Source organism: Atribacter laminatus, assembly GCF_015775515.1.
Lineage (GTDB): Bacteria > Atribacterota > Atribacteria > Atribacterales > Atribacteraceae > Atribacter > Atribacter laminatus.
In genome coordinates, this window is the sequence record NZ_CP065383.1 from 3,056,588 (window position 1) to 3,101,225 (window position 44,638).

45 protein-coding genes (1 of these 45 only partly in view) are annotated in these 44,638 nt (G+C 37.7%); 14 read left to right on the top strand and 31 right to left on the bottom strand.

The genetic code is table 11. The features are described from left to right. The 3 genes in view from RT761_RS13840 to RT761_RS13850 are tightly spaced (at most 35 nt apart) and all read right to left on the bottom strand, a layout consistent with a single transcriptional unit that may run on beyond the window. Positions 1–1,081 carry the 5' portion of a hypothetical protein gene (locus RT761_RS13840; protein ID WP_218112009.1) on the bottom strand. It extends 137 nt beyond the left edge of the window, so 1,081 of the gene's 1,218 nt are visible here — the first part of the coding sequence; its start codon is at positions 1,079–1,081; its stop codon lies beyond the left edge, outside the window. Further along, entirely contained in the window at positions 1,054–2,634 is a 1,581-nt protein-coding gene (gene cimA / locus RT761_RS13845; protein ID WP_218112010.1) for a citramalate synthase, read from the bottom strand. Before cimA ends, RT761_RS13840 begins: the two co-directional genes overlap by 28 nt. A 35-nt stretch (positions 2,635–2,669) precedes the next feature. Further along, positions 2,670–3,476: an HAD-IIA family hydrolase gene (locus tag RT761_RS13850; RefSeq protein ID WP_218112011.1), complete on the bottom strand. Its 807-nt coding sequence runs from the start codon at positions 3,474–3,476 to the stop codon at positions 2,670–2,672. 138 nt (positions 3,477–3,614) lie between these two features. Here RT761_RS13850 and RT761_RS13855 point away from each other — a divergent pair, with 138 nt between their 5' ends. Beyond that, positions 3,615–4,451 (top strand): ABC transporter ATP-binding protein, encoded by an 837-nt coding sequence (locus RT761_RS13855; RefSeq protein WP_281388074.1) that lies wholly within the window; start codon positions 3,615–3,617, stop codon positions 4,449–4,451. After that, positions 4,448–5,263, top strand: a complete 816-nt coding sequence (locus RT761_RS13860) for an ABC transporter permease (protein WP_218112012.1) — start codon at positions 4,448–4,450, stop codon at positions 5,261–5,263. Before RT761_RS13855 ends, RT761_RS13860 begins: the two co-directional genes overlap by 4 nt. Before the next feature lie 23 nt (positions 5,264–5,286). On the opposite strand, the gene RT761_RS13865 is transcribed toward RT761_RS13860, so the two are convergent. The 6 genes from RT761_RS13865 to RT761_RS13885 all read right to left on the bottom strand — a co-directional run bounded on the left by RT761_RS13865 (position 5,287) and on the right by RT761_RS13885 (position 10,764). Beyond that, complete coding sequence (locus tag RT761_RS13865) at positions 5,287–7,332, bottom strand: adenosylcobalamin-dependent ribonucleoside-diphosphate reductase (RefSeq protein WP_218112013.1); 2,046 nt, start codon at positions 7,330–7,332, stop codon at positions 5,287–5,289. A gap of 2 nt (positions 7,333–7,334) precedes the next feature. Further along, positions 7,335–7,463: an RCKP-type rubredoxin-like domain-containing protein gene (locus RT761_RS14335; protein ID WP_343073754.1), complete on the bottom strand. Its 129-nt coding sequence runs from the start codon at positions 7,461–7,463 to the stop codon at positions 7,335–7,337. Between the two features lie 109 nt (positions 7,464–7,572). Beyond that, entirely contained in the window at positions 7,573–8,232 is a 660-nt protein-coding gene (locus RT761_RS13870) for an HAD family hydrolase (protein WP_218112014.1), read from the bottom strand. Next, positions 8,229–9,281: a histidinol-phosphate transaminase gene (gene hisC, locus RT761_RS13875; RefSeq protein ID WP_218112015.1), complete on the bottom strand. Its 1,053-nt coding sequence runs from the start codon at positions 9,279–9,281 to the stop codon at positions 8,229–8,231. The genes RT761_RS13870 and hisC overlap by 4 nt, the downstream gene beginning before the upstream one ends. Continuing rightward, entirely contained in the window at positions 9,281–9,850 is a 570-nt protein-coding gene (hpt, locus tag RT761_RS13880; protein WP_218112016.1) for a hypoxanthine phosphoribosyltransferase, read from the bottom strand. The genes hisC and hpt overlap by 1 nt, the downstream gene beginning before the upstream one ends. Beyond that, entirely contained in the window at positions 9,847–10,764 is a 918-nt protein-coding gene (locus tag RT761_RS13885) for a cytidylate kinase family protein (protein ID WP_218112017.1), read from the bottom strand. Before RT761_RS13885 ends, hpt begins: the two co-directional genes overlap by 4 nt. Before the next feature lie 340 nt (positions 10,765–11,104). Here RT761_RS13885 and RT761_RS13890 point away from each other — a divergent pair, with 340 nt between their 5' ends. Next, positions 11,105–11,605 (top strand): TlpA family protein disulfide reductase, encoded by a 501-nt coding sequence (locus RT761_RS13890; RefSeq protein ID WP_218112018.1) that lies wholly within the window; start codon positions 11,105–11,107, stop codon positions 11,603–11,605. Here RT761_RS13890 and RT761_RS13895 read toward each other — a convergent pair. Next, complete coding sequence (locus tag RT761_RS13895; RefSeq protein WP_218112019.1) at positions 11,602–12,240, bottom strand: hypothetical protein; 639 nt, start codon at positions 12,238–12,240, stop codon at positions 11,602–11,604. The two genes, RT761_RS13890 and RT761_RS13895, sit on opposite strands and share 4 nt — an antisense overlap. Positions 12,241–12,362: 122 nt before the next feature. Here RT761_RS13895 and larB point away from each other — a divergent pair, with 122 nt between their 5' ends. Both larB and larC read left to right on the top strand, forming a co-directional pair. After that, positions 12,363–13,133 carry a nickel pincer cofactor biosynthesis protein LarB gene (gene larB / locus RT761_RS13900; RefSeq protein WP_218112020.1) on the top strand — a complete coding sequence of 257 codons (771 nt, stop codon included), beginning with the start codon at positions 12,363–12,365 and terminating at the stop codon, positions 13,131–13,133. 3 nt (positions 13,134–13,136) lie between these two features. Then, positions 13,137–14,348, top strand: a complete 1,212-nt coding sequence (gene larC, locus RT761_RS13905; RefSeq protein WP_218112021.1) for a nickel pincer cofactor biosynthesis protein LarC — start codon at positions 13,137–13,139, stop codon at positions 14,346–14,348. A 14-nt stretch (positions 14,349–14,362) separates the two neighbouring features. On the opposite strand, the gene RT761_RS13910 is transcribed toward larC, so the two are convergent. The 7 genes from RT761_RS13910 to RT761_RS13940 all read right to left on the bottom strand — a co-directional run bounded on the left by RT761_RS13910 (position 14,363) and on the right by RT761_RS13940 (position 20,775). Continuing rightward, entirely contained in the window at positions 14,363–14,566 is a 204-nt protein-coding gene (locus RT761_RS13910) for a hypothetical protein (RefSeq protein ID WP_218112022.1), read from the bottom strand. A gap of 81 nt (positions 14,567–14,647) precedes the next feature. Then, a complete protein-coding gene (locus RT761_RS13915) occupies positions 14,648–15,373 on the bottom strand; it encodes an ABC transporter ATP-binding protein (protein WP_218112023.1) in 726 nt (241 codons plus the stop codon). Further along, entirely contained in the window at positions 15,373–16,149 is a 777-nt protein-coding gene (locus tag RT761_RS13920; RefSeq protein ID WP_218112024.1) for an ABC transporter ATP-binding protein, read from the bottom strand. The genes RT761_RS13915 and RT761_RS13920 overlap by 1 nt, the downstream gene beginning before the upstream one ends. Then, positions 16,139–17,194: a branched-chain amino acid ABC transporter permease gene (locus RT761_RS13925; RefSeq protein WP_218112025.1), complete on the bottom strand. Its 1,056-nt coding sequence runs from the start codon at positions 17,192–17,194 to the stop codon at positions 16,139–16,141. Before RT761_RS13925 ends, RT761_RS13920 begins: the two co-directional genes overlap by 11 nt. Before the next feature lie 12 nt (positions 17,195–17,206). Then, positions 17,207–18,100: a branched-chain amino acid ABC transporter permease gene (locus RT761_RS13930; RefSeq protein WP_218112026.1), complete on the bottom strand. Its 894-nt coding sequence runs from the start codon at positions 18,098–18,100 to the stop codon at positions 17,207–17,209. A 132-nt stretch (positions 18,101–18,232) separates the two neighbouring features. Further along, a complete protein-coding gene (locus tag RT761_RS13935) occupies positions 18,233–19,357 on the bottom strand; it encodes an ABC transporter substrate-binding protein (RefSeq protein WP_218112027.1) in 1,125 nt (374 codons plus the stop codon). 146 nt (positions 19,358–19,503) lie between these two features. Further along, positions 19,504–20,775 carry a uroporphyrinogen decarboxylase family protein gene (locus RT761_RS13940; protein ID WP_218112028.1) on the bottom strand — a complete coding sequence of 424 codons (1,272 nt, stop codon included), beginning with the start codon at positions 20,773–20,775 and terminating at the stop codon, positions 19,504–19,506. 474 nt (positions 20,776–21,249) lie between these two features. On the opposite strand from RT761_RS13940, the gene RT761_RS13945 reads away from it, so the two are divergent. Further along, positions 21,250–22,572 carry an HD domain-containing phosphohydrolase gene (locus RT761_RS13945; RefSeq protein ID WP_218112029.1) on the top strand — a complete coding sequence of 441 codons (1,323 nt, stop codon included), beginning with the start codon at positions 21,250–21,252 and terminating at the stop codon, positions 22,570–22,572. Here RT761_RS13945 and RT761_RS13950 read toward each other — a convergent pair. Beyond that, on the bottom strand, positions 22,557–24,416 hold the full coding sequence (locus RT761_RS13950) for a hypothetical protein (RefSeq protein ID WP_218112030.1): 1,860 nt from the start codon (positions 24,414–24,416) through the stop codon (positions 22,557–22,559). The two genes, RT761_RS13945 and RT761_RS13950, sit on opposite strands and share 16 nt — an antisense overlap. A gap of 373 nt (positions 24,417–24,789) precedes the next feature. Then, positions 24,790–27,015, bottom strand: coding sequence for an Ig-like domain-containing protein (locus RT761_RS13955; protein WP_218112031.1), 2,226 nt, complete (start codon positions 27,013–27,015; stop codon positions 24,790–24,792). A gap of 168 nt (positions 27,016–27,183) precedes the next feature. Between RT761_RS13955 and RT761_RS13960 the strand changes: the two genes are divergently transcribed. After that, the gene (locus RT761_RS13960; protein ID WP_218112032.1) at positions 27,184–27,528 is read left to right on the top strand and encodes an encapsulin-associated ferritin-like protein; all 345 of its coding nucleotides are present in this window, start codon (positions 27,184–27,186) and stop codon (positions 27,526–27,528) included. Positions 27,529–27,580: 52 nt separating this feature from the next. Further along, complete coding sequence (locus RT761_RS13965; RefSeq protein ID WP_218112033.1) at positions 27,581–28,384, top strand: family 1 encapsulin nanocompartment shell protein; 804 nt, start codon at positions 27,581–27,583, stop codon at positions 28,382–28,384. Positions 28,385–28,569: 185 nt separating this feature from the next. Here the strand turns inward: RT761_RS13965 and RT761_RS13970 are convergent, their stop codons facing one another. From RT761_RS13970 to RT761_RS13980, 3 genes are all read right to left on the bottom strand, one after another. After that, positions 28,570–29,652, bottom strand: a complete 1,083-nt coding sequence (locus RT761_RS13970) for a M15 family metallopeptidase (RefSeq protein WP_218112034.1) — start codon at positions 29,650–29,652, stop codon at positions 28,570–28,572. Positions 29,653–30,004: 352 nt separating this feature from the next. Continuing rightward, a complete protein-coding gene (locus RT761_RS13975; protein ID WP_218112035.1) occupies positions 30,005–31,066 on the bottom strand; it encodes a hypothetical protein in 1,062 nt (353 codons plus the stop codon). After that, positions 31,063–32,247 carry a DUF4139 domain-containing protein gene (locus RT761_RS13980; protein ID WP_218112036.1) on the bottom strand — a complete coding sequence of 395 codons (1,185 nt, stop codon included), beginning with the start codon at positions 32,245–32,247 and terminating at the stop codon, positions 31,063–31,065. Before RT761_RS13980 ends, RT761_RS13975 begins: the two co-directional genes overlap by 4 nt. Positions 32,248–32,567: 320 nt before the next feature. On the opposite strand from RT761_RS13980, the gene RT761_RS13990 reads away from it, so the two are divergent. Both RT761_RS13990 and RT761_RS14240 read left to right on the top strand, forming a co-directional pair. Continuing rightward, on the top strand, positions 32,568–34,676 hold the full coding sequence (locus RT761_RS13990) for a heavy metal translocating P-type ATPase (protein WP_281388007.1): 2,109 nt from the start codon (positions 32,568–32,570) through the stop codon (positions 34,674–34,676). Next, positions 34,663–35,268, top strand: a complete 606-nt coding sequence (locus tag RT761_RS14240) for an HAD-IC family P-type ATPase (RefSeq protein WP_281388008.1) — start codon at positions 34,663–34,665, stop codon at positions 35,266–35,268. The genes RT761_RS13990 and RT761_RS14240 overlap by 14 nt, the downstream gene beginning before the upstream one ends. A gap of 33 nt (positions 35,269–35,301) precedes the next feature. On the opposite strand, the gene RT761_RS13995 is transcribed toward RT761_RS14240, so the two are convergent. Genes RT761_RS13995 through RT761_RS14010 form a run of 4 tightly spaced genes read right to left on the bottom strand, consistent with a single transcriptional unit; the run spans position 35,302 to position 38,522 of the window. Then, positions 35,302–36,060 carry an ABC transporter ATP-binding protein gene (locus tag RT761_RS13995; RefSeq protein ID WP_218112037.1) on the bottom strand — a complete coding sequence of 253 codons (759 nt, stop codon included), beginning with the start codon at positions 36,058–36,060 and terminating at the stop codon, positions 35,302–35,304. Beyond that, on the bottom strand, positions 36,053–36,784 hold the full coding sequence (locus RT761_RS14000; RefSeq protein WP_218112038.1) for an ABC transporter permease: 732 nt from the start codon (positions 36,782–36,784) through the stop codon (positions 36,053–36,055). Before RT761_RS14000 ends, RT761_RS13995 begins: the two co-directional genes overlap by 8 nt. Before the next feature lie 14 nt (positions 36,785–36,798). Continuing rightward, positions 36,799–37,272, bottom strand: coding sequence for a hypothetical protein (locus tag RT761_RS14005; protein WP_218112039.1), 474 nt, complete (start codon positions 37,270–37,272; stop codon positions 36,799–36,801). A gap of 59 nt (positions 37,273–37,331) precedes the next feature. Beyond that, positions 37,332–38,522 (bottom strand): efflux RND transporter periplasmic adaptor subunit, encoded by a 1,191-nt coding sequence (locus tag RT761_RS14010; protein ID WP_218112040.1) that lies wholly within the window; start codon positions 38,520–38,522, stop codon positions 37,332–37,334. 242 nt (positions 38,523–38,764) lie between these two features. Here RT761_RS14010 and RT761_RS14015 point away from each other — a divergent pair, with 242 nt between their 5' ends. Then, entirely contained in the window at positions 38,765–39,118 is a 354-nt protein-coding gene (locus RT761_RS14015) for a DUF488 domain-containing protein (RefSeq protein WP_218112041.1), read from the top strand. A 25-nt stretch (positions 39,119–39,143) separates the two neighbouring features. On the opposite strand, the gene RT761_RS14020 is transcribed toward RT761_RS14015, so the two are convergent. Together RT761_RS14020 and RT761_RS14025 are read right to left on the bottom strand one after the other, a co-directional pair. Continuing rightward, complete coding sequence (locus tag RT761_RS14020; protein WP_218112042.1) at positions 39,144–40,289, bottom strand: N-acetyltransferase; 1,146 nt, start codon at positions 40,287–40,289, stop codon at positions 39,144–39,146. Between the two features lie 56 nt (positions 40,290–40,345). Continuing rightward, entirely contained in the window at positions 40,346–40,852 is a 507-nt protein-coding gene (locus tag RT761_RS14025) for a DUF2284 domain-containing protein (protein WP_218112043.1), read from the bottom strand. Between the two features lie 141 nt (positions 40,853–40,993). Here RT761_RS14025 and RT761_RS14030 point away from each other — a divergent pair, with 141 nt between their 5' ends. Further along, the gene (locus RT761_RS14030) at positions 40,994–41,335 is read left to right on the top strand and encodes a hypothetical protein (RefSeq protein WP_218112044.1); all 342 of its coding nucleotides are present in this window, start codon (positions 40,994–40,996) and stop codon (positions 41,333–41,335) included. Here RT761_RS14030 and RT761_RS14035 read toward each other — a convergent pair. After that, on the bottom strand, positions 41,332–42,285 hold the full coding sequence (locus RT761_RS14035) for a TIM barrel protein (protein ID WP_246465377.1): 954 nt from the start codon (positions 42,283–42,285) through the stop codon (positions 41,332–41,334). The genes RT761_RS14030 and RT761_RS14035 overlap by 4 nt on opposite strands. A gap of 277 nt (positions 42,286–42,562) precedes the next feature. On the opposite strand from RT761_RS14035, the gene RT761_RS14040 reads away from it, so the two are divergent. Beyond that, complete coding sequence (locus tag RT761_RS14040; RefSeq protein ID WP_218112046.1) at positions 42,563–42,925, top strand: toast rack family protein; 363 nt, start codon at positions 42,563–42,565, stop codon at positions 42,923–42,925. Positions 42,926–42,933: 8 nt separating this feature from the next. Further along, the gene (locus RT761_RS14045; protein ID WP_218112047.1) at positions 42,934–43,260 is read left to right on the top strand and encodes a LiaF domain-containing protein; all 327 of its coding nucleotides are present in this window, start codon (positions 42,934–42,936) and stop codon (positions 43,258–43,260) included. Positions 43,261–43,325: 65 nt separating this feature from the next. Here RT761_RS14045 and RT761_RS14050 read toward each other — a convergent pair whose 3' ends face one another. Next, positions 43,326–43,580 (bottom strand): hypothetical protein, encoded by a 255-nt coding sequence (locus RT761_RS14050; RefSeq protein WP_218112048.1) that lies wholly within the window; start codon positions 43,578–43,580, stop codon positions 43,326–43,328. A 15-nt stretch (positions 43,581–43,595) separates the two neighbouring features. Then, a complete protein-coding gene (locus tag RT761_RS14055) occupies positions 43,596–43,796 on the bottom strand; it encodes a hypothetical protein (RefSeq protein WP_218112049.1) in 201 nt (66 codons plus the stop codon). Positions 43,797–44,638 lie beyond the last annotated feature (842 nt).

The following is a 44,638-nucleotide window of genomic DNA, read 5'->3' on the forward strand; positions in this document are numbered from 1 at the left end:
AGAAATCATTTTTAGGATACTGCAAATGAATAAATGATGATTCATTTTTTTTAATTTGATATTGCAGGGCCTCAAGAGTTGCCGAATCATAGTCGGAAAAGGATTGTTTATCTAAAAATTGCAGTTCTTTCCCTAAATAAGAATCCTCTTTTACCTTTTGAGGAAAATTGATAGGAGCTTGCAGGTGTTGACTTGGTGTACTATGGTTTAGAATAAAAAATACATCTCGATCATCACAGGATAAAATGTGCTCCAAATAACTACTCTTCAGTGACTCAAGAGTAATAATTTTGATTTTAAAGCATTGATTCTCGCCATTCAAGCTTTCTTCCAACAAAGGTTCCAAAGCTTTTAAAAGAGAATAAACCGGATAGGAGTTGGCAACAAAATAAAGCCTCTGAATCCCTTTTAATTGAATCTGATGGATTATTTGTGCTGTGGACATGGCTTCATCTCTACAAGATGAAAACCCCTCTTCGCACCCCTCAACCATATCTTTGATTGGAAGATTCATGGAATGAAGAGGAAGATATAATAGCTCAGAATGATGCCAAAAACGACAATTTTCGTTTTCAACCGGATAGAAAGGGAATAAAAGCAAGCGTGCAAACTCTGACATTATTCCGACTTCCGGGCCAACAAACACTCTTTTTCCCTCGTTTAACATTACAACCAATTTAACCAGGTCAAGTTCATCTAAGGTACGCCCCAAAACAACAAATATCGTATCTAAAAGATCAACAGAATGGCTTAATTTATGAAGATATTCTGGATGAGATGACGAACAGAAAAGATAGCTTTGATTGCTTTGAACTGATTCAGATTCAGTATATAAACACTCTAAGAATTGGATAACATCGTCTTTACCAATCCATACAATTTGTTGGTTTGACTGGAGGATATTTCGATTAAAGCTGCTAATCCGATCGATATTAATTTTCCAACTCACAAAAGGAGGTACCGGAAAACCATTAAAAAAACCATCCGGTTTGATATTCCAGTCAAAATGAATGTCATTAATTTTAGTAAATCCTTTATAAATTATTTTCGATTTTAATTTTCTTCTTTGGTTTTTTGCCATAATCCATATTTTACGCTATCTTCCAAGGCCTCCCAACTCGCTTCTATAACGTCAGTGGAAACACCAACCGTTCCCCAAGTATGACTACCATCGGTTGTTTGGATTAATACCCGTATTTTTGCCGCAGTTCCATCTTTTTCGTTTAAGACCCGAACTTTGTAGTCGCTTAATCGAATTCTTTTTAGCTGAGGGTATAAACTTTCCAGAGCTTTCCGCAGAGCATTATCCAAGGCATGAACCGGACCATCGCCTTCTGCGGCTGTATGAACGAAATGATCTCCAACATTTAGTTTAATGGTTGCTTCGGTAATTACTTCCTCATCTCCTCTTTTCTCTACGATTACCCGAAAACCTTGCAAGGTGAAAAAATTCATCGTTTCACCTAAAACTTCACGGAGCATCATCTCGAAGGAAGCGTCAGCCCCTTCATACTGATATCCATAAGACTCCGACTCTTTTATCTTATCTATTAAGGAAGTCACACGAGAATCATCAGGTTGCAAATCAACTCCGACTTCATGAGCTCGATAAAGGATATTACTCTTACCAGCTTGTTCTGAAACTAATATTCTTCTTTGATTGCCGACCAGGTCCGGAATGACATGCTCATAAGTTAGCGGATCCCTCATGATTGCACTGGCGTGAATGCCTCCTTTATGGGTAAAGGCACTCTTGCCGACAAAGGGTTGATAGTGATTTGGTCGCATATTCGCTGTTTCATCAATGAATCGCGAAACTTCTACCAACTTTTTTAATTGTTCCTCAGATAAGCAAGAAATTCCCATTTTTAAAACCAAATTGGGAATAATACTGCAAAGATTGGCATTTCCACAACGTTCTCCATATCCATTAAAGGTGCCTTGAATTTGGTTTGCTCCGCAGTCGACTGCAATTAAGCTGTTGGCCACAGCGATTCCGCCATCGTTATGAGTATGGATTCCAATTTCAAAAGATTCCGTAAGCTGAGATTTAACCTTCGAAAAAATTGAGGCAATTTCATGGGGAAGCGCCCCACCATTGGTATCACAAAGAATGATTGCATCGGCTCCGGCATTATAGGCAACTTCAATAGTTTTTAATGCATAATCCTGGTCCTGTTTATACCCATCAAAAAAATGCTCGGCATCAAAAAAAACCGTTTTCCCGGCTGATTTTAAAAAGCTGATGGAATCATCAATCATCTTCAGATTTTCATCCAGCGTGGTACGGAGAGCTCGCTTTACATGGAGCGTCCAGGATTTTCCGAATATGGTTATAACCGGTGAACCGGCTTCAAGAAGAAGACGGAGATTTTTATCTTGATCTGGTTTGGTTTCTGCTTTTCTGGTACTTCCAAAAGCACATATTTTCGCATTGTGGAAGGAAATTTTTTGAGCTTTTTCAAAAAAAGCGATATCTTTCGGATTTGATCCTGGCCAACCACCTTCGATATAGTGGATGCCAAATTCATCGAGCTTTAGGGCAATCTGGATTTTATCCTGAACCGAGAAATTGATTCCCTCCATTTGAGAACCATCTCGTAAAGTTGTATCGTAAATTTTAACCTGACTCATATCAATCTACCCCCATTTCAATTTCAAACAACACTTCAGGCTTCACCTTTCATGAGCATGATTTTTTTTAATTCGATGAGGTTTTCAACAATCATATCAGGAACAATGCCAGTTTTTTTCACATCTTCTCCCTGATGAACTCCAGTTAAGACCAATATTGAAAAAATATTTTGTTGCTTGGCTAAAACAATATCAGTATCTAAGCGGTCACCAATTAAAATCGTATCTTCAACCGAAAAACCTGTCATTTCCAGTAGGAATTGGATTGACTCCGGTTGTGGTTTCCCAAATACTTTGGCTTTGGTACCTGTACAGGCTTCAATACTGGCTAAAATCGCTCCGCAACCGGGAATTAATCCATCTTCCATTGGATAGGTCAAATCAGGATTGGTTCCATACAGCTGGGCACCATTTAAAACATATCTCATCGCTTTGGTCAGTTTCTCATAGTTAAATTGCCGATCCATTCCCACGATGACAAAATGAATATTCTCATTGGAGGAATCATCAATCATTTTTATACCGTTTTTCTGTAATTCATCACGGATACCTGCCTCACCAATACAATACACTTGGGATTGAGGATTTTCTCTCGCAACATAGTAAGCAGTAATCGAGCTGGAGCTAATAATCTCATCCTCGCTAGCATATATATTCATTTTTTTTAGTTTATCGACATATTGACCTTTAGTTATGGTAGAGTTATTTGAAAAGAAGGCAATTTTTGATTTCCGTTCCCGAAGAAAACGAAAAAAATCATCGCTTCCTGGAAGAGGATGTTTTCCTCGATAAATAACCCCATCCATGTCAACAATAAAATTTTTATATCTCTCCCATGTCAAATACACTCTTCTTCTCAACCCCTTTTTTGAATATAATATTCTGTGGTAAGAAAGGAGTGAATTCCGTTCGGATATCCAGCTCTTAAGTTTAACCATATTACCAAAAGCTATGGCGAAAATACAGTCCTCAAGGATATTATTCTTGAAGTCAATCCAGGCGATGTCTTTGGTTTTCTGGGAAATAACGGCTCTGGGAAAACCACCACTATTCGTATCTTATTTGGTTTAGTGCGCCCCTCTCGAGGCACTTTTCAGGTTTTTAATTATCTGTGCCCGGCCCATTTAAACCAGGCCAAGCAGTTGATGGGCGGAGTTATCGATATCCCATCGTTTTATGATAACTTAAGTGGTCGAGAGAATTTATATTTACTTGCTTCTCTTTCCAACTCTCGGGTAAGCAATTCAGAAATTGAATTGGTTTCCTCTATGGTTGGGATAGATACCATTATCAACAAACCAGTAGGAATCTATTCCAATGGCCAAAAGAGAAGATTATCGATTGCTCAAGCATTACTTCCCCGACCAAAGATCATTGTTTTAGACGAACCGACTTCTGGACTCGATCCACAGGGGGTAAAAAGCATTCGGAACTTGATACTCCAACTCAACCAAGAACATGGATTAACGGTATTCTTTTCTTCCCATCTCCTCAGTGAAGTTCAGAAAATTTGCAATCGTATTTCAATCATTAATAAAGGGAAAATAATTAAAACCGTTAAAGTGAAAGACTTTTTATTTGACTCATTTTTCAGCATCCAGGCAAGCCCGATTGAAGCATTACTCAGTTTTTTAAAAGAAAAAAATATCCCTTACCGAACTCAGGAAAAATATATTCTGGCACATTTTGATGGGAATCAAATACCTGAAATAATTCAAGAACTCACTAAAAGAAACATATTAATTTATGAAATATTCCGTCACCAACTCAGTTTGGAAGAAGCCTTTTTAGCAGCTATCGAAGGAGATGGCCAATGAATATTCTTGGTTCTGAAATTAAAAAAATCAAGGCAAATTATCGAACTTACGGAGGCTTAATCGTCTTATGGGGCCTGGGAATACTCATTGGTATAAACGTTTGGTATAATCCTTCTCTTCTCCCCCTGAAACAACTTGGTTTTCGATTAAGTGGTCTTTACATTCCGGGCTTAACGCTCTATCCATTAGCAGTGGTTGGACCGGTGGTTGCGGTTTTAATTGCTGGTGAAAGCATTGCTGGTGAACGGATTAAGGGAACGCTCCGTATGATTTTAACCCGGCCAGTTTCTCGCCTTCGCATTTATATGGGAAAATTAAGTTTAATTATCCTCTACTCGATCTTTATTGTTTTTTCCACCTTATTGATAACCAGTTTATTAGGTTATATTCTTTTTGGCGGCGGTTCGGTGGTTCTGCCGGCTGAATTAAACAACATGAGCTCCGGCTTTTTCACATTGAGCGCCCAAGAAGCTTTATTAAGGCTTACCCTAGCTGGGCTGACTGTTTCTTTCTATATTCTCACCTATGCGTCCATTGCTTTATGCCTTTCTTCCTTTATGAGTCATTCTTTAGCAAGCCCAATTTTCACCCTAATTTTTACCGCTGCCTCAACAGTCGTTCAAAACCTTGAAGTTTTTAAGTCGGTTTCGCCTTATCTGATAACTCGTCATTTACTTTCCTGGCAAAATTTAATGAATAAGTCTATCGATCGGAATTCTTTATTTTTTTCCTTTATTATTGTTGGATTTTACTTTCTGGGAAGCCTCCTGGTTGGAATTACGATTTTTAATCGTAAAGATGAGACAACCTAATAAATTTTAACATTCTTTATTTTTTAACAGTTTTCACATTCTTTTTCTCCAGTACCTAAATATAAAACTTGACTTTCTCGGCTTTGATAACGATAGACAGTTATCCCTTTGCAACCGAGCTGATGAGCCAGAAAATAAGCTTGACCAACATCTTCAGGAGTAGCATCGTTTGGAAGGTTAATAGTTTTAGACACCGCATTATCAACTTGTTTTTGAAATACTGCTTGGATTTGCACTTGAAAAGTTGGAGGAATTTCAAGAGCGGTAAGAAAAAGCGAATGAAGATGTTCAGGTATTCCATCAATATCTTTTAGAGAACCTTTTTCCCAGATCGATTTTCGAATTTTCTCTTCTATTTTTAAAACTTTTAGTTGTTTTTCCAGTAAGGGATTAATTTCAATGAGCTCGGTATTTTCTAAAACAAAACGTCTATATATAAGGGCAAAATACGGCTCTATGCCACTGGAACATCCAGCAATAAGGCTAATTGTTCCGGTGGGAGCAATTGAAATTAAAGTTGCATTTCGAAAGGGTAAATTCTTTGCAGCATGGAGGCTCTTTGGGTAATTGGGAAAAACATCCCTTTGTTCTGCTAATTCTTTCGAAGCCAATTTCGCTTCATTAGCAATAAAAGTTATGAGCTGTTCAGCGATTTGAAGAGCCTGATCTGAATAATAGGAAATACCAAGCTGGCATAGTAAATCAGCAAATCCCATAACACCCAAACCGATTTTTCGATTGGCTTTTACCATTTTTTCAACTATAGGCAAAGGATAGCGGTTGATATCAATAATATTATCTAAAAAATGGACGGCATCAAAAACAACTCTTTGAAGTTTCTGATAATCAATTTTCCCATCAGTACTCATTTTGGATAGATTTATGGAACCAAGATTGCAAGATTCATAGGGAAGCAGCGGAACTTCACCGCAAGGATTGGTTGCTTCGAGCAGTCCTAAAGAAGGAGTGGGATTATTTCGATTTATTTCATCTAAAAAAATTAAACCCGGCTCTCCGGATTTCCAAGCGCTTTCGACAATCAAATCAAATAGCTCTCGAGCGTTAACCGTTGAGACCGCTTTTTGTAAATGCGGGTCAACCAAGTCTATTTTTTCACCTTGGTGCACTCTCTTCATTTCTTCATCAGTAATGGCTACCGATAGATTGAAGTTTTCAAGAAAACCTGCTTGGTTCTTTGCTCGTATGAACTCACGGATATCTGGATGGTTGAAGCGAAGTATTCCCATGTTGGCTCCCCGCCTCCGACCACCTTGTTTTACAACATCGGTAGCCGTATCAAATATCCTCATAAAAGAAACCGGTCCCGAAGCTCGCCCACCGGTTGATGAAACCTGGTCTCCTTTTGGTCGGAGCATGGAAAAATTAAAACCGGTCCCTCCTCCTGATTTGTGAATGATGGCCATATCTCTTAAGGTATTAAAAATTCCTTCAATTGAATCTTCTACCGGGAGAACAAAACAAGCCGAAAGTTGCCCCAAGGATGTCCCTGCATTCATCAAGGTTGGTGAGTTCGGTAGAAACTCAAGGGAGGTAAGAAGTTGATAAAATTTTTCGAAACTTTCATTAACATCCTGTCCATAGAAACGGTCGGCTTCGGCTACAGCCAAAGCTACTCGTTTCATCATTGCCTTTGGAGTTTCCTGAACTTCACCTTCTTCGTTTTTAATCAGATACCTTTCTTTTAAAACTTGTATAGCATTGAAGCTCAACTTCAGATCGTCGTGAACTCCAAACAATTTCCATTTGGCTTCTCGAATTTCTCTCCGCTTTTCTCGATAAAGGATATAAGCTTTTGCTACCTGTGGGAGGGAATGGCTCATTAATACTTTTTCCACTTCATCCTGAATTTCTTCAACCAATGGTATTGGTCTTGACCGATTGATTTGAAGATTTTCTATCACTTCACGAGCTAACTCTTCAGCCCTTCCCGGTTGATAATATTCAGTGGCAAGAAGTGCTTGCTCTATGGCTCGGATTATTTTTTTTATGGTGAAAGGCTCGATTGATCCATCCCTTTTTTTTACTTGTGGAAAAGAGTCTTCAACCAAATTTATCCCTCCTTCTTTTGGCTTTCCTCCCTTTTATTAAAAGAGCCTTTTTCGCCACAGTTTGAGCATTTTTGCGGCTTACAACGACCTTCTTTTTCGAAACCACAAGACTCACAAACCCAAACCGCCATTTTTATCTCCACCCTTCTGGTTATCAATCATTTCTGAACATATTATTCTCTATAAACAATCTATCGTTTTTTTAACCCTTAACCATACAATATCGACGACGCAGTGATCTCATTCAATCCCTGCATATACTTGCTCAATCCACTCTTCCAATTTTGGAATGTCCAAAAAAATAAAATCGGGCTTCTCGCCACCCAAAGCATCTGGGTGTATTGAATCCCATAAAACCAAAGCTCCCTTTACTCCTGCTTGATGAGCCGATTGAATATCTAAAGGTGAATCTCCAAAATAGATCACTTCTTCTGGAGAAAAGGAAAAATAAGATATTATCTTCACCACTCCATCAGGATAGGGTTTTGGACGAGGAATTTCATCACCACAGACGACCAAGTCAAAAAGTTTAACGATGTCTAACCTTTTTAAAGTAATATCAGCACTTCTTCTTCCCTTTGATGTAAAAAGCGATTGTTTAATTCCCTTTTGTCGAAGCTTTTGAATCAATTCAAAAACCTGAGAAAAAGTATCAACCAATTTATCATGATTCTCTCGATAGTAGGTATAAAAATCTTCTAAAGCTTGATTCTTCCTCTTCTTTCCAACAATTTTTTCTATCACATCACTTTCGGGAGGACCATAAAGTTGAACAATTTCTTTTGGACTTAGCTTTGAACCGGTATACTTTTCAAAAACCATGTTAAAAGCACCCCATAGAAGTTTTGAACTACCAATAAGGGTGTTATCCAAATCCCAAATCATTAATTTAAATGTCATTTTTTTCCGTCCTTTAGCATTGCACTCAGAACTTGAATTAAAAGTTGCATATTCGAGTCTGTCCCAATGGATATTCGCAGGGAATCCGGCCACTCAGAAAAATATCTGACCAATATATGATTCTTTTTTAAATAAAGATATTCCGATTCTAAGTTGTCTCCTGGCCTTTGAACCATAACAAAATTGGCTTCCGAGGGAAGCACCGAGTAGCCGAGTCTGCTCATAGCCTGGGAAAATTCTCTCCGGGTTCGTTTAATTTTCTCAACATTATTCATCATATAATGATGATCTTGTAGAGCCGCAGTAGCAGCCTTTTGGGAAAACCAGCTTACATTATAAGAATCTTTAACCTTTAGCAAACCACGAATCATTTCAGGGTGAGCAATCAAAAAACCAACCCGTATTCCTGCCAATGAATAAGACTTGGACAAGGTTCGTAAAACAATCAAATGAGGATATTCTTTTATAAGTGAAAGAGCGTTTTCTCGGGCAAAATCAACATAAGCTTCATCAACAACAATTGGACAGGAAGAGCTTTTGAGTAAATTGTCTATCACCGGTGTGGATAAAAATGTTCCGGTTGGAGAGTTAGGATTACAGACCACCTTTAATTGAGCTTGACTGGTTAAAATCTTTTTAGGAAGAGAGTATTCCTTTTCAAAAGGTATTTCTTCATAATTGGCTTCTTGCAACAAGGCAAGCACTCGATACAGAGTATAAGTCGGATAAGGATAAGAAACTCGATCGTCTTTTCCGAGAAACGCCCGAAAAATTATGCTTAAAAGTTCATCCGATCCGTTTCCAACCAAGATCCAATCGGGAGGATACCCATATACTGCTGAAACTCGCTCCCTTAGTTCATCACAAAGTGGTGATGGATACCAGGATAAGCGATGTTTATTTAGGTTTTCCATCAAGGTCTCAATAACCAAGGGGGATGGTGGATAGGGGTTTTCGTTGGTATTTAATTTAATAAATTGACCATCTTGCGGTTGTTCCCCAGGTTGGTAACCGGCTATCAATTCCAAGTGCTTCCGAAAATAACTCATCAAGGCTCTCCTTTCCCCATCTGCTTTAATATTTGTGTGCTCCGGCCACTGGGGTCATATAAAGTATATATCTCCATTAAATTTCGAAAATCTCCTCGAAAGTCCAGTCCATACCCAACTACATAAATATCCGGGATTTCAAAGCACGAATAATGTATAGGAACCTCAATAAATCGCCGGTCAGGACAATCTAAGAAAGTACAAGTCACAACACTGGATGGAAAACGTTTTTCCATAACCCGACTTAAATAATTTAAAGTGAGTCCGGTATCGATTATGTCTTCTACGATAATGACATCTCGATCGGCAACCTCTTCATTCAAATCTTTTTCAATTTCGACTTTTTTAAAACCGGTTTTATAATTTGATAATGCCATAAAATCAAGATCAAATGGAATAGTTAGCGAGCGAACTAAGTCCACGGTAAAAAAAATAGCACCCCGTAGGATTGAAATAATCAGTGGCCTTTTCCCCATATAATCCTGGCTTATTTCAGCCCCTACTTCTTTAACTCTTTCTTCAATTTCAGATTGAGCGAATACACATTCACCCAGTTTAGATTCAATCATAGGTCTTCCTCCACTTCAAACTTACGCAAAAGATGAGTATAATCTCGCGAATAAATAACTTTAATCTTTACATTTGGATAAAGGTCTTTCAGTCTTTTCACTTTTCGGTTTTTTTTCCTGACTAATTTTTGTTTTTGAGTGGTGAGTTCAATAAAAAGGTTAAAATCCGGTAAGTAAAAATCGGGAGAAAAAGCCTCGACGACATTTCCTTCGCTATCCCACTCCAAAGGAAAGGTACGTGGCTCATAAAGCCATTTGATTCGATAAAAATCCAATATTCGAGCAAACTCTTCCTCGGAAGGATGGACAAATACAACTCGTTTTCCACCAAAGTCAAGGTTGGGAAACAATAATTGCTGTTCTTTGGGTGTACGATGAACACCTAAATTGTTGATTGCTTCCTGAATAATTTGACAGGATTGGCTTACCGTATAGTAGGCAGTATTTAAAACCAAATGATAAATAAGAGGATTTTTCCAATCGGCGCCTAAGGCTTCAAGAAGAAATTTCTCTCTTTTTCGATCCAGCTCAGCTAAAATATGGGAAGCGGTGACTTCATCTTGTCGATATTTTTCCATAATTCTTTGCAAGCGAAGTTCTGGAGAAGAAACGATCAGTAAATGAAAAGCTCTGTGATCGTTTTGAAAAATTGTTTGTCCTCCCCGGCCAAGAAAAATTATTGGTCCCCTTTTAATCTGTTTCAGAAGAATCTCTTTCACGTTTTTTGCCCAAATGAGGAATTTCTGTCGATCAATATTCTCATCCAAATCTTCCTGATGGGCTTCATGAAGAAGTAAGGTTAATTGATCACGATCAATACATACGTAATTTAGCTGTTTTGATAATTGGGTAGCGATTTCATCACCGAGGCTTTCTGTTTCTCGAGAAATAGTAATAATACCTACTTTTTCCACTTCATAATCCACCACTGTTTTTTATATCTTATTATATACGAATTTACCTTCGAAGAATGGGTTTAATTCATTTTTAAGGTTTAAAAATTTGAAACCTTAAAGTTCATCAAACCAATGATATTATAAAAACACCTATTATTCCTTTTGGTTAAAAATCTTAGTTCATTTACCATTTGATTCTATCGATGGTATTATGCCGATTTTTAAATAAATACCAATATTTTTCCCCTTAAAGTTGCAGATCTCCTCACGAAAAAGTAAAATATAAACCATGAAAAAAATGCTTTCTTCTTCAAATCTGGTCTTTTGGTTTTTACTGGTATTGTTGGGAACATTTCTTATGAATTCTTCCCAATCGCAAGCAGCGGCATGGCGTGATGTTCCTCCCTTCAGCCTTTACGACTTGGTCGGTCAAGAAATACCTTTTTCGGTTGATGATCAAATGATTGTCGTTCTCTTCTTATCCCCGGAATGTTTTACTTGTGATCGAGAACTATTTGCTGCTCAGCATCTCCAAAAAAACCTTCAATTCCAGTTGGTTCCCATTTGCGTTGGATGCGATTGGCGAGAAGTAAAGCGTATTCTGGAATCTCTAAATTTAGACTTACAGGTATATATGGGTACTGATGATTTAAAGGCAATTTGGGGTTTCTGGGAATTCCCGACCGCCTATTTAGTGGACCAAAATATGAAAATTGTTGAAAAATGGCAGGGTAAAATTACTGTTGAATCCTTAGAAAAAGAAATTCTAAACAATGCTCTTGCCAAAGAAAAAACAAAAAGAAAAAAAGCGGATGGCTCAACTTCTCCATCCGCTTGTAGTGACGGTGTTTGCTACTAATTAGTTTCCCATTCTTGAAGCTCTAAATACAACGATTTCAGCCCTTCATCAAGAGTATCAGAATCCATGATTTCTACGACGAATGGAAGAGGAGCCTCTTTTGAATAGAGCATTCGAACTGCCATTTGTTTATCTTTCAATATCTCCACCCAGTAAGCCTTAAAACCAAAACGTTCTTCTGATGAAGGAACTTGGATGGTTAATTCTTCATCATCTTCTTTTGAAGTCCATAGAAAACCTTCTTTTAACTCTCCACCCATTAAGGTAACCGGCAGCAACATGAACTGAACTGCAAATACTGGCATAACAACTGCCATAGTCATAGGATTAGAGAAAAATAGATTATTAAATAAATTTTGACTATCATTTTTCGATGCTACAAAAGCGTTGGTAAAATGATCTTCCCCCAAAAGAAAATCGATATTCACTTGATACTTATCATCATTTTGGGGTACAACATCAACGGTAAGAGATCCTTCAGTAATACCATTCTTGTCTTCCTGTCGAATAAAATATTTTTGATGCTTTAAACTTTCAAAGTTTATAGCATCATTAAACATGTCCTGAGAAGAAGCAATAAAATGAATAGAAAAAACAAGAATAATAGTTATTAAAAAAATGATCTTGGATTTCATAAATATCTCCTCCCTTTTTCTTTTATTTTAACACGCACTACTTTCCTTATCCTACTATTTCTCAGTTTTTTATTTATTAAGTAAGGTATCCAAGAATGATATAATGTGAAACAGTTTGATTTATGAAGAGGGTGATTCATATTTCAGTTTTTTTTCAAACCTTAGAAAATCTATGGAATCAAAAAATTACCCCTCAAGAAGCAGAGAAACAATTACGTCAGCTTCTCTATGAAGACCTCGACTTCGCAAAAATTGATCATCATCGAGCGTTAAGGAAAGGGTTTCCTGAGGTGGTTTTTTGTCAGGGAAAAACTCAAGATCAAATTATAACTATCCTCAAGAAAATGAGCGAACAATATCCAAATTTATTAGCCACTCGGGTTCAACCTGATCATTTTTTAGCGGTACAGAAGGAGATACCGGATATCCAATATCATCCAACCGCTCGCCTGTTTATCTTAGAACGAAAACCAGCTGAAAAAAAAGGATGTGTTGCCGTAATCAGTGCCGGAACTGCTGATCTTCCGATAGCTGAGGAAGCTGCTGTAACTGCAGAACTTGCTGGAAGTTATATAAATCGGATTTATGATATTGGGATCGCTGGTATTCACCGTCTTTTTTCTCATCTCGATCAATTATGGCAATCCAACGTTATCGTTGCAGTTGCTGGTATGGAGGGTGCTTTACCTGGGGTTGTTTCCGGTATGGTAGGACGGCCAGTGATTGCAGTACCCACCAGTGTTGGTTATGGAGCCCATTTTCAGGGTCTTTCGGCTTTACTAACCATGTTAAATTCATGTTCACCAGGTATTGCCACGGTTAACATTGACAATGGCTTCGGTGCCGGATACCTTGCCCATCTTATTAATCAACTTGCTGAAGGAGAAAAATAAACTATGATTCTTCATTGCGACTGTTTTTCTGGTATTAGCGGTGATATGTTTTTAGGTGGTTTGATAGATTTGGGTTTACCGATTGAATTTCTCCAAGAAGAACTCACCAAATTAAAAATTCCTTTACTCATTCAAGCTGAAAAAGTTACCAAGAGATCGATTCAAGCCACCCAAGTTAAAATAACCGATCCCGAAGAACACCATCATCACGCTCATCACCACGACCACAACCACCACCATCATCGACCAGCCAAAGAGTTGGTTCGTATCCTGCAAGAATCCGATCTCTCTTCTTCTATTAAAGAAAAAAGCATATCCCTGCTATGGAAGATTGCTCAGGCGGAAGGGAATATTCATGGACAAAAACCTGAAGAGGTCTTCCTTCATGAAGTCGGAGGTCTGGATACTATTGTTGATATTACCGGTGCAATAATTGGGCTCAATTATTTTCATATAAAAAAGGTTTTTGCCTCAACTATTCCTACCGGCTTTGGTTTTATCGAAACTGCTCATGGCAAGTTACCTATTCCAGCTCCTGCTACAGTTGAGTTGTTAAAAGGTGTACCCATAAAGTCAGGTCATATTCCCTACGAGCTTACCACACCAACTGGGGCGGCTATAATCTCAGGTATAACCAACGAATTCGTTATTTTTCCTCATATGGTCATTGAAAAAATTGGTTATGGGGCAGGACACCATGATTTTGAAATCCCAAATACCCTTCGACTTTTTTTAGGACATATCCCTGAATATGAACAAACCGAAGAGAATATTCTTATCGAAACCAATCTTGACGATATGTCGCCTCAAATAATTGAATATGTGAGCGATAAACTTTTTGATATTGGCGCGCTTGATGTCTTTACTACTCCAATTTTCATGAAAAAACAACGTCCAGCTATCAAATTGTCGATTATCATCCAGCCCGACTTGTTTGAAAGAGTTAAAAATATCCTTTTTCAAGAAACAACTACCTTAGGATTTCGAGAGTTTCAATTTAAAAAGGTATTTCTTGCTCGTGAAGATCGATTTGTAGAAACGGTTTGGGGGAAAGTTCGGGTAAAAATATCAAAACATCAAAAGGGTTTTAGGATAACCCCAGAATACGAAGAATGTAAAACCATTGCTCAAAAATTCCAAATTCCGCTCCTTGACGTGATTCGTTCCGTTCACCAGGCGGCAATAGAAAATGAACAAAACAACACGACCTATTAAAAAAAGCTAATCAATCAGGATTCATCGCAATGACCTTTACATTTTGTTCCACATTTCTGACAAACTAACCTTTGCACCAGGGTTTCCCGTTCCTTTAAGGTAACAAAGCGCTTGATAACTCTTTTATCCTGTATCCATGCCCATTGACCTATGCGTTCATCTAAAGGAATGTCGCCAAGAACCAACTTTCTTTTGTCTAAATTACCACGCTTAGCCAAGTTGAATCTCTCCTCTATCCAGAATATAGATATTTTTATAATTAATTATTAAGGTACTGATTTATGATATAAATTTTATCCTTAGTCTTCGCCTAAATACGCTTTTCTGACTTTTTCATCAAAGAGTAAGCTTTTTCCTTCCCCACTGGTAGTGATTTTACCAGTTTCCATAACATAGGCAAAATCAGATATTTCTAAGGCAGCCCGAGCATTCTGCTCGATGAGCAAGATGGTGGCTCCTTCCTGATTAATTTTTTTTATTATTTGAAATATTTCTTTCACCAAAAGTGGAGCAAGCCCTAATGATGGTTCGTCCATCATTAACAATTGAGGGCGAGACATGAGAGCCCGGCCAACCGCTAACATCTGTTGTTCCCCACCACTCAGAGTTCCCCCTTTTTGCCATGTTCTTTCTTTCAACCGAGGGAAGATGGAAAAAATCCAATCCATATCATTTTTAATTTGAACCATATCTTTTCTAATATAACACCCAAGTATGAGGTTTTCCATAACGGTAAGGTTCGGGAAGATTCTCCTTCCTTCGGGGACCATAGCGATTCCCATCTCGACAATTCGGTGGGTTGGTAAATCGCCAATTAAGTTATCTTTTAATTTGATAGTTCCTGTCCTCGAGCGTACTAATCCAGAAATTGTTCTCAGTGTTGTACTCTTTCCGGCTCCATTCGCTCCAATTAAAGAAACAATCTTGTTTTTATACACTTCTAAGGATATCCCTTTTAAAGCATGAATCCCACCGTAATAAACATGGAGGTTATCTATTTTTAATAATGGTTGCTCAACATTCATTATCCTTCCACTCCCAAGTAGGCTTCGATTACTTTTGGATTATTACGAATTTCATTCGGTGTCCCTTCGGCAATTTTAATTCCAAAATCCATTACCGCTACTTTTTCACAGATTCCCATGACGACTTTCATATCGTGTTCGATAAGCAGAATGGTTAAATTAAACTCCCTGCGGATTCTCTGGATAAAACTCATGAGGTCCATGGTTTCATGGGGATTCATTCCTGCTGCTGGTTCATCTAATAAAAGAAGCTTGGGATGAGTAGCCAAGGCGCGGGCTATTTCCAACCTTCTTTGCTGGCCGTAGGGTAGGTTTTTGGCTTCCTCCTCCAGATTGAGCAAACCAACTGCTTCTAACAATTGTTTTCCTTCTTCTCTCATGGCCTTTTCTTGACGAATATATCCAGGGGTTTCCCACATGGCACTGAAAAAGGTTTTTTTAAGGTCTTTTTGGAAAGACACTAAAACATTATCTAATACTGATAGGTTGCCAAATAAACGAATATTTTGGAAAGTTCTGGCAATACCAAGAGAAGTGATAGTATGGGGAGGAAGGTGGTTGAGCTCTTGATTCATAAAATCAACCTTCCCTTTAGTAGGAATATACTGACCAGTTATCATATTAAATATTGTTGTTTTCCCAGCTCCATTGGGACCAATTAATCCGGCTAAATCTCCGTCTTGAAGTTGGAAATTAAAATCATTAACAGCAATTAATCCACCGAAAACCATTGTTAATCCTTCTAAAGAGAGAATCGGTTCTATCCTATTGTTCATCTTGTGGTTCCTTTTTCCTGAATAATCTAAAAACCAGATCCCACGATAATTCTTTGGTTCCGAATAACCCTCGTCGATAAAATATCATCATAACGACCAACAACGCAGAGAAGACAACCATTCGCATACCAGGGATACCAGGTATAGTAAACGAACCAATAGTATGAGGAGCCTCGACTTCTCGAAGTATTTCTTGAAGAAAGGCAAAAATAAAAGCAGTAACAACTGAACCGGTAATGCTCCCCAAGCCTCCTAATACAACAATAATCAGCAAATTAAAGGTCATTGCAAAGGTGAATAAAGTTGGAGAAACCGTACTAATTAAAGTAACAAAAAGACCTCCAGCCACACCAGCAAAAAAACCGCTTACGGCAAAGGCCAAAAGCTTCATTCGAAAAGGATTAATGCCCATGGCTTGGGCAGCTATTTCATCCTCCCGAATTGCTTTTAAAGCTCTTCCATAACTGGAATTCACCAGATTCCGAATCAGAAAAACCGTAAGAAAAGCCAATCCACCCGTCCACCATAAATTGGTATATTGTGGAATACCTTTAATGCCCAAAGCGCCGTTGGTTAAGGGGATAAAATTATTCGCTAAAACAAAAATGATCTCACTGAAGCCAAAGGAAGCAATTGCCAAATAATCTCCCCTAAGCCGAAGAGTAGGAAAACCGATGAGAAAAGCTCCCCCGGCTGCAACCAAACCACCAAAGACTAAAGAAAGAATGAAGAGATAGGACGGAAAGGTTATAACACTAAAAGGCCAAATTAAAGGGGTTAAAAAATAAACCTGTATTTTTTGATAAACTGGTAACATTAACAAGGCAACGGTGTACCCACCTAAAGCCATAAATCCATTCGGACCTAAGGAAAATTGACCAGCTATTCCGTTGATCAAATTATAAGCAACAGCAGCAATAACATAGATAAAAGCGGTATTTAATATTCTTACCATATAGGCATTCAGGTAGTTTTGGGCTAACCATAAGCCAAACAATAAGATGACAAAAAGTATTGCTGTTAGAATATAATCTCTTTTCCCCATTTTTTTCCCAAATCACACCTTTTCTTTTAGAGTTTCGCCCATGATTCCGTTTGGTTTAATGATTAAAAATAGAATTAACAAGCCGAAAACAAAGGCATCTTTATACCCGGTCAAGCTCGGGAAAAAAGCTGCTATGAGTATTTCGGCAAGGCCGATAATAAATCCTCCGATCATAGCACCAACGACATTTCCAATTCCACCAACCACCGCAGCGGTAAATGCTTTCCATCCTGGGAAAATACCCATCAATGGGTTAATCTGGGGAAATTTGGCAGCCCACATGACTCCTCCGGCACCAGCTAACGCCGATCCAAGAGCGAAGGTATAAAGAATGATCTGATCGATATTCACACCCATAAGTCGAGTAGTTTCCATATCTTTGGCCACAGCCCGCATGGCCATTCCCACTTTGGTTTTATAGACAATATAAAGCAAGACCAATAAAATACCAATACTAATGATTGGTACCCAAAAGCTCACCCCCTGAATTTTAGCGCCGGCAATAACATAGACGTTTTTCATGAGGTCGGGACGAGGAAACCCTTTCGGTCTGGCTCCTAAAACCACTAAACCTAAATTTTCCAAAAAATAAGACACTCCGACGGCAGTAATTAAGGCCGAAATACGTGGTGCAGACCGGAGGGGACGATAAGCCACTCTTTCAATCGTCATTCCCACTATGGCACACAATACCACGCTAATTATAACTGAAAGCCACCAGGGAAGCATAAATATGGCAATCATATAAAAAGCAAAGTAAGTGCCAAGCATAAAAACATCGCTATGGGCAAAATTAATCAAACTGAGGATGCCATATACCAGTGTATAACCGATTGCCAATAGTGCGTAGAGACTTCCCAGGGAAAATCCATTCATCAATTGCTGAAAAAATTGGGTAAAACTCATTTTTATATCCTCATCATTCAATATAATGAATCAATGTATGCCGATATATTCTACTCAAAAGGTCCCAAGAAAAAAAGGGTTTTAAAAAATAAAAAGGGACAGGGAATGCCTGTCCCTTTTTATTTTTATCTTTTACTTGACTTCGATGGTTCCAAGAAGCTTCGCTTTACCACCTTCAACCTGTTTCACGACAACCGGTTTTAAAGCATCGCCTTTTTCAATGGTTATTTTTCCAGTGGTTACTTCTAAATCTTTGGTATCTTCGATTGCTGCTGCTATTTTTTCTGGTTCAAAAGAGTTGGCACGTTTGATAGCATCAAGAATGATTATATAACAATCAGCTGCCAAAGCTCCGAAAACACCGGGTTCTTTATTAAATTTTGCCCGATAGGCATCGAAGTATTTTTGACCGATCTCGGTTAAAGCTTTTTCGGTATCACCGTGAGCGGTGAAATAAAACCCTTCAACCGCATCGCCACCAATATCAATCAGTTCGGGAGCATCAGAACCATCGCCACCTAAAATCTTTCCCTCATATCCTAAATCACGAGCTTGACGGCAAATAAGCGCAATTTCGGTGTAATAGTTTGGAAGATATATTACATCCGGATTCAAATTCATAATGGTAGTCAACTGCGCTGAAAAATCCTGGTCTCCAGTTTTACAATGTTGAACGGTCAATACTTCTCCTCCTAATTTTTCATAGCCTTCTTTGAAAAAGTTCCCGAGGGCAACACAGTAATCCTGGGCTATATCGGATAGAATTGCCACTGATTTTGCATCTAAATCCTCATAAGCATACTGAGCGGCGGCTACTCCTTGATAAGAATCGATAAAGGTTGCCCGGAATGAATATTTCTTATCCTGGGTAACCAAAGGATTGGTAGAGGTCGCTGAAATCTGGGGTACCATTTTCTCTTCACAAATTGGACCGGCCGATAACATACTTCCACTAATTGCCGGGCCGATTATTGCAACAACTTTTTCTTTGTCAATTAAACGAGTAGCTGCATTAGCCGCTTCTACCTTATCGCTTTTATTGTCAACTAAGACATATTCAACTTGTTTTCCTAGCACTTCGGTTCCGACAATATCCATGATGAGTTCAACGCCCTCATTGATCATTTGACCATAAGCGGCGACTGAACCGGTCATTTCCAAGTTTGCTCCAATTTTAACCGTATCTTGACCAAAAACCGGAATCGAAACTATTAATAGAATTGCTAAAAATATTCCAAAACATGATAATTTCTTCAAAGCAATTTCCCCCTTCTTTAAAATTTTGTATAAAATTATCATCAGAATGAGATTCTTGTCAAGGAAAATATACACAATAAGCCAAAAACATTATTACTTTTTTTAAATACTATCATTTTTTCATGATATGGAATAGAACTTTATATCTAATTCCTAGCACGGTGTTCCTGAATCGCTTCAAATAAAGCCTTTAAATTTTCAACTGGTACTTTTGCTTGAATATTATGCACGGCATTCCAAACAAAACCGCTATTTTTCCCAAAAACTTCTATAAGATACTTCACCTCTTCCCTTACTTCTTCTGGAGACCCAAAAGGCAAAGTTTTCTGGGTATTCACCCCTCCACCCCAAAAGGTAAACCATTTTCCATATTGTTCTTTTAATTGCACCGGTTCCATATTCGCCGCTGAAATCTGTACCGGATTAAGAATATCAAATCCAGCCTCATGAAGATCTGGAAGGAGAGGAGAAATTGAACCACAAGTGTGAATAAAAGTTTTCCACTTTGTATATTGGTGGATCCAATTATTAACCCTTTGGTGAAAAGGCTTGAATAGTTCCCGGTATAAATCTGGAGAAACAAAGAGACCATTTTGCGACCCGAAATCAGCAGCTGATATAACGATAACTTGTATTTTATTTCCAATCGCCTGAAAAACTAATTTTAGGTTTTCTAAGGCAATTTCGGTCATTCGAGCAAAGACGTCTTTAATAAAATCTTTTCTGGTTATAAGAGAAATGTACCACTCTTCAAAGTCCCGTATCCCTTTGGGATCAGGAAGACCGCATCCAGGTATATGAGCGATATCACTCATATTGCTACCCGACACACCTCGAAAGATTATTCCATACTGGGTATCTCGAAAAAGGCGTTCGGCTTCTGATTCATAAAAACGTAAGGTTTCTTCCTGAAGAATCTTATATTCTTCGGTTTGATTTTCCACGGTGAGCTCCGATTCGATAACTTCTTTTTTTCGAATCAAAGGATCATGGTAAAACCCCCCGTTCGGCATACATGCTGATGGTTGAAATTTCTTATCGCCTTTGGGGTATTGAAGGATGTTGCCATTCCTATCAGGGACAGTATTAAATTTTTCTGGAACGAATACCGGTGTTCCGTCAAAAAGTTTCCAAGGTTTCCAATTCTCATTTTTAAAACCAAATGAGTTTCCTACGGTTGGCAAAGATATGGTGTCAATTTCCAGCCGCTTTCTAAGTGCTTCATCTACTTCCCCCAACATGAGGAAAGGATTGACCACCTTTACCGGCTCCTGCGGAGATATCAAACCCAAGGATACTTTCAAAGCGTAAAGGCTACTGACATGAATTCCAGTAATACTGGTACTACCAAGATCGAAAGGTATCCGATCCACTGGCTGATGATTCATTGCTGCTATTAAACGCTCTCGAGAAGTCATGTAATATCACCCCGATAGATTATATCATTCAAAATGAAATAACCTGGTTGCCAACTATTCCTTCCTAACTTTAAAAGAAATTGCTTAAAAGAATAATAAAACATTTAAAAAACAATTTGAATTTAAGAGAAATGAATAAGGTTATTTGGTTAGCTTGGTATTTTTTTTAGTTCACCATTTCAGACAATTGCTGAATATGCTTAAAACTCTATTTAATAATCTTTTAATTCATTATATAATTTTAGAAGAGATTCTATAGGATGGTCGATTAAGAATAGCAAGAAACAAAAAAATGTTATCTTTTATCCAGCATCTTTTACTAGATGCGATGAAAAAAAATTAAAAACCGGATCTAAAAATCGATCCATCAATAAAAAATATTTATTATGCTCTTGACTATTGAGAGATAATAAGAGATTTTAATATTACATTTTTAACTTTTTGGAAGATAATCATAAGGGAGATTCGGACTTAATGGAAATCAAGAGCGATTCCTTCTATTTTCATGAATTGCCCATAGGTTTTTTTGCTATTTATCCTGATGGAAAATTAATTGAAACCAACCAGTACTTCGAAGAAATGTTCCACTTTAAAACCGCTGATACCAATTTTTATCAATTATTTGTATCTCCGGAAGCAAGTCTTGCTTGGCAATCATTATTAGAGAGTAATGATACGCTCACTGGATTTGAGGCTCAATTTTATACATTACAACGGCAATCAAAATGGGTGGAGATAAACACTCGGAAAGTAAAGAACACGTTCAATCAAATATTTTTTTATGTTGGAACCATTCAAGATATTACTAAAAGAAAAAACCTGGAAATGAAAAAAGAAAACCAATCAAACGAATTACTCACCATCCTGAATCAGATTCCTCATTCTCTCTACATCTCCGATCCCGATAGCTATACCCTCTTGTTCGTTAATGAAGCTTTGCAAAAAAAATTGGGTGATGTTGTTGGACAAAAATGTCATCGTGTTCTTCATGGTTTTCAATCTCCTTGTATATTCTGTACCAATCATACCATTTTTGAAAACCAGAATTCCGATACTTTAATTTGGGATTTTTTTAATCAAAATGAAAAAAAATGGTATCGTTGCATTGATAAAGCCATTTCTTGGCCTGATGGTCGAAAAGTTAAATATCAGATGACTATTGATATCACCAAAGAAAAACGGACTGAATTTCAGTTCAATAAGTTATTGGAAAATCTCCAAAATACCTTAGAGGGAACAGTCAGAGCTATTTCAGACATGGTCGAGATTAGAGACCCCTATATAGCCGGCCATCAAAAGCGAGTTGCGCAGCTGTCCTGCGCTATCGCCGAAGAAATGGGTTACTCCAAAGAGAGAATCAATGGATTACGCATTGCTGCTTTACTGCATGATATTGGAAAAATATATCTTCCTCAAGAAATCCTTTGGAAACCTCATGAGCTGACTGATATAGAATTCAATATGATAAAAAATCATCCTGAGGTTGGATACCAAATATTGAACAATATCCATTTTCCCTGGCCGGTTAGTAAAATCATTTTACAGCATCATGAAAAAATTGATGGATCTGGATATCCAAAAGGTTTAACCGGGAAAGATATTTTACCTGAAGCAAGAATCTTAGCCGTTGCCGATACTATCGAAGCCATGATTTCAAATCGTCCCTATCGAGAGCCCTTTCACCTTGAAGAGGCTCTTCGCGAAATCCAACTTCATAAAAACATTTATTATGATTCGGAGATTGTTGACATCTGTCTTTTCCTTTTTACCAAAAAAGAATTTCAATTTGAATCTTGATTCAACCGGTTCTGGTAACGTTGTTGTGCTCTTTCTGAAACCCCCAGAATCAGGGAGTTTTGGCTTTGGTAAGCGATTGGAAATTTTTCTATGAGTTGGAAGATTCTTTCCCCGTATTTAGCCTTTTCATAAGAACTTAAAAAAATATAATCGATCTGATATTTTTTTATTATGTGGTCAAAATTTTCAGAAACTGAAAAAAGTTCCTTCACGTCCTCCATTCTTTTTGCATAGTCAATCCCATGCGACCATAACCAACCTTCGTATCCCATGACAATATTTCTCCCGGCTAATGCTGATATAGGATTATTATGAAAGTCAGAAGACAGAAAGAGAGAATCCACCGGTGTATGGTGCTGGACAAATTCGGCAATTTTTAAATCATTACTCGTAAAAAGCCGAATTGAAGAAATTGCCTCCCGTATCAAGCTAAACGTGCCAGAAAGGATGCAAACACCAACTACTATTCCAACAAAAAGAGCTTTCAATGATTTTTTAGGTATTTTTTGAGCTACCTGTTCGAGGTAGTTGGCTACTAGAATAACGCTAAACATATACCATACAAAAAATATTTTAATATTATCCCATTCCCAAGGTTGGAAAATGACCACCTCGGCCAAAATAAAAAGAATAATGGCCGGAAGATAAAAAGATTTTAATCGATTTTTGGGTGAAAAAAGCGCCAACAAAAGAAGAATGAAAAACAAACCGGTATTTTTTATCCAAAACCACGGCCAGAAATCAGTTTTGCTCGTCCATCCCGGCATCAATCGAAGGTATCCTCCCGAAACCGACTGTGGAAAAGTCCAATAAAACAGCTGAGGGAAGGATAATAAAATTATCGGGAGAATCGATATCATCCAATTTAAAAGGTAATTTCCTTTCTTTTCCGTTTTCAGCAGGAAATAGATAAACCAAACTATAGCAACAATCATAAAGGTTAAAAATGAATGGGTATGAATCATGGGCAGCAAACCCGCTATCAATCCACTGAAAAAAAAGTATTTTCTTTGTGAAGTATTAATCGCACGATAGAGACTCCACAAAGCCAATAATAAAAAAGCCCAGCCTCCCAAGGTGGTTCTTTGTGGTATCAGTAAATCACAAATAACATTTGACCAGATAATATTCTGATCAAAAAGATGGGTTGGTGAATTTACAACTTCAGAAAAGATAGATGATAAATTTTTAGGAAAATAATAGAAAAAACCGAGACCTCCATTGATAAAAAAAAGCAGTGTCGCAATAACTGTACTACTCCATTTTTTCAGAACTTCTTGGGCAAAAACTACAAAACTGGTCAGAAGAAGGACAGCCATTGACATACTGGATAACAATAAAGAATGACGCAGTGGTATTCCTAAAAGATAAAGACTGGAAGTAAATGAATCAACTAAAAAAGGGTATCCCATCCGTATTCCGGGAAAGATCGAATACTGGGGTGGAAAAACCTGTTGTTCTTTAAGGCTGGTGATAATACCAAGATGAAAAGGTAAATCACCATAAGCATTGCCTCCACAATAAAGACCATCTTGCCCGGGAAGCAAATAATGAGTGTAAAAAAGATAAATAAAATAAATAGAAAAAGGAATGATCAGCCAAAAAATTCTCGTATCATAATCGATAAACAATAGGGGTTGATTCTTTGATTTGGGATAAAATAAAAACCAAAATATTGAAAAACCTACCATAATAATTAAGGCAATCATATGGGTAAAAAATGTAAAACCAGTAAAAAAAGCAAGGGGGATGACCAGCCACATCATACCCAGCAGACCAATCAAACCACCAATCCAGATCCTTAGAACTCCTGGTAGTTCATAAAATGTTTTATAAGCTATCAAAATCCCTAGCACAAAAAAGCATATGAAATAAAAATATCCCATCATTATTAATCCCTTCTATTGCTCTAATCTATTCTGAAAACCCACGGGCATAATTAATCAAGCCCTTACAAAAGATTAAAAAGTTGCAGGGGCATAATGTATTGTACCCATTCTTTAATTAATGTAGCGACATGCCATGGCATGTCGAACCTTGGGCTTTCACCCTCATCCTCACCTTCTCTCATCAAGAGAGAAGGAACTTTGAATACTTTTGTTCTTTTTTCCCTCGCCCCTTGGTGGGAGAGGGTTAGGGTGAGGGGGCAACTTATTTTCATCCTCATCTGGTACAACGAAAATAGCATTAGAGGTCTATTCTAAAAACCAAAACGACTTAAGGTCGATTTTCTACATAACTTCCCGGTATGATTTGATCGTTTTTGCACTCAAACTCTGCCCAAAGCTTCCCATTTTCATACCATTTTTTCCAAGAACCTTCTTTCCTGTCATTTTGATAATGACCTTCTGATTCCTTATTTCCATTTCGATAGTTTTTTACCCATAAACCAATTTTTTCGTCATTTTGATAAGTCCCTTTTTGACCGATTACTCCATTGTCATACCAAGAAACCCACACACCGACTTTTTTCCCATTCTGGTACTCTCCTTCACTTTTCTTCTTTCCGTTTTCATACCAACTGGTTTCCAAACCGTTTTTTACTTGAGTCCCATCGGGACGAACAAAATAAGTGTATTGAACTTTGAGTTTACCGTTTGTAAATTTTTCTCGATGGGTAAAAGTTTTATCTTGAGATTGGTTTGAATTTTTGGCTGAAGGTACCAATGGGTCCTGAATAATCTCAACCTTTATTTTTTTCAAAGCAATCATCTGCCCATTATTCCGGTTGAAAGCTTTTACAGTTACTTCATATGGTCCTGGTCGAGTAAAAGCATGAGACATTTCACCTTGTGAACTATCCTGAATTTTTGATCCATCTCCGAAATTCCACTGAAATTTAATATTCTTAATCGAAGCTGGAACTTTATCAAGAATCGCCTTAAAAGCGTATTCTTTCCCAACCTTCCCATTCAGTAAAGAAGTTGGTTCAACAACCATATCCGCCAAATCAACCTGAACTGGTAGGCTAGGAGGAATTGGGGTTTGAGTTTCGGTAATATCTGAAGAACCATCGCTCTCACTTCCTACTAAATAAAACATTCCATTTAAAACTGTCCCAGGAAGAATTGTCTGATTTTGATCGAACAATTTTAATTTTTCAAGAATTAGCTCTGATTGAAAGGGAGTTTTCTCCCGACTTATTACTCGAAATTGCAATGTTGCTATCGAGCCTCTTTCTTTAATTAGTTTTCTTCCGTTCGTTTGGGTAATATCCAATCTGACTTGACCAACGTCTTCGATTTCTGCTTGAGTAAGCCAGTTAGTATTAATTTCTCCAGATGATATTCCTAAAAAATCAAGAAGATTTGGCTCAAATATCAACAGCGTTTCTATATGGGTAACTTTTTGAGATCCATTAAAATAAATTGGTATGTTTATAATTTCTTGGGATTTCCCCCCGATGAAAGGAAGAGACACGGTCGACATTGGTGGTGGACCCATGGTTGTAAAGGTAAAAATTAAATTATCAGTCAATGAATTCCCATACATGTCCATTAAAGATTGTTGAGGCAAAATAGCCTGATAAGTTGTTTTTGCTTCCAAATTCAAACCAGGTTTTATAAATAAAACAGTACCCAGTATTTCAACATCACATTGAACTGGTTTCAGAAGCTGGTCGGTTAAAGCAATGGTTTGAAAAGTTGGACCAGATTGAATTGGTTCATCAAAATGAATTTCGATTTGAACATTCATAGAAACTTCTACAGCCCCAGTACGGGGATGGATTGACACCACTTGAGGTGGATTGGTATCGGCAGGAGGAGGCGAAAACTCAGGAAAGGGTGATTCGGATGGAGAAAGAGGGGGAAGTTCATCCTTTTCCCCCACATTAACGGGAAAGGAAGATATTTCTGAGAGAGTTGGAATCGGAGTCGGGGTAAGAATGGGAATATTGGTCGTAATTTGACCAATTCCCGGTAGTTTGGAAAGAGACGTTTCATTTATATCCTGGTCAGGAAAGGAAGGAAGTTCGTCAACAGGATTCTCCGATTTCAATTTATCACCGCTAGAATCCAAAGGCATAATTGACTCTTTGACTACATTAATAGAATCGCTTACCGCTACTTCCGGATAGCTATCATCATCGCTGGGATATAAGCGAAAATTAAAAATTCCTTCAACATCAGGAGCAATAAAGGAAAGCTTCCCTTGACTGGTGTTTTTTAAATGTCGATAGTCAAGATCGTTTTCGTCGGCAAGTTTTTGGTTACCCAAAGGAATATCAGCAGGAATCAAACCTATCCAAGCATCTGAACTCCAATCGGAAGAAGCGGTATAATTTACTATTATCTCTTGTCCAGGCTTCACTTCTGTTTCTGTCACTGTAATGTTAAATTGTTGAGACTCATCTAAAGAAAAAACTGCACTTCCTCCAAACAAAACTCCGATAGTAAGAATAATTCCGATAATCCACCAACTGTTCAAACCGTTTTTTTTCATATTCATTTCCTTCCTTTTTATTCGATTCATTGCCCGTCTCTCTATTAAAAAATTCAAAGAACAAAATTTGAACACAAGCAAGATCACAGTTACTATGATACCAATCAATTTGCGTATGAAAAAGTATATAATAGAATTATTGTATGATTGATAAGGAGGTGTTCAATTTTGACCAATTATATTGAACCTGTGGAAGAACTCTCGAATGCAGACCGAGATATCCATCGAGCTCTCAATAGTTTAAAAGAAGAAATTGAAGCTATTGATTGGTATCACCAAAGGGCTGCCGTAACCTCGGAGCTAGAAATGAAAACCATACTTATTCATAATCTGGAAGAAGAAATTGAGCATGCCAGCATGATTTTAGAATGGTTGCGGAGAAATATGGAAGGATGGAATGAGAATTTAAAAACCTATTTATTTACCACTGAACCAATCGGAGAAATTGAAACTTCGGAAAAATCTGCTGAACCCGAAAAGTCAGGTGATTTGGGGATTGGTAACCTGAAATAGTCCTTCTGAAAAAGGACTGAAAATTATTTCGACAATTATCAAGGAGGTAACTATGGATATTTTAAAAAGAAATTTTGCGCCAATAACCGATCAAGCCTGGCAGGAAATTGATCGTCAAGCAAAAAAAGTCTTTCACAATCAACTTACCGCCCGTCATTTTGTTGATGTTATTGGCCCAAAGGGGTGGGATTACGCTGGGGTTGGATTGGGAAGGCTTAACGTCCCTGAAAACCAAAGAGAAGGAGATGTCAGATTTGGGATACATATGGTTCAACCGCTCGTTGAAATTCGAACCTCATTTCAACTGGATCTGTGGGAATTAGACAATATTAACCGAGGAGCAGTTGATGTTGACTTCACTCCTTTAATAGACGCTGCCAAGCAAACTGCTCTTTTTGAAGAGAAAATCATATATCATGGTTTTGAGCCTGGAGATATTGATGGTATTTTACCAGTCTTAGAGTACGAACCTCTTCCCTTTTCTCATGATCCAGGAGAATTTTTTGGAACCGCCATCGAAGCTACCACTATATTAAACGATGCCTCAGTAGGGGGTCCTTATGTGCTACTTATAAATCCACTTCTCTGGGCAGATTTAGCAGGGATTAAAAGCGGTTATCCACTCAATAAGGCAATTGAAAATACCGTTAAAGCTAAAATTATCCCGGTTCCAATATTAGAGGACGCACTTATCACTTCCACTCGAGGAGGAGATTTTGAGCTCACTCTTGGACAAGATCTGTCAATTGGATATGAAAACCATGACGATAAATATGTCAACTTATTTTTTACCGAGTCTTTTACTTTCCGTGTGCTTGATCCATCAGTTTTTGTTCGTTTAACCTTAAGTGATTAATTCACCCTTTCAGGATCATTCTATTTTTAAATATAAATAAAAAAACCAACTCGGAGAACCGATTTGCCGGGTCTGATAATCGTCATCAAGAAACAAAAAAGGGCGCAAAAATTACGCCCTTTTTTGTTTTCAACCGTATTTGTCATTTTAATTGATTCAATGAGGTAAATATCTTGACCCCCTGGTTAACGAATATCTTCAAATAAAATATTTATTATTGGATACTTGTTACTGTCTTTATAATCAAAATGCCACCATTCATCCTCATACACTTCAAATCCTTCTGCTTCTAAGGCTTGCCGAAGGATTTCCCGAAACCATCTCTGTCGACTGGTTCCCCCTGGATAGGTGACAAAAGATCGTTCTGAAAATTCATCAAAATCACCACCAAAGAAGATCGGCTCCTTGCTTTCAATATCATATAAGCCAACATCAACTGCACCTCCTCGATTGTGACGGGATCCGGCTTTCGGATCAGCAACGAAATTTCTCAATGATATTGGAGTTGCGTCCCAAAACATCTTGGTTACATACCAGGGACGATAGGCATCAAAAACTATTAAACCATAACCAATTGCTCGAAGCTTTTTATGGGCTTTCACCAAAGCTTCAGCAACTGGCCGTTGTAAAAAGGCTCGGGGTTGAGAATACAAAGGGATTCCCATAAAATTGTTCTCGGTTGCATAGCGGATATCAAGTTTTAGGTTTTTATCAAGCTTGATTAATTCGACCAAATCCACTTTTAAAAACTCACCTTTTTCGATTGGAGGATTGGTCTTTAACGCCTCGGATCTCAGTTCTTCCAGTGATTTCACTGATTGAATTTTAAAAACTTTTCCCTTCTCTGGACCGTAAAATTGTCTTTGATACTCTTTTTTTCCAGCATTGATAGTGATTGCAAAGCCATCCTGATCGCGAATAATGCGAAACTTTCTCACTCCCAATTCATTCACCGGTGGCAATTGAAAGATATCGGATTCAATTTCTTTTAAAGGAACGATTTCGTAGGTTTTTTCTTGAAAAACCAGACTCTCAGTTTTTCGTTGAGTTTCAACGAGTGGAAATAAGATTTCCAATCTTCCTTGGTTTTCTCTTAAATAAAAGGTATTTCCATCTTGAGGAGATAAAGAATAAGTCCCAATTAACCCCGTCCAATGGGATGGTTCAGCAGGAGGTGGCTCAAGCTGTTGGGCAAAGCCAACTTGAATAGCGAGAAAAATGAAAATAAGACTTATTAAAAGAATTCCCTTTGATTTAAATCTCATCATCAACATCCTTTCTTTTTTTTATTTCCTCATTGAGGGAGATTTATAGGGGATAGGCCCTACTCATTTTTGTTTGATCCTATAATTACTGGATATACCCTCATGCCCCTTTGGTGACCCCAGATAAGGATAAAAACCCAAGATTCGACATGCCATGGCATGTCGCTACATTACACGAAGATCAGGCGCAGCAAATTTCTCCTCTTCAATTTTTAAGTTTTTGTAGAATCTTGATTTTTTCATTCCTGCTAATAGGTATCAGGTTAGTAAAATGCTGTGCTCTCCTAATGCCTATTAGAAGAGTTATTTTCATCCTCATCAACGATACCTTTCAAGCCGTTAAATAGCTCTCCATCTACCGAAACACGAACCCGGAAGTTAAATTTTTTCCTGATACCTCAAGATTCACATTAATTTCCTGCTGGGAATCTAAATCCAGGATAAAGGAAATCTGATTTATTTCAATTCGATTTAAAGGCACAGAATTAGAGATCAATTCATAACTCGGTTGAAGAGGAACGAATACTTCAATCTTCTTTTTTTCTGCTCCCCGGTTGGCTACCCGGTAGGTTTTTTTCTCTCGAGTATCAAAGAGCACTTCCTTCCCTTCCTTGTTATAAATTTGGTTTATTTTTTCTTGTTTTTCAATTTTTTCTTCAACGACTATATCAGTACTCTCTCCTACTTCAGCTCGCAATTGGGATGTTTCTCCTGATAAATAATTCTCTCCTAAAAACACCACTCCAGATGAGGATTTTTCAAAATATTCAGCTTTACCAGGAAACAGAATAACATCTGGAATGAGAAGGTCCCAAAAGAAATGGATATTGGTGTCGTGAAAAAAGCTTGGATTATAACGAGATATTTTTTCTGCATTGATGGTTGGAAATTCCTCAACAATAAGTCGCTTGGTTTCAAAAGGCTCCAGATTGAGAACAAACCGCTTATTGGCAATGACAAAAACGGTATTGCGAAACGCATCCTGGTTTTGGTTGGTAATATCAACCAACAACCTTCCCACTGGAGCAACTGCATCAGGTTCCCAAAAAAATTGGTATAAGTAGTTCAAACTTAAATATGCTAGGGGGAAAGTTAAATGTATCTTCCCGGTAGTTGGTTGATCAGCATAAATTGAAACAATGGTACTTTGGTTCGATGAGTCATTTATGGTACTTCGTATAATCCCTCCCTCAACTTGAATAAATACATCTTCATCATTTAAAGAAAGCGGCTTCCCCCAGGAATAAATATTTTCTCCTGCTTGAAGCTCAACCATCCAGGTTTCTCTTTGATAAAACATTGAATCCCCGGCAAAGACAATTATTTCTTCGGGATTTTTCTCTAATATTAAGTCCTGGGCAATTGCGATACTACTTAACAAAAGGATGGTGATCAATATCATCCAAAGTTTTTTCATGACCACACCTCCCTATACTCGTATCTCAGGATAATTTTTTGTTCTTGTTCCGGTTCGACGATTATTTCCAAGTGAGCACTTCCGTCTTCCCAGCGCCACCCTTGATTGTCGTTGAGCTTAGCCCCTACTGGTAATGGTTCAATAATCTCCACTGGTTTTGCCGTATTACTGTGGTTTACCAGGTCGAATTCAATAATAATCTCCGACCAAAAACTGGCAATATTTCTATCTTCATTCCAGTCCACTTTTAAACGTTTATAACTTTTTTCTTTCCGTTCCGCTTGAAAAGTTTTAATAGTTCCAATTGCGATTTCAAACTCTTCTTGAGTTCTTACCCACGGGAACTGAAAGGTCCCTAAAACCGATTGATTATCTCCAAATATGGTCACCCATCCTTCAGGTAAAGGATCTCCTTCGCTCTTCATTTTTAAAACTCTTTTTAGATTTCCTTTATCGATTCGTATGATTTCCTTAACTGGAAATTTTCTCAACTCCGGAAAAACCTGCAGAACGCTTTGGGCCGGTAAATCAATAGTATAGGGCAAATGAAATACTTGATATTCTGAAACCCTTTCCATCGTCACTGATTTCTCCCGCGTCATCATTACTTGAGGCTGGATTCCTTCTGCAGCGCCAAGAGCTTCATCCTCTGGGAATCCACCTTTATCTCCACTGAATAGAAATGCTGGTTGCCCCAACAACCAGCTGACATGGACATTCTTCCAATTGATGTTTTTCCGATTGGAAAGAAACACAGATGGATAAAGATATAAATCGGCACTTTTTTCATCCCAAATTGCCATATAGCGTTCCTTCCAGTTAAATCCGCTCATAAAAAAGGAAAGAAGAAATGAGTAAGAACCAGCCTGTTGAGCTGCAATTTCAATTTGGTACCGGTTTGCAGGGGTGGTACTAATGGTTTTTAATGAAGTAGATGAATCAAAGGGATGAAAGTAAAACCTTTCTTGAAGAAGATTGTCTCCGGTTAAGAAGAAGCGATTCTCACCCTGATGGAGTGACAGGGTAACTTTCTCCGCTACCCAAGCCCGATCTATGTCCTGATAAATGGTGAGCCAAGACTCATCCGGGTTTATGGATTGGGAAAGGAGTGCATGAGATAGCGAAGTAAAAGCGAGAAAAAAGAGAAAAAGAACCCCCATAATCAAAATATATCTTTTCATTCTTCACCTCCACTAGGTTCAATCACACTCATATCTAATTAAAACTAGATCACACCTTCTTTTTATAATATATTTTAATAAAACAAAAACGTTTCGATGCTTTTCCTTTTAAATATGAAACCTATTCATTATATTTTATCCTTATAATACAACATTTTAAAAATCCAGACCAAAATACCAAGCTGCAAGACGAGATCTTTTTTCCCTCGTTTCTGTATTTTAAAAATAAACTTTAGGATTATTTTTTATGAAATTGGTTGACTCATAACAATAATTATATTAATATTATTATATTAGTAATGTATAGAGGATGATTATTGATGAACAAAAAAATTTACATACAAATACAAGGCATGACTTGTCCCAGTTGTGAAAAAATTGTCACTCAGGCTTTGGAAGAATTGCCGGGTGTTACTAACATTGATGTCAACAAGGATAAAAACCGGGCAACACTGGAGGTTGACCTTTCCAGTGTTGACACTTCCACTATTCTCCAGACCATCGAAGAGGCCGGTTATACTGCAAAAATTTTTGACGAAAAAAACAGAAGCAATAATCAATCCAGTAATGGTTGCTCAACTGGAGAATGTCCTGTTCCACTTTCAATCGAACCCTCTACAAAAAATCAAATAAATAGTTCGACAAAACTCGATAAACAACGAGTCACTCTTTCCCTTTCCGGAATGCACTGCGCTTCCTGTGCAGCGCTTATTGAACGATCATTAAACAAAAAAAACGGGGTTATTCGGGCAACCGTCAACTTCGCTGCAGAAAAAGCCACGGTTCTTTTTGACCATTCGGTAACCAATCCCACCGAGTTTATTGAAGTTGTAAAAAAAGCCGGCTATGATGCCCGAGTTATTACTCCCGAGGATCGAGAAAAGGAAAACCAACGCAAACGCAAAGAAGTCATGGCACAATGGCGAATTTTCCTGATCAGCCTTTTTCTTAGTTCACCAATGATGTATTTCATGTTTCTTGATTTTTTTAAATGGCTGCCGGGGGCTATAACTCTGCCACCCTACTTTGGGATCATCTCCTTAATCCTTGCCATACCAGTTCAATTTATTATTGGTTTCCGATTTTACCACGGAATGTGGTCAAGTTTACGAATGAAAACCTTCAACATGGATAGTTTAGTCGCAATTGGAACCTCGGTTGCTTTCGGATACAGTCTTTTCCACTATCTAAGGTATATCTATGAAACCAGCAGTATCTTAGGATTATTTGGCCAAAAAATACCCGAACTCTATTTCGAAACTTCAGCATTTCTGATTACCTTTGTATTGCTGGGAAAATATTTGGAAGCTCGGGCTAAAGGGAGAACTTCTGAAGCCATTCAAAAACTCCTCGAACTTCAAGCCAAAACAGCACGGGTTAAACAAAATGGTTCCATAATCGATATACCGGTTGAAGAAGTAAAAAAAGGAGATATTTTGGTAGTAAGACCCGGGGAAAAAATACCAGTTGACGGTGAAATCCTATCGGGTCATTCAGCGATTGATGAATCAATGGTCACTGGAGAAAGTATTCCGGTTGACAAAAGTCCAGGAGATATGGTTATTGGGGCTACCCTCAACACCTTAGGGGGTTTTGAATTTGTTGCTACTCGAGTTGGTTCGGATACCATGCTGGCTCAGATCGTACAACTCATCGAGGATGCCCAAGGATCGAAAGCTCCTATTCAAGCTTTTGCCGATCGGGTAGCCGCTTGGTTCGTTCCGGTCGTCTTTGCCATAGCCGCTGGTACTTTCGTTATCTGGTATTTTATCTTAGGTAGTTCATTGACCTATTCGCTCATGGCTATGACCTCGGTTATTGTCATTGCCTGTCCCTGTGCTTTAGGGCTGGCTACACCGACCGCCATCATGGTTGGAACCGGCAAGGGGGCTGAATATGGAATTCTAGTAAAAGGGGGCGAACCATTAGAAGCGGCAAAATTAACCAATACTATCGTTTTCGATAAAACTGGAACGATCACTCAGGGAAAGCCAGCTGTTACCGATGTCGAGTCTTTCAGTGCTTTTTCCCCCCAAGAAATAATTGAATTAGCCGGAAGTTTGGAAAAATTATCCGAACACCCTTTAGCGCAATCAATTTTCCAACATGCTCAAAGCCATAAGATTTCTCCCAGAGAGGTTGATCAATTTGAAGCTCTTCCCGGACGGGGGGTAAAAGGCAACATCGATGGAACCAATTATTTTATTGGTAATCGAAGATTAATTGCCGACCAACAACTTCTCCTCTCCCAATCGATAGAAAATAGAATTTCACAATTAGAAATCCAGGGGAAAACTGTGATGATTTTAGCTGATGAAAAGTCAGTTTTAGGCGCGGTATCGGTCGCCGATATTGCCAAAGAAACTTCAAAAAAAGCCATTGAAAAATTAAAAAAAACGCGGTTTAAATTTGGTAATGATTACCGGTGATAACTATAATACTGCTCAGGCAATCGCCCAAGAAGTTGGAATCTCAAATATTCTTGCTGAAGTCCTCCCCGAAGATAAATCCCAGGAAATAGTAAAACTGCAAAAAACCGGAAAAAAAGTTGCTATGGTTGGCGATGGAATCAACGATGCTCCTGCTCTCGCCCAAGCTGATCTTGGAATCGCAATGGGTTCGGGTACTGATGTAGCCATGGAAACCGGAGATATCATATTGGTCAAAAATGACCTCAACGATGTGGTTACTGCTTTGGAGCTGTCAGAAGAAACTATGGGGAAAATTAAGCAGAATCTCTTTTTCGCACTTTTCTATAACCTGATTGGAATACCCATAGCTGCCCGAGTTTTTGCCTCTTTTGGACTGTTATTAAATCCCGAATTAGCTGGTTTAGCCATGGCTTTAAGTTCAATTTCAGTTGTAACCAATTCTTTGCTGCTCAGAACTTTTCGGCCAGGAAAACGAAATTACCTTTCTATGGTTGCTCCAATTATTATGATTCTTTTATTCACCTATATATTTGCCCTATTCGCTCGATTTAGCACCACCATGGGGAATATGATGACTTCCATGCCCTAATAAAAAAGTTAAAGTATTCACCGACGTTAATTTTTAAGATGGTTCGTCCCACACACAAGCATGGGATTCTAAGATCTCAATTGATTTTTCTTTCCCTACTTCTTGCGGAAAGAAATCTTTACAAATCCGACCATCGATGAGTTCGATGATTCTTTCTGCTCGTAAAGCAACGTTTCGATCATGAGTTACCACGATAAATGTAGTGTTATTTTCACCATTGATTTCCTGCATAAGGTCTAATACCTGGTCTCCCGCTTTGGTGTCTAAAGCACCAGTTGGTTCATCGGCTAGAATAAGCTGTGGTCGGTTCAGAAGTGCCCGGGCAATAGCGACCCGTTGCTGCTGACCACCAGAAAGAAGGTTAATCCGTTTATTAATTTGGTTAGCTAACCCCACTCTTTCAATCAATCTTTGAGCCTCATTAAACATTTGGCGATTCGGTTTCCCCTTCCCAATCCAATAAGGTAACAAAACATTTTCAATCGTGGTAAATTCGGGAAGAAGATAATGAAATTGGAAAACAAAACCCAAAAATTTATTTCTGAAATCAGCCAACTGATTCTCGCTGAGTTGACCTAAATTCTGTTGGTTGATGAGGATGGTACCGCTCGAAGGACGATCAAGCGCACCGAGAATGTTTAACAAAGTACTTTTACCCGAACCAGATGGACCAATAAGTGCCAAAAACTGGCCTTGGGGTATTTCAAGAGAAACATCAAAAAGAACCTGGGTTTTCACCTCATCGCCATAAACTTTATTGACCGAATCAAGGCTCACCAATATCTTATCCATTCCGAATTACCTCGATTGGAACCAGGGAAGCGGCTTTTCGAGCTGGAAAAAGAGCTGCTCCTATGCTAGCAATGGTCGAAATAATAATTAAGGTTAATGTCGTTTGAAACTCAACCCGAATACTAAAAGAAAGGGCTCCTCCTGATTGCGAAGCTATTTGAAACAACTTGATTAAACCAACTCCGACCAAGCTTCCCAATATCGAGCCAGTCAACCCTAAAACCGCTCCCTGAATAAGGAAGATACGACTGGCGCTACTGGTCCGAGTCCCCATAGCTTTTAGAATTCTAATTTCTCGTGATTTCTGAACTGCCGCTATGGCTAAAACACTGGCAATACCTAAAGTTACAGCCAATAAAACAAAAAATTGAATCATATAGGAAGAGGCACTTTGACTTTGCAGAGCACTTAAGAGCTGGCGATTATTGGTCTGCCAGGTTTCGATGAGAAAATCAGGAAAATCATTTTTGATTTTTTGAGAAATAATTTCGGACTGGAAAACTTGTTCAATTTGCATTTCAATCCTGGATATCGCCCCATTGAGTTCAAACAATGCTTGGGATCGATAAATATCCATAAAAATCCAAGAACTATTAATGGCATTATTTTCAAAATCAAAAATTCCATTTACCGCAAAAGTTCCTGAGTTCCCTTCAGAAGTTCGGATTTCAATGATGCTGCCGGTTTCAATTTTTAAATCTTCGGCCAAACTTCTTCCAATCAATACTCCGGTTCCTCCTAAAACCGCCTTTCCGGTATTAATCCGCTGAATAATTTATATATACTATCAGCACGCTCAAGAAATACTCCCTTAACCACTATCGGACGACTAACTTCAGCTTTGGCGATAAATCCCGATCCATCAACCAGAGGAGAAACAACCTTTAAATCCGAGTACGTATCCAATTTTTTTAATATTGGCTGATAAGAAAGAATGTAAGCATCCTTTTTTGCGGCTGCAATAACTGGAATAACCAAAGACTGATTCCCTTTTTGGAGAATCGATTGCGGACTATTTTCTTGGGCTCTTAACATAATATGCGGCGAATCTCCTACGGTCTGTTCAATTAAATTCTGTTGTAAGCCAGAAATCAATGAAGAAAGAAATATCTGCACTGATACACCGATAATAATTCCCAGTAAAATTAGAATTGTTTGAGAGCGAGATTCTTTGAGGAAACGCCAAGCAATCATCGATTCAAAGCTTAACACCGATATGACACCTCAACCTGAATTTGAATTAAATTTAAATAGTCAAAATGTCGCATGAATTAATCGCTGGTGAGCATTTCAACTTGAATATTTTTTCCTTCACGAAAATTTCCTGGTTCTATAAGAACGGCCTCCTCAGGAAGATTATCGATGATGGCATAATTCCCGATAAGCAATGGTTTATTGATCGCTTTCAGTAATGTCGCTTTGCCCTCTTGATCAGTCCAAACATAATGCCCATCTTCCTTTTCCACTAAAAAAGAACGAGGAATGGCTGGAACTCCTTTGGTTTCATTTATAACAATTTCAACTGTCATGGCAGCATCCGGTTTTAAACTTACATTCTCATCGTCTAAACGGACTCGAATTTCAATGGTTCCTTTTTGGGGGTTAACGCTGGGTGATATTCGATCAATTTTCCCTTTATAGACTCGATTGGGTTCGGCTTGACTGGATAAAAATACATCTAAATCCATCTTAATCTTTTCGTGTTCTTTTTCATCAATATCGGCAACCACGAATCCCATGGCTGAACCAATCGAAATAGCAGTTTCGCCTGGATTTATATATTCGCCTTTGTTTTTGCTTATAGAATAGACAAGAGCTTCTATAGGTGAAAGAAGAATTTTTTGCTCAAGAGCAATTTCTGCTTCTCGTATTTGAAGCCGGGCTTGCTCTACTCGAGCTTTGGCATCATCGCTTACTGCTCCTCCCGACGACAAGCTTTCTAACTGAGTTTTTGCCGAAGCTTCTTTTGAAAGAGCAACCTCCCATTCACTCCGAGCGTTATTTACTTCGTTTTGCGAAGACCCTCCGATCGAAACTAATGAATAGAGTTTTAAATAACGATCATAAAGCGTTTGAGAATTAATTTTTGCTTGATTGTATATCTCTCGGGCTTCAGCAAGGACTTCGTTTTCTTTCGACTTCATAAAAGCCAAAGCAAGGTCATAATTCACTTTTGCCAATTCTAAACGATTTTTTTCTGCTGAATCCTCTAATTCAATAAGAGGGTCTCCGGCCTTTACCTGTTGCCCCTCTTGAACAAACAATTGGTCAACAATACCGCCAACTTGAAAAGCCATATTGATCCGATTTCCCAAGTCTATTCTTCCGGTTGCAACAATGGTTTCGGTAATGTCTTTTTTGGTTACTAAATATCCCTTGACTGGAATAGGACGGTTTTGTTGGTAAAAGTATCCTACCAATAAAATAATTGCCAACCCCACTATAATTAAATATTTTCTCATAATAAATAAGTCCCCTTACCCGATCCTTGATTTAAGAAACTATAAACTAAAATATATTCTCAATATTTAACTGCTATTCCAATTTTTTATTCCACTATTTCTCAATTTTCTATTTTTTTTCATCACAACGCTTCTCTTTCTAAATGAACAACGTCTGAGGGTTTGAAAAATCTTCTTGTTCAAAATAAATAATAAATATACTATATTCTTAATTAATAGATCATTCCCGGAGGAAATCAAAAATGATTCTTATAAAAAGAATCTACGAGCCAGCCGAATTAAAGGATGGTTTTCGTATTTTAGTAGACCGACTTTGGCCAAGAGGAATGACTAAAGAAAAAGCCCGTATTGACCTTTGGTTGCGGGACATTGCACCCAGCGATAACCTCAGAAAATGGTATAATCATCAACCGGAAAATTGGAATGAATTTAAACAAAAATACTATGAGGAATTGGCAACTAAAAATGACCTGGTTGACATTATCCAAAAAAGATCGGAATCAGAGACGGTAACGCTTCTTTATTCAGCAAAAAACCAAGTCCTCAATAATGCGGTAGCCCTCAGGGAATACATCAAGAATCGAACAAGGGTTTAAATTTACACGCTTTTTGTCTCTACAATTAAATATTCTTAAAATATATTCTCCTTCGTTTATGCTGTCTTGGTTTAAATAGCTTCCATTCATTTTGGATTTTTTTGTTAGTTTCAAGCTCAGGGTTAGACTCGCTGTAGGAAAATCCGAACTTAGCGGCAGTTTTGGTAATTTCAGAAACCATAAGAATATCGACTCCTTTGTTCCGATATTCTTTTTTCACTCCGGCTAAATAAAAATCCAGAACTTGGTAAGTCTTTAAGGCTTTTAACAAATACCAAAAACCAAAAGGGAAAAGCCTTCCTCGGGCTTTTTGAAGAGCTTGGGAAAGACTTGGCATGGTGATGAGAAAACCAATTAAATTATCCTCCTCGTCAGCAACGACCTTAATAAAATCAGTTTGAATATAGGGTAAATATTTTTTTAGGTAATAATTTTTTTGTTTTTCAGTAAGAGGAACTGTCCCGTATAAATCTGCATACGATTCATCTATTAAATTAATCAAATCCATTCCTCTTTTTAGAGCTTCCTTTTTATTTTTGAATTTTAAAACCTGATAATTGTAACGCTTTTTAACCCATTCAGCAGATTTGATGAGACTCTCGGGAATGTCTTTTATATCTGGTACTTTAGTTTGAAACTCCAAAGCATCAATCAGTTTTGAATACCCACAATTTTCTACCAAATCAGGATAATAAGGATAATTATATTGAGTCGCCATGGTTCCTAATTCTTCAAAACCGTCGATCAGCATTCCGGTTGGGTCCAAATCAGTAAATCCTTGTGGACCGCTACAAGTTGTCATCCCTCGTTCTTTCCCCCAAGATTCTATTGCAGAAAATAATAATTCTGCGCTTTTTTCCTCGTTGATAGAATCAAACCACCCAAAACGAAGATTTTTTTCTTGATACTTTTCGTTGGCAATATGACTGATAATACCGGCAATACGTCCAACACATGAATTATTGTGATAAATTAAAAATAATTTCGTTTCACAATTCTCGTAGGCGGGATTTTTTGCTGGAGAAAATATACCCATTTCATCGGAAATTAAAGGTGGAACATAATAGGGGTGATTTCGGTATAGCCGAAGAGGGAAGGTAACAAATTTTTTTATATCTCCTTGGTTTTGAGCCTCTCGAATCTCCCAACCCATATCAGTTATTCCCAACAAAAAAGATTATCTCGAGTGTAATAAGCTCACCATTCATTCTATCGCCCATCCTTTAACTATTCAATAAAAATTGCTGAATACCAGTTTTGAGGATCATCTTCATTTTTTAAGGTTCCAATCGGAAGACCAAATTTCCTAACAGTTTTAAAGACGTCCACGCCAACACTATGAAAAGATGGACGGGCTTGTTTCGGATTGATACATTTCATGCCTTTAAATCCACTGCATTCTTTACAAAGAGCACAATCACTCATCGAGAAAGCAAAGTAATAACCATCAAGAAAAGCTTGTCTCTCAATCGAAAAAGAAATTTTCTGTGAAAGTTGTTTGTTGGTGGAATGAACGATAATACCCCAAGTGTACTTTTCTAATACTTTTTGATACTCCCATGGTCGCATCGACCCAGGACGTGAAGGACAGGTATGGGAGTTTCCCCAATCAGCACAACCAAACATACATTTTAAGATAGTCCTTGCGTCAAATTCAATGTCTTCTATGCGAAAAAATACTGCCTGTTCGGCTCCCATATCGAAAGCCATCTTGAGATACTTTTTATGATCCATTTTCAAGCGACCTCTCTAAATAGATTGAATGCGCATGATTCTAAACCTGGAAAGTCAATGTTGCAATGAAAAAAAAATTCTTTCATTTTATTTGCTAAAATTGTAGAAAAAAAATTATGCAATTATTATAAAAGGAGTTCTATGATAAAAAACTTAACTCATCACCCGATAACCATTTATAAAAATAATACTGTCTACTGCTCAATTGAACCCGAAGGAATCGTCCCCCGCTGTCAAGAAGAACGACTCCAAATTGGAGAAATTAATGGAATCCCGATTATGACTACCCGCTTTGGAACAGTTTATGACCTTCCCGACAAAGAGGATGGAGTATTTCTCATTGTTTCTCCGATAGTTGCCAATGCTCTTCCCGACCGGGACGATTTATTGGTTCCTGATATTTTAGTGCGAGATAATCAAGGCAATATTATTGGTGCAGAAGCCTTGGCAAGAGTGACCTGGTGGGGTTGCGAAATCTTTTAAGAAAATATTGCACTCCACTCTGCCCATTGTTCTTTTAGATATTTCAACGATTCTCTCAGCCATCTGTCCAGCAAATAATCTGAGTAATCCCTGCCGAATTTTGGACCAGGATGCTCCAAATATCCAATCACTTTGGTTACAGGAATCTCGTTTTGTTTCTTCATCAGAATCGAATACACTTCTTTTACATCAATAATTCCACGTTCTAAGTTCTCTAATTCGAAACCAAAAGTCGAGTTATATATTGAATCGGTATTTTTAAAGTGAAACTCGTATAAATAGGGAAAGGAGGCAATAAAGTAATCAAGATTGTTTTCAATTACAATTTTCTCTTGATTCGCCCAACCATGCGAAACATCGGAACAATATCCAAAGCGAACTGTTTTTTCTGGTTGATTCAAATGAAATTGCACTAATTCATCAGCTATTTTTTTAAGTTCAACTGAGTTGCAAGGAGGCTCAGCATAACAAGACATTGGTTCCAAGGTTAGCCAAGATAATCCATGATCTTTAGCAAATACCATCATATCTTTAATAAATTTAAGAAATGATTTTATTCCTTGAGGACGATATTCAATCTTATCACGATAGACACTTCCCATTGAAGAACCGGCTACTGGGCATTCTAAGATCGCAGCAATTTCTATCATTCTCCGATAATTTTTCATGGTAATCTCAGCATATTCCTTCTCTGGATTTAAAAATCCTCCTAATTCACGATGGGAGGTAAATATGCTAGAAATCTGAATACCCTTTGATTGAGCAGATTCTTTTAATCGAAAAAAATAGGAGTCAGGAAGGGAATAAAATTCTGTAAAAGTTCCTAATTGCAAATTATAAATACCTTCTTCTGCCATTAAATTAAAAAGCCAATCAAATGAATACCGATATTGAATAGGGTCACTTTTCACTCCTAATTCTATCGTGAAGTTCTTTTCTAAATCCTGCATTTTTTTCAATATTCTCTGTCCTCTTTCTATTTTATTATGTATCCAAAATGCCATCATAGAAATATTGTTCCCCTCATTTTTATTTCCTTGATCAATTTTGTCAACTCTTTTTTTCGCTTTTTCATTTATTGACAAGTCTCGAATTCTTGAATTGTTATTGAAAAAAGTTCATAATAAAAGTGAAATGGAGGGTGATTTTCGATGAAAAGAAAGTTCTTTTTTTTATTGACCCTATTTGCCTTATGCTTTTTTCCCTCAATTAGTAGCTGCTGAAGAGTTGATAATTGAAAATCCCGTAATTGAAGTTGGGGATGCTCAAGTAGTGAATACCACAATCGAAATTTCTTTTGGCGATATTGCTATTACTGGGGGAGCAACAAAATTAATGGAAGGAGAATTCCGGTATTCCTCGCCTGAATGGAAACCTTTGATTTCGTACCAGGTGAAAAACGCTGTTGGAGAACTAAATGTAGAAATTCCTACTAACATAAATTTTTCATTATTCAGCTTTAAGGATAAAACATATAAAACCCTTATACATCTCAGTGACGAACTCCCGATGAATCTATTTTTTAAAGTTGGGGCAGGAAAAAGTCAGCTTGATCTGGCTTCGATGGAACTTGAAAACCCTAAACATTGAAGCTGGTAATGGGCGAAATGGATATTGATTTGGAAGGGAATACCAGTCTTTCTCGCTTAAACGTAAAAATTGGAGTTGGAGAGGCAACTATTGATTTACGTGGAAATTGGACGCGGGACCTTGAATCAAGAATTATATCCGGATTGGGTCAGGTAACTCTCCTTCTTCCACAGAATATCGGAGTTAAAGTTGAAACGAAAAGAGGCTTAGGTTCTATCGATGCCTCTAATCTTAATGTCAACGGAAATATTTATACCAACCAACAATTCGGTAAAACCGATCCTACTCTCAATATTTACCTCGAATCGGGAATCGGGAAGGTAAACTTAAACTGAATTAATAAGAGCTTCAAGAAAGAAGAGCGCATACAGCAGTTAAGCTGTATGCGCAGGAAAATTCTTTACTCCATTAGAGGAACTGTTTCCCAATAATAAACCATTCCACTCCACATGGTTAATCCCCATTCGCTGAAAATATTTACGGTAAAATCTGGTTGTTCAATGACTGGATAGGTAATATCAATAATCCATTTGGAAGCACCATAGTAAGTATATTGGTAATGTTTGGAACCAATTCCGGTGGAAAGGTCCGCTTTTAAACCAAAACACATTATATGGAACATTGACTCCAGCATTATGGGCTTTGGTAATGGCAATGTTCCTCGCTACGTCTACCCGAGCAAGGGGATTGGAGTTGGGGTTGGAGTTGGGGTTGGTGCCGCACAAATCCCATAAAGCCAGTACTCATCACTGAGAACGCCATTAACTGTCACGGCGACCCTCAACTCTCGGGCTGGCAACGATGATGCTGGAACTACTGCAATTACTTCATCGTCAGACCAATAGGAAACTGCCGCTACAATTCCATTCATGGTAACCGTGTGGTGCCCTTAAGATCACCAAAGTTCCGGCCGTAAATTCTTAGCTGTGTACCGGCTTTAACACAGTTGGAATCATAACGGATAGAAGATATATTTGGATTTTGTTGAGGAGTTGGAGTAGGAGTTGGGGTTGGTGGAGTACACCCCTAAAATGAAACTCATAACACAAATAACACTAAGAACCAGCACAATTGCCTTTTTCAAAGTCATTATTATACCTCCTTGAATTTTTAATCCTATAAACAGATAGAGAAATATCTTTTAAAAGATGCCTACTAATAAAATGGTAAATCTTTTGATAAAATTATTTCATTTTCCGGCTCTCAAACCCCCCTTATTGAAATAAATATTAAAAACAAAAAAATTAAGGAATCCTTGAAAATCCTCTTTTAATGAATAAATTACTCATAAACTTTATCGGCTTTTTAACAAAAATCTTAAGCCAACAACTCAGTCTAAAAAGAAAAATATGAGCAATGTAAATAATGTTCGTTCAATTTCGCCCAAATAAACTAATATCAACCCTAACCGGTAGATCCCCTTCTCAAGAATATCAATTCATTTCATCCCATTGTTATCTCTCTTGTTCCAGGCAACTGTTCTGAATAAAACAAAAGGTATCCTATTCTAATAATCTCTTCATTCAAATTTAATAAAATAAATACTGTCAATTTATCAACTTATTCAGTATTCATAGGCAAATCTCGCTCTTTGATTATTTTTACTGTTTCAAAAAAACTTGTCAAACCTTTTTTTACCAAAAAAACAAAAAAAATTAAATAAAAAAATTGTAAAAGCGATTTTACAAAAAAATAGGAAGCAGCAAATGAAAA

What these genes read in the sequence shown, in the direction of transcription:
- cimA (WP_218112010.1), bottom strand. Translation starts at nt 2,634, where the DNA reads ATGAGTCAGGTTAAAATTTACGATACAACTTTACGAGATGGTTCTCAA.
- RT761_RS13860 (WP_218112012.1), top strand. Translation starts at nt 4,448, where the DNA reads ATGAATATTCTTGGTTCTGAAATTAAAAAAATCAAGGCAAATTATCGA.
- RT761_RS14335 (WP_343073754.1), bottom strand. Translation starts at nt 7,463, where the DNA reads ATGGCGGTTTGGGTTTGTGAGTCTTGTGGTTTCGAAAAAGAAGGTCGT.
- RT761_RS13870 (WP_218112014.1), bottom strand. Translation starts at nt 8,232, where the DNA reads ATGACATTTAAATTAATGATTTGGGATTTGGATAACACCCTTATTGGT.
- hisC (WP_218112015.1), bottom strand. Translation starts at nt 9,281, where the DNA reads ATGAGTTATTTTCGGAAGCACTTGGAATTGATAGCCGGTTACCAACCT.
- hpt (WP_218112016.1), bottom strand. Translation starts at nt 9,850, where the DNA reads ATGATTGAATCTAAACTGGGTGAATGTGTATTCGCTCAATCTGAAATT.
- RT761_RS13890 (WP_218112018.1), top strand. Translation starts at nt 11,105, where the DNA reads ATGAATTCTTCCCAATCGCAAGCAGCGGCATGGCGTGATGTTCCTCCC.
- RT761_RS13895 (WP_218112019.1), bottom strand. Translation starts at nt 12,240, where the DNA reads ATGAAATCCAAGATCATTTTTTTAATAACTATTATTCTTGTTTTTTCT.
- larB (WP_218112020.1), top strand. Translation starts at nt 12,363, where the DNA reads ATGAAGAGGGTGATTCATATTTCAGTTTTTTTTCAAACCTTAGAAAAT.
- larC (WP_218112021.1), top strand. Translation starts at nt 13,137, where the DNA reads ATGATTCTTCATTGCGACTGTTTTTCTGGTATTAGCGGTGATATGTTT.
- RT761_RS13915 (WP_218112023.1), bottom strand. Translation starts at nt 15,373, where the DNA reads ATGAATGTTGAGCAACCATTATTAAAAATAGATAACCTCCATGTTTAT.
- RT761_RS13920 (WP_218112024.1), bottom strand. Translation starts at nt 16,149, where the DNA reads ATGAACAATAGGATAGAACCGATTCTCTCTTTAGAAGGATTAACAATG.
- RT761_RS13925 (WP_218112025.1), bottom strand. Translation starts at nt 17,194, where the DNA reads ATGGGGAAAAGAGATTATATTCTAACAGCAATACTTTTTGTCATCTTA.
- RT761_RS13930 (WP_218112026.1), bottom strand. Translation starts at nt 18,100, where the DNA reads ATGAGTTTTACCCAATTTTTTCAGCAATTGATGAATGGATTTTCCCTG.
- RT761_RS13940 (WP_218112028.1), bottom strand. Translation starts at nt 20,775, where the DNA reads ATGACTTCTCGAGAGCGTTTAATAGCAGCAATGAATCATCAGCCAGTG.
- RT761_RS13945 (WP_218112029.1), top strand. Translation starts at nt 21,250, where the DNA reads ATGGAAATCAAGAGCGATTCCTTCTATTTTCATGAATTGCCCATAGGT.
- RT761_RS13955 (WP_218112031.1), bottom strand. Translation starts at nt 27,015, where the DNA reads ATGAAAAAAAACGGTTTGAACAGTTGGTGGATTATCGGAATTATTCTT.
- RT761_RS13965 (WP_218112033.1), top strand. Translation starts at nt 27,581, where the DNA reads ATGGATATTTTAAAAAGAAATTTTGCGCCAATAACCGATCAAGCCTGG.
- RT761_RS13970 (WP_218112034.1), bottom strand. Translation starts at nt 29,652, where the DNA reads ATGATGAGATTTAAATCAAAGGGAATTCTTTTAATAAGTCTTATTTTC.
- RT761_RS13975 (WP_218112035.1), bottom strand. Translation starts at nt 31,066, where the DNA reads ATGAAAAAACTTTGGATGATATTGATCACCATCCTTTTGTTAAGTAGT.
- RT761_RS13980 (WP_218112036.1), bottom strand. Translation starts at nt 32,247, where the DNA reads ATGAAAAGATATATTTTGATTATGGGGGTTCTTTTTCTCTTTTTTCTC.
- RT761_RS13990 (WP_281388007.1), top strand. Translation starts at nt 32,568, where the DNA reads ATGAACAAAAAAATTTACATACAAATACAAGGCATGACTTGTCCCAGT.
- RT761_RS14240 (WP_281388008.1), top strand. Translation starts at nt 34,663, where the DNA reads ATGATTACCGGTGATAACTATAATACTGCTCAGGCAATCGCCCAAGAA.
- RT761_RS13995 (WP_218112037.1), bottom strand. Translation starts at nt 36,060, where the DNA reads ATGGATAAGATATTGGTGAGCCTTGATTCGGTCAATAAAGTTTATGGC.
- RT761_RS14010 (WP_218112040.1), bottom strand. Translation starts at nt 38,522, where the DNA reads ATGAGAAAATATTTAATTATAGTGGGGTTGGCAATTATTTTATTGGTA.
- RT761_RS14015 (WP_218112041.1), top strand. Translation starts at nt 38,765, where the DNA reads ATGATTCTTATAAAAAGAATCTACGAGCCAGCCGAATTAAAGGATGGT.
- RT761_RS14025 (WP_218112043.1), bottom strand. Translation starts at nt 40,852, where the DNA reads ATGGATCATAAAAAGTATCTCAAGATGGCTTTCGATATGGGAGCCGAA.
- RT761_RS14030 (WP_218112044.1), top strand. Translation starts at nt 40,994, where the DNA reads ATGATAAAAAACTTAACTCATCACCCGATAACCATTTATAAAAATAAT.
- RT761_RS14035 (WP_246465377.1), bottom strand. Translation starts at nt 42,285, where the DNA reads ATGCAGGATTTAGAAAAGAACTTCACGATAGAATTAGGAGTGAAAAGT.
- RT761_RS14045 (WP_218112047.1), top strand. Translation starts at nt 42,934, where the DNA reads ATGGGCGAAATGGATATTGATTTGGAAGGGAATACCAGTCTTTCTCGC.
- RT761_RS14055 (WP_218112049.1), bottom strand. Translation starts at nt 43,796, where the DNA reads ATGAATGGAATTGTAGCGGCAGTTTCCTATTGGTCTGACGATGAAGTA.